Raw genomic sequence first — 57671 nt, forward strand, 5'->3', positions numbered from 1 at the left:
GCAAGATTAACGCCGTATTACCCGGTGGAAGGTTATATGAGATGTTGAGCGTAATTATGGTTAACTTGGCAGGGATGGCAGGAGATTATCCTTTGTTTGGTAATATCTTTGGTGATGCGCTCATTTGTTTTGATCCCGACAACATAGGCGGGATGGTAAGAGAAGCGCTCGAGAGAGGTGACTCAGTGTTGCTATTAAGGAAGATATCATATCTTGAAGCTCCCAAATACGGCGTGGCAGTATTAGACAATGAAGGCAGGATAGTGAAGTTTGTGGAGAAGCCAGGTGACCACTTTAAGTTTTCAGGGGCAGACTTAGAGAAACCTGAGAATCGGAAGAAGTTGCTTGATTATCTTAAGGAGATAGGAGTGCTTATGCGTGGCACCGAGGATAGCAAAGAGCCTTTGGTATTGATGAACCCTGCCTTTATGTTGAATGGCCTATACGACATCTTGGCAATGCTTTATCTGGCAGGTTTAATTAATAAAGAAGGCAACCTTGAGATAGATCAGAATGGAAAGATTAACTTGCAGGCCGATAGTGTGTTAGAAAGAGCCTGCGTCTATAAGATTCCCATTGATACCTATGGTGACTTGATTCCTGCCAAGACTGCGGGCAGGGGGGAATATATTGCTGCACGCATAGGTGGTACGGTCAGAAGAATTGCTGATAAAGGTGTAGCAAAAGAAGAGGCAAAGCAGAAAGCGGAGCAATTTTGGTCAGATATACACGCTGCTATGAATGGCGAGGTATTTGCTGAGAAGTTTAGCAGAGGCAGGTTAGTGGGTATTCCCATAGACAGCTACTGGGGCGATACCGGTGCTAAAGACACCGAGTTAAATATGCTCTTAGGCGAAGGCAATGAGGGAAACTTGGTAGCGAAAGCCAATGAATTTCCTAGCCGCAGAGACGCCCAGGTGGCGGGTCACTTAGGCGAAGGAGGCAGGGTTTATGAATCAGAGGTTTATGCTCAGGGTCAGCAAGAAAGCTTTAAGCTACCTGAACAGGCAGTTGTCTGTGATGCCTATTTGGGTGAGGATGTAAGACTCTATATGCAAAACAGGTCAATGATAATAAATGTGGGTGCCAAGAGCGGTATTATCTCAGTCTTTGGTAATTGGAGATTTTACTATGACTGGACAAAATTTGATCCTGTTGGAGTAGTGGAATACAATGAAGATAATCCGAACCAAGATGCATGGGCAAGTGAAAGTTTAAGTTTATTTATGGTAAGAGCATATGAGCATTATAAGGAAAAAGAACAAATTAATGTGGGTCTGGCTAAATTCTTGGAATTAATATTTGGCAAGGATTTATTACAACCTGACAAAGCCAGAATCTATCCTAATCCCGAAAAGATGGAGAAGACTCAGTACGATGAGATTATAGAATGGTTACGTCGTCACGAAATCTCCCCTCCGCCTGAGGCGTGGTTAAAGGCGCTTGGTTCAGACAAACTGGTTACTCAGGATAAAACAAGAGAAGAAGAACGCATTAATTTAGGTAAAGAAGAATTGGTAGACTGGATAGCAGCTGTAGCAAAGACTAATAACTTTGGCCTCGGTAAGATATGGGACATAAATACCTACACTGCTAAGCTATATCCCGAGGTGCCTAGGGGTGAGGTGGGTAGAGAAGACACAAAGGATAACAGGATAAACTGGCAGGAATTCGATGCCACAATGAGGTGGCTACAGACTCAAATAGAAGAACCTCCTGTGGCTTGGCTAAGATTATTATTAAACAACAAGCTTCACTCTATGGGAGAAAATTCAGCTCAGGCAGACCAGGAAGCAGTGTTTGAACACCTAATTGGTGGCGGAAAAAAGAGCGGAAACAATCAGCCGCAAGCCACCGGACCTACCCTGCCTATCGAAGATGCCAAACAAAAAATTGAACAGAAAAATCAAGGTCCCGCCTCCAGCTCTTCCTTACAGGGTAAGCACTCTTCCCAAGACATCCAGGACTACAGGGCGAGAGTTACTAAGGCCAAATCTGAAGGTAGATTATTCAACATCACTCAGGATAACATCGCCCAACAGGCAGCGGATTTATTAAGGGGTAAAGTTGTATTATTGCCGGGCGGCTTAAGGACGCTGGATATCTTAGACGTCCTCGCCGCAAAGCAAATCTTCTGGATTTCTGAACCGCAGCGCGGCCCGCCTGATGGCTTTGCCGAAGGCAATGAAATTTATCTCTTTCTACATCAGGACGATTTAGCCGCATTAGAGTTAGCCGCATGTTTACTCCACGAAGTAATTGAGTTGCACCTTATTAAGAATGGCATTGAGCCAAAACAGGCCTGCGCATTTGCTGCTCAAATATGCGAGAAATTTATAGAAGATGTCCGCAACGCGCGAGGCTCTATAAAATTGCAACCCACTGCCTCCAGCTCCCGCAGAGGCCGCCTCTCCCACGATGACCATTTAAGGGTTAATGCCGAGATAGAAGTAGCTCAGATGGAATTCCGCGGTTGCCTGCTCTCCGGGACAATTGATGGTTGGCAGATGCCCTTCTGTCAGCAAGACCCACAGCTCTACTATACTGCCAGAGAACTCACCCAAGGCTTAGTGGCTAAATTGCCCCAGGTCTTAGGGCAGATAGACATTTACGAAATCCTCAAAGCAGCTAACGTAATCCTGGTTGTTAACCGTAACCGCTCACCCGGAGATATTGACGATCACATTGGCGAAAAGCGTAACTCTATCTATATTCTTGTTCATTCGGAAGAAGAATTCCTGAACCTCGCCGCACCGGAATTAGCCGCCATTCTTGCCCACGGGGCAATAGAGCTCGCCACCAAAGAACACGCCTTGAAGAAGGGCATTGCCTGGGATGATATAGCAGATGAGGCCCATCTAGAGGCGCAAGCCTTCGAAGAAAGCAACCGCGAAATCCTCTCCCATAGATACAACCGCATGTTGATGAAAATCGATATGCAGGCCGCCTTCAAAGAGGGCTGGCGTATAAAGCGCATCTTCCAGACCGCCTTTAATAAAATCCAGGCTGCTATGTATGCCTCTCAAATTAATCCTGAAGATTATCCCAGAGACACTAAAGTTATCCCTGTGGCAGACCCAGAAACTTACAGGAGGGGAGCCAGGGTGCGCGGTAATGGCATTGCTAATTTAGGTATCATCAGGGCCTTAGCAGAAGAATTAATTAAAGAGCTAAACTTAGCTCCCGGCACATATAATTTGATAGATTTATTGGGTAACAGCCTAACCGTCGGTTTACACGGCGGTGGGCAATCCTCTCGTAATCCCAAATATACCCAGATCGGCAAGTTCAATGGTTATCTGCCTATAAAGAGTTTGAATAAAAACCTCCCCGCCACATTGCAAGAAGAACTCTTGGTTCCCGCTGCAGTATTAAGCCAGATTTATCCTGAGAATATGCCGGCCTACATCAATACTTATGGCGATGCCCTGATTACCTTTAATCCCGGTATGGTTAAGCAAATTATTAGTTCTAGTCCTGAGATGGTCAACGGGATGATGGTCTTTGTAAGAAAAGTTCCCGCTAGAGAGTCGCCTTGCTGGGGAACAGCTAGCGTAGCGTCTAATCTACGCATAGTGCAATTCATAGAAAAACCTTTGGGAGATACAGGGGAGGTAGTCAACGGCATTATCAGAGTAAATAAAGAAAAGTTTGTCATAGACGAAGATTTAGATAAAGCCAAAGATATTTTAAGAAATAAATATAAGGTATTGGTTGACGACGAATACATCCTCATGAATACTGCCTTTGCTGTCTTGGGGCCGCTAGCCTTAGTGCGCTGGGCGATCTTAGCCGGCATTGATGTAGACATAGATGGCAAATTTACCGTTATCGAACAAGGCAAAGTCCCCTATAACAAAAATAGTTTCTATGATAAAGCCCTAACTTATGGCGCAAATGTGGACACCTTCGGTGACCTGGTGCCTCCTATGAGCGAGAACGTAAACATACTTGAGTTTATCTTTAGAGGCAACGTAAAGCAGATAGAAGATGCCAAGAAGAAATTCAATGCCTCAAGCCTCTCCATATTAGAAGATATCCAAACCAGGCTACATGGCCTGCGCGAAGGCTTCAATGGAAAGACAATCTCCTTGAATGAGTTAGGCCAGGAACTTGAAAAGTTAGCTAAATCCCTGGAAAAGAGATTTACAGAGGCACAGGAGGTAAACGATATTCAGGCGTTAGATACCTGTTTATCTAATGTAACCCAGATTTTAATGCGCCAGATATTGGCTGAAGTCTTACGCCATCCGGGCGCAGGCTCTAATCTTTGGGCAATTCCCATAGAAGGCGACTGGCTGGATACAGGTAGGACCATAGAAGAATCTCAGATTATCTTAGGCCAGGGCCAGGCGAATAAGGAGTTAGGTTTAATCTTTGGTTTTGAGCAATCGATTGCGTCTAAGTCTAACGTTACAAGCCATAGCTACGCCAGTATCATTGAAGCCGGCCCCGATTCACACATTGCTCCGGACTCCATACAGATTGCCTCATACCTTAACGGAAGAATTCAATTAGACAGCGAATCTCAGGCCCACATGGTAAATTGGAGAGGAGACTTGCATCTTTATCCGCAGGTAGTAATGTCTGAGGCGCCCATATTACATAAAGATAAAGGTGAAGATAGAAGTAAAGATAAAAGCTGGATAGTGCATTTACTCTGGAGCCTGCAGGATGGAGAAACTAACAAAATCACTACCCATATGAACCGCTCCTTAGAAGAGTGGCTTAGCGCCTTGGGTATTGATATGAATAAGATTTGGGCCCCTGGCGCAGCACATATGTTAACCACTGCCAGAATTTTCCCGGGCCTTAGCCAGCAGGTCTTGGAACAAGGAAAGCCAATTGACAACCTTGATAGAGAACTCTATGAGTCCATGTATGAAATCTGGGGTTTCTTACAAGGCCATACTTCTCCTGCACCTGAAGCCTGGAAGAAAGCCTTAGAACAAGAGCGCCTATTCTCTATGACTGATGTCTATAACGAACCCGCTACTGAACTATTGCAGCAGAGGAGACAGAAGTTAATAGAGGAATTAAAACAAAAAATTGACCAAGAAAATTCAGGCATCGCCTCCAGCTCAAGCCAGATACCCTTAGGCTGGCTCTATGATGCAATAGAGGATGAATACTACAACCCCGCCAATCCCACTATCCGAGGCAAAATAGTAAATGGCGAATTTGGAGTATATGGGGGAGGCCTGCCTTCACAGGATTGGCTGCATATCCGCCAGAACGCCAAAGAAGGATTTAAGCTTCCTACCAGCGTATATCTGTCAATATATGACCAAGAGCAGAAGAACGCTTTTAAAGAATACTTTAAGGTCTATAACTGGCCTAACAATACAATATTCGATGAAGGTACCATTGTCATTGATGAAAAGGTGCCGGCTGAGGTAAAGCAAAGACTGCCAAAAATAGTAGTAAAAGGTAATGGCTTAGGCATCTTAAGCGTGATCAGGGCAGATATCAATAGATTGGCAAAAGAATGGAATCTTGCGGATGGAGATTACTCATTAGAAACTCTCCTTAGGCAACATAAGCCGCACAGCGTGGTAGTAACCGCAGGCGGTCAGGCCCAGCGTAATCCTAAATACACCCAGATAGGAAAGATTTTAGCCACCTTGCCTATTGAAAGTAAATCTAAGGGTCAGCCTTCCTATATTTTGGAGTCGCTCTTAGATATCTCTATCAACATCGAGCACAACTACCAGGACAGCTTTATGTTTGCCGTAATCTACGGCGATTCCCTGATCACCTTTAACCCTGAGCAGATGCAGGAATACTTCGCCCAGCATTCAGCGGTAAAAGAAGGCCTCTCCTGCCTATTCTTGAAGATGGGCTATAAAGAATGTGAAAGATACGGCTTCGGAAAATTAGCAGAAGGCAGTCTAAAAGTAGAGGTATTCATAGAAAAATATGACGACTTCCAGAAAAGATACAGCCTGCAAAAAGCCAGTACCCCCGATGAGATGAAAGAGCAGCTTAAAGGAAAGGGAGCTTTGGTGGATGGCGAATGCATCTTAATGAATCCTGCCTTCTCTGTCATAGGAATCAAGGCCTTCTTAGGTTATACGCAGCTGGCAGGGATTGTTGATCAGCAGGGGACGATGACGATTGAATCAGGTGAAGTGAAATACACAACGGATAATTATTTAGATAAAGTATTAAACGGAAGGGAAGGTGAAAGTGTAGACATAGATAATTTTGGCAAGATTGTCCCCAGCTTTGCTACCCAAACCCAGGACACCCCTATTACCAGAATACTTAAAGACTGCCAGGGCCTGCTTTACGCTGTCCCTGTGGAAGGGGTATGGTTCGATACAGGAGGGATAAAACAGGAGCGGGATATCTCCTTGCAGGATGCTGCCTATAGCGAAATCATCAGCACTTATGGATTAAGGCCTTCAATTAACAGCGCATTAACCGTTGCTGGACAAAGAATATCCAAGGATTATAGCTACAATTGCCGCATTGAAGCCGAAAGAGGAAACATCCATCCTAAGAGCCTGCAGATTAACAGCGTAGTAAGGGCTTCTGAGATTATCTTAGAAGAAGACTCACAGCTTTATAACGTGCTCTTAGAGAATATACCAAGCTTAAGATTATATAAAGATTACATCTTCATTGAGGCAGCAGCAAAGATAAATGACCGGGATTTTATCGTGCCGATTGTCTGGAACCAAGCCACTGATGACGTCAAGAAAGATTCCTTTGCCGGAAAGAAGCTCCAAGAGTGGGCGCAAGATTATGGTATGCGCATTCAAAATCAAGGCAGCCTCTTTACCGCAAGGCTCTTCCCTGGGATTAGCCCCATGCTTTTAGAAGAAGGGAGAGCCACTGATGACTTAGATAGAGAACTGCTTAATGACTTACCGCAAATCTTAGAATTCTTACAGCAGAAGATTAAGTCACCGCCAGAATCCTATAAACGGGCACTCGCAGAAAGAAGAGTTGCTTCATTCGAAGACACCTACAAGAATCCAGCTTCTAAAATCTTTGTAGAAAGAAGAAAGAAGATCCGGCAAGCAACCCAGATACCTTTAGGCTGGGTTTATGACAAAGTAAGAGATGACTACTACAACCCCGCTAACCCCAGCATCAGAGGCAAGATAGTAAATGGCGAATTTGGGGTATATGGGGGCGGTCTGCCTGCTAAGGAAGTTGTCTTTACCGATGGGAATAAGATTAACTGGCAGGCTCCGGTTATTATTGCTCACGGAATGAAAAACATAGAACAAGCAAAAGAGGCCATGGCTCAAGGCGCAAAGATACTTGAAATAGATACACAGCTTACCAAGGATGGCAGACTTGTTGCTTGGTGGGGCAAAGTAAATACCAAAGATGGAGAAAGGTTTGTATATGAGCTAACAAAAGAAGAGATTGACGGTATCTTGGGCATAAAAACACTCGATGTGGAAGAATTATTTAAGCTGGTCAGCGGTAAAGGGGTTGGTTTATTATTAGATACGAAAGACTGGGCAAGGGATATACCGGGTTATACCGATACTTTTATAAATAAACTTGCAGAGATTATTACGGCTTACCATATGGAGGGCTACATCTTTAGTTCGTCTTTCGGAGATTACCCCACCCTATTAAAGAAAATTGTGCCTAAGGTTCTTGCGGGGATAGGCATCCATAATTCTGAGAAAACAGTTAAGGTATTAGATAGATATATTAAAAATGCTAAATTATCGGGCTGTTCTGTAGTGGGGGCATATGGTAAAGAATTAACTGATGAGTTGATTGATAAAATACATAATGAAGGGTTATTAGTTGTTACGGGCTGGGCCGATTTAGATGGAAAGTTAATTTCTAAGGTTGATTTAATCTGGGCAGATGATTATAGAGGAGCAGCGCGGGCCATCGGATCCGGCAGGATCAATAATGCCCTTGAACTGCAAAACATACCTTTGGAATTGGAGGCGCTTCTCACTAACCTAAAAGACTTAGGCGCATTTTTGGATAATGCAGGCGCAAGGCTGCAAATTGCAGGTTATTCTATTGACCCTCAAATACCCATCTGTATCGAAACCTTCTCTTTAGTTATTTTAGGTTATCTTGCAGGCCAGCTCTTTAGAGCAAGGCAAGATTCTGATACTATTGCTTACCTATATATGCTCTCTTATTTGAGAAGCCTCCCTATTGAAAAACGCCGCCCAGTAGTTGAGGAGCTAGGCGCATTAGGAAACAAGCTCTTTAGAGAGGTCAACTTAGACTTGGATGAAGTAATTATAAATAACCCCAGTTTGAAAGATTTAGTCCTTCTAAGGGATAGAGTAGTCAGCCGCACCAGGGCATTACGTATTGCTGTGGAGACCGCAGGCCTTAATATGGAGGACTTAGAATTAATAACCGGGCATACAGATTTACTCAAGGTGGCCTTAGGCTTACGCCCGGCAGCCCGAATAGAAAATAACTACACTCGAGAAGAATTAGAGCGCCTCAAAACATTACTTAATGTCTTTGACCATATTGAAGGCGCAGCCATAAATATCATTAGCTTAGTTGATGGTAGTCTCTATGCTTATGATGAATATCAAACTAAGCTAACAGCTTTCAATTTAGATAATCACAAAAAGTCCGCGCTCTCTTTGACCAACGAAGGAGTAGAGCATTTAATCCGTCTGCATATGGCCAAGGCGCGTGGCGAATTCTACGCTTTAGCCGCGCAGGCATCTGCCATAGACGAAGCTCTTATTAATTTCTTAATCAGCAATATCGCTTTACCTCTATTGACTATGCATCAGTTCGATAAATTAACCCGTTGGGATATGGAGAAACGTATCTGGCGCTCTGCCGGTTTAGGCAGCCGTTTCTATGAGCTGGAGCGGCCTAATGTGGATGTCGTAGCTATGGCTACCATAGACAGACCAACAGCTGCCGTAAATCAGATTGAGACAGAACTGGAGAACTGGAGAATATTTAATCGCCGCCCAGTATTTATATTAATTGATGACTCAGGCGTAACCCGTCCCGGGAGACCCGCCTCACCTAACTACAACCTGGATACCAACCGTAAGAACATTACCTGCTTGCATGATACCTACGGCGATAGCTTTGTGCATTTAACCTACGAAAACAGGGATAGCGACCAGCAAGCTTGGGCATTGGGCACTTTAGAACACCTTGAAGCAAAACTTAAAGCAGAAACCCTGGAGCCCGTCTTTATGGCTATCTTAACAGACAATAAACTTTTGGACCAGAACGGCTCAATTAATAGGGAGGCATTTATTAAGTACATATTCGGTAACATTTTTAAGAACATCTCAGGCGTGCGCAATTACACTTTTTTAAAAGCTTTAGGTTACCGCGTAATGAGTGAGGATGATGATGCGCCATCCGAAACCTATGTAGTGCTGCCTGAAGAATTAGAAAGTATCAGAGAAAAGAGAGAGGTTTTACGGGAAGCCGCCATGAACAAACTCTTTACTGAGGCATCCGCTATCTTTGCCCAGCCGGTTACTAAAGAAAAAGAGCTATATGCGCTCTGGGCAAAAGAGGCCGACCAGGTAAAACTGGCTAAACTTGAAGCGTTAGAGAATGCTTACTTTGGTTACAGTGAAGACGGATCAAGCGGGATTATTCCTCAGGCTATGGAGCAGGTGCGTAGATATTCCAGCCACTATATGGACCCGCGTTACAGGCGTACACATCAGCGCTATGAGGGGTTAAACCGTCCCAAAGCAGGTTATGATAAAGAAGGCCACATACTTTATAAAGATATGCCGGAATACTTAGTAGCCATTGATGATTTCTACTACAGGTACAGGCCAGGCCGCATAGAAAAGACGGATGGTAAATCCATGGTCTATCCGGTAAATATTATCGGCAGCACAAGAGACTTAGGTAAGAAAGTCAAGGATACCAATTTAAGTGTTTTCTCCAATAGTTTACGCGGCACAGTAGCTATACCCGCAGACTTACAGACCGTTATGTCAAGTCAGGATAAGATAATTGAATATATTGCATATCCATTTATCAATGACCATGATACATCAGGTATGGCTCAATTTATCCAATATCTCTTAAGCGATACTAAATTCTGGTATGATTTACAGCATACCCACCAGTCAGCTTTAGTGGTTAATTCTATCAGAGGCTATGCTGCCTCAACCTATGTCATCTTCAACCGCTCTGTCTTCCAAAACTTTATACCGGGAGTATCTATCGGAAGAGAGCTACGCTTGGAAGAGCCTCCGTATATGCTCTGGGTTAAGTCGCCTATATTTAACGGTGCACTTATTGTTTCTTTAGGCAAAGTAGCCGGCGCTCAACAGCGCCAGGTAAATGAGCGCAACTACTGTATCAGCCAGCAGGATTATACTGAAATCCTCGGTACTTCAGCAAGGCGTATCTATGAAAAAGCGGTGGAGAATTTCTATAGTTATATGGCGAAGCTACCAGCCAATCATGTGCTTAATAAAGAAGATAACCATTATGGCCGTTCGCTACTCTTGGGCCAGATGTATATAGAGGAAGCTAAGGCCTTTAAACTTACTCGTCAGGAAACAGAGCAGTTGAAGGCTGAACGTAACTTCCGCGCTCAGATGGCCACTACATTAGGTATTCAGATAGCGCAGATGCAGAATAGGCTATTGGAAATCCAAAAAGAAGCATTAACTGAACAAGAAAAAGCCTTGCGCGCCCAGTTCCAGGATATGGTTGCAATTTTGGCGCAGATGGCTGACTATTTTGACTTATGCGAAGTCTCAGACCGCAAGAAATGGTTACCTAAAGACACTCAGGTTGATTATTTCTATCGCTTGAAGATAGAAGGGAATAAGCTCTTCTTTAAGAAAACCATAGCGCAGCTTATGGTAGAGAACATTAAAGGCATTGATATTGCTACTGAAGCCAACTGGCTTGATGACAAGGATTGGCAGGAGAGGGACTTTAATCAAATCTCTACCCAAATAAAAGATGAACTCTGTGATGCTATCCGGTTTGAAGTTGAACCCGGTCGCTACGTCTTTATAGAGAAGGCACGTTTACCTCAAGATAAAGAAGAATTTATTGCTGTAGCCGCTCCCAAGGGCTACGAAGATAATTTCATCGAGACCATTGAAAAGAATATTAAAGAATACGTCCAGAAGGACGGCGAGGCTATCGCCCTCTGGGCAATATTGGCTAATGCCGCCCAGAAAAACAAATCTTCCCGCGAGATAGATGATTTACTGGGTAGCAACGCTAACCGTGCTCCGCAGGATATTTATAGAGAGATAGAAGATACTTCTGTCAAAGCCAGTTTGTGTAAAGAAGAAGCTTCATTGCCCGGGCTGAATTTTGGATTCCATGGATTTGAGATCTCTGAGTCACAAGTTGGAGGCATTGCTGATGTTTTAGAAGCCTTGCCTGTTGCTGTGTTAAGAGCATATACAACTAACGGAAAGGGCCACGCTGTATATCGAGTAACTCCATATTATCGGAATATGAAGACGATGACAGATGCAATTCACTTGAAAGACCTCGAGAAACGAGTTGAAATATTGATTCCTTATCAGGGTAAATCAATAAAAGTTATAGCCTACAAAAGAATGCTTCCTTCTGGTATTGTAGATTATCTTTTGGTTAGCGATGTGTTTACTGCTCCTTATGAAAAATCAGATGTAACTAAGCCGGAAGAGGCGCTAAAGGAAGTAGTTGTATTTAATGCTGCCGCTGCGATGTTGATTGTGCTAGGTGAAACTAAACCGGATGTTTTATTTTTGGCAGATTGGCAGACATGCTTATTATTCTCATATTTGTTGGAAAGCATTTCAGAGCCAAGAGCGCTATTGAGGAGGATGGTTGTTCAGGCGCAAGGCAGCCTATTATCAGGAGAAGAATTGGTGGATAAATTTATCAATTCGGGTAGAGCAGCGCGTATCACGCCGATCCTTTGGATTAATAACGCAGTGTACCTGGGGCAGTTTAAAATATCCGGTAAAGAAGATTTTGAATTTAAGACAGGGTTAGTTTCCCAGCAGGCTTTTGAGCACGCACGATGGATTACGCCCAAGAGGCCGCAAGACGTATGGGCGGTTTTGTTAAAACTGGGAGCAGAGACTGTTAATTTTTGTGGCGGACGGCCAATCGCGGTAAGCCAGGACTACGCCAATGATATTATGGGTAAAAACTTGCAACAAGGCGGCTGGCCGGGAATATTAAACGTTATTTTTGACAGGATTGGCGTACCAGGTGTTATGAACGGCGCTTCTCCCGGATGGCGTTATATTTGCGATATAAAAGAAAAACAACCGGCAAAGCTGCTTCTTCAGGAGCGTTTAGGATTGGAAAAAGGGATTGGCAAGAAGATTGTATTTATGTTAGGCAGGTTAGCTACTCAGAAGGGGGTCTCTTTGTTCATCGACGGGAGAGAGCAGATTAAAGAACTACTTAGGGCATATCCTGATATGGAGTTGTTTATCGGTGGCAAACCAGAGACAGAATGGGTCCAACCCTTAAGCCGGATAAAAGAAGAGTTAGAAAATGAATTCCCAACCAGGGTGCGCATTATGCCGGGCTTTATTCCGGAAGATTTAACGCAGCTTGTTTACAAGGCGGGGGATATGAATTTGTATCCGTCCTTATTTGAGCCGGCAGGTTCATTGTATAAGAATGCTTTAAATATGATAATTACGATAGTAAGATTAACAGGAGGCCTTATTGAAAGCGCAGTGCCTATAGAAAACGATAAAGGTAATGCCGTTGTCTTTAAAGATTATACACCTGAAGCTTTTATCGGAGCATGGAAGCAGGCATTAGAATTAAGCCAAGATAAGGAACGTTGGCAAAGAATACAGGCCAGCGCCCCGGCAACAGTCAAAACTTGGGATACCCAGTTTATCAAATACGCCAAAATTATGAAGGAGGCAAGGGCCAGGCAACATGCTACCAGGGTAGTAAAGGATATTTTAGGTTATATCAAGAGCAATATCGAAACTTCAGGCCCGCAGGTGGCAGTTAAGCCAGAGTCATTTCTCTATCGCCTTTACCATAGCTTAAATAGGACAATTAATGGGATTATGAAAGAGATTGAGGAAAGAAAAATTAATCCTTTTGTTAAACTAAACCTGATGAAATTCTCAGAGGAGCCCAAGGACGACCGGCTTTTAGAAGTTGACCGCGAGATGCGTGTAGGGTTCTTCCCTATAGCAGGAAATCCTCTAACTTGGGCTCATATTTTAACTTCATTAATGGCATTAGAGCTTTTGGGGCTTGATACTGTAGTCTATCGGGTACAAGGTGAAATACGCTATAAAGAATTACCGGAATCAGACCGCGTTCCGGTAAAGGAGCGTCATGAAATGGCGCAGAGAGTAGTAAATAAATTTTATCCTTTACTAAGATACACTGATTTAGGCAGTGAACCAAATAATGAAGAAGAGGGTTTTGAAGAGATGTATAGATTCCTCAAGATGAATTCTAACCACAGGATACACCTTTATTATTTGCTGGGAGTAGAAAACAAAGAACGGGTTTTAAGATATGCTAAACAACAGTATGGCTTACAATCCCGGCATAAAATTGATTCTAACCACGCTGTAACCGTAGCGTGGATACAGCGGGGAGAATATGGAACCAACATCACTTTAGAAGAATTAAAGGAGACTTACCGGAAAGTGAAGGAGGAAATTGGAGCGCAGCAGGATATAGATTTAGCGCTCGTTCAACATCCTGAAGTAGATATCAAAGTGAATTCCGGTGATTATCGCAAAAGCCATGATTCTACTATGGTTCCTTGCGAGATTGATAAAGACGCAAAAGCACATGGTTATTACGGGTATCCCGCGGTTGATTCCGGGAGGACCGGCTCAATTGTTTCTGACCCCGCCCGCTCAAAGCCAGATAAACCCAATACCTATGATTTGGATGTTCCAGATGATACATTGAGATTTATTGAAGTAAAGACAGAACCGTCTCCGATAAGCCCTAACATTAACTTACCTGCCTATCAAATCCAGAGAGCAATCAGAGATAGAGCAGGTAGAGATATCCCCCTTGAACTCATAAGAGAAGCCCTAAGAAAAATACAACTACATTGGATGGGCATGCCAGTTAAAAATGACAAGATTCATATTTTTTTACCAAAGACTAAATTAGATACGGATGGGATGAGCTCAAGAGATAAATTAGGGATATATATTGATGTAGAGCAACGTGCAATCATGGTAAGCAAATACGGAGATAAATTGTTGCAGCTTGGATTAGCAAATTCCTTTAACGTAGAACAAACAAAGATAAAAGATATTGAAGTAACGACACCAAAAGGAGATATGAAATGGATAGATTTTATACATCAGCAAGGTTTAATCGATAATAAATTGAAAGAGAGATTATGCGCTCATAGTTTTTCGTTAGAATTCGACCTCTTTATAGTCGAAACATCTGCAGGTAATACCGTAGAATGTAATTATGTCATTAAAGATCAGAGCATCATTTTCTACTATAAAGGTAATAACATATACTCACAAGTAAAAGGTGGCGTGCCTTTAGATGAACTTGAGCGCATAAGAGGCGTTATAGCCCATATCCATTCACATCCAGGAAAGAAAGTTTGGACGAGCATAGGAGATGCTGAGATGTTCAGGAGCCTTGATGAATATAACAAATCTCCTATATTGCATCTGATAATAGGTTTTGGTTCCAAAAAGGAAGATTATGTTGTGAAGAGTTATAGAATAAAACCGGATTCTATTTTGTTAACTATAAGACCCTCAGATATTGGTTATTATTTTTATCAAGAATTTTTTGGTCAGCGAAAAACTACAACAGATATAGAGAGAATTCTCTCTGAAGAATTCAACGAAAGAGAGGAAAGCGGGGGGAGTAGTTCTAAGGACAACAGAGATGGTTCTATTTCTGGCACTGATCCCGCCTCCTCCAAGTCCGGTAAAGAGATGACTGATGAAGAAGTGGATGCGGAAATTGCCCAGGCCGGGCCTAAGGTTAGGGAATTTGCTTTGGCCGATAAAGACAACTTTAGGATTCAAGGTGAGGACTTAAGGCCATTCATCAGCCAGTGCCATCCGGAATTCATACCTCTCTTAAATGAGCAACTCGCAGATTTAGGCCACCTAAGGGCAGGGCCATTTAGTGACTTAGCCGGCGCTATCCGCAACAAACTCTTCTACATTGATGAACAAATCCTCATCCAACCTTTAAAACTGCGGCTTGTTATTCTGCATGAATTAGGTAAATTATCCGGAAGGACCCACCAGCAGAACCTGGAGTTAGAAGCAGAGTATTTAGTAGCTTGCGTTCAAGAGCAAATCAACTCCCAGAAGAACGCTCCTTCTCAAGTTCCCGCTCTCTTTAAGATTACCCTAGAGAATCCTCTTATCATCCAAGACGGTGAGGAAACCATCAAGATAACCTATGATGAATTACAGAACTTAAAGAAAAACCTCCCCAAGGTCCTTGCAGAATATGACGTGCGCGGTAAGGATGAGTATTTTAGCCGTGAGCTCTTAGTCCTCTTAGGTTTAGCATTAGGCACTGCTACCTTTAACTCCCACCACGGGAAAGAGTCTTTGAAGCCAGGAGATGTTTATTTAGTGGCAGGAGACAATGGCCCCACAACCCCCAAGATGCGTAAATACCTCTCTATGGGTTTAAGGGCAGCAGGCGTAAATGTGGTAGATTTAGGCATCATTGTCAGCGGCCAGCTCTATAGCTCTATCTTTAGATTAGGCGCCCAGGGCGGCCTTTACATTACCCGTTCCCATGTTGAAGTAGGCATAAACGGCTTTAAGCCCATTGTCGGCAAGACCACCCTTTATGGAGATATGATTCAAAATATTGGCACTCAGATTGATGAAGGCTTAAGGGTTATGCCTGAAGCAGACAGAGGCAGCACCATCACTAACCTCACCGAATTCACCACCGCTATCTATCAGGCAAAGCTCTTCCATGAGTTCTCTAGCTTAATGAATACCATTAAGAATCTCCCCCTTAAGGTTGCGGTTGACTTTGGCGGCGGTTCAGCCACCTGGTATGTGGACTTTGCCAAACAGATGTTAGGCGATAAATTAGTCAAGGTCTTCCGCAGCGAATCTGACCCCACCTGCACCAAGGGCCTGCCTGACCCATCCAGAGCAGATGATAAGTGCGTAGGGCATCCTAAGTCAGCAGGCGATGAGAGTATCCTGGAGTGGTCCAAGAAAAACCCGGATGTCATCATCTTCCATTTTGACCTGGATACAGACCGCTGCGGCATTACCATTGCCGGCACCCTTTATAAAGGAGACATCTTATTTTATCCTGTCATTGACTATGCCTTAACCCTCTCAGCCTACAAAGAACACCATAAGGAGTTTTATTTTGATGCCAGGATGAGCCCGGCTATCGCTGAGCTAATCCAGAACCTTGGCGGCATTGCCAAGATACACCCTAAAGGACATTCCAAGGTTAAGGCCACTGTTGAGAAATTCCTCCAGGGTCTTGCTCAAAGCTTAGGCTTTGCTTCAGCAGAAGAACTCGTCTCCAAGCTCGGCATTAAGAACCACCAGATGGAATACAGCCTGCATCCTTTTATCACAATTGAGAACGGCGCCTGCATTGACGATGCCTTAAGATTTATGTTTAGCTGGTTGGATGCCTTTATCCAGATAAGGCAAAAATACAACCAGCCAAACTGGCTCTTGGCGGATTATCTTGATTACCTTAAAGACAATAAGGTCATCAGCAACTGGTATTCGCTTAACGAACAGCGCACCCCTATGCAGGAGGAATATAAGAAAGATGTGATGAACGAAATGAGGGACGCAGTCACTAAAGCATTTAAAGGAAACAATGATTTTGAATATGTCCTCTGGCAGGACTTTAAAGTAGCCGCCAAGCCCTTTACCTTAGTGGATATTGAAGGCGTCTATTACTTCCTTACCCCCAAAGGCATCTTCTACTGGGGCTGGTCAAATACCTCCAGCAAAATCACCTTTGGCGCGCACTCGCGAAGCCAGGAGGATTTACGCGCCTTAGTTGAGATGATGCTGTCTGTTTACCTTAATATAAGGAATGCTAAAACCAATCTTAAGCCCGATTCAGCGCATATCATACCCCAAGAGACCGCTGCCTTAATGGCGCTATTTAATCAAAAGGACTTGGTAAAGTTGGAAGGGGATATTCTTAATAGATATCCTTCAGTAGATGTGGCATTGGAGGAGTTGAGGATAAAGTCTGGGTTTAGTAATCTTATATTGGAAACTATAGAAGGACAATTGAGGAGGACATCCGAGATGTTACAAATATCCGAGAGCGTAGCGCAAGCGGCAATACTTAAGAGCATAAACAAAACTATGCTCCTGAATGATTTCGCAGAATCAGTGGGTATATCTACAAAGCAGGCAATTGAGAATATGGTTAAAGCGGGCCTTGCTATAGCTAAAGGCAAAGATGACTATGATTTGACCGGCGATTTCCATAATGAGGATAAATTAAAGGAATTTATTAAAATTCAGGTTGCAACATCAAGCAACCCCAAGATGGTAGACCTTACCTTTATTAGAATAGAAAGGATTATCCTCAATTCTATTAATGTTAATGAGTTTATAAAGGGGTTAGCAGGGGATAAAGAGCAGAGCGCAGTAATAGATGTCTTAAGCAAGAATAAATTATTCGCCACATTGGTCGCGGTGTGGAAATTAAACCGCGCCTTTAAATCAGAAGCCAAAGATGCAATAGGGCTAAAAGTAGAGGATATAGTTGATATTAAAACTACTGAGTTTTATCGCGAGAACGGCGTAGAAGTAAGTTTCAGCTTGCCTTCTGGAACTTCCGTTAAGAATAAAGAAGTTTTAGCAACGCTCTTAGAATACCAGGCAGCGCTCATGCAGGATTTGGCCAAGGGCCAATTTAATTATCGCGGCACAGGCACCAGGCAAACCGTAGAACAATTCTTTAACGATTACTTTATGCCAGAGTGGTATGGAGTAATACATAAATTTATCCGCCAGCAATTTGATGAACAGGGAGAACCTTTAGAAGCAATCATCAGCAACGGCATCGGCGCCAATGACCAGTTTATGTGGTCGTTGGTTGAGATGTATAACCGTAACAAGCCTGCTGGCGCGCCTACGTGGTACCACATAGTTACAGCAAGAGATTTGGTTAAATTACAACATTTGAACCCGGGAAGGACCCTTTGCATGGAAATTTCCCGTTCCGGAAGCACTTGGGAAGGGATAGAGGCAGCTATCCGCCTGCTCGCCAAGGGCTTTAAGAAAAGAATCACCCTTGCTAACGGCGGCGCGCTTGCCGCTATAGCTAAGGCAGCCGGTGATTCTGCGTTGATAATAGGTATGAGCCCGGATATCGGCGGAAGGAACATGCACCGTAAAACTACGATTTATTATACCGCGCAAACAATAATGGGCATGTTCTTGCCCGAAATGGATTCTAAGGTATTTGCCGCGCTGCATCATAAATTTGATGCGGCTAATGATTTTGCTAACAAAGGCAGCATAGCAGTAAGCTCCGGTAAATTCCTGCACGCAGCTATGAAACTGCTGGGCGTTGAACATATCAGCCTTATAACCAATACCGAGCAGCTGGCATTAATCGGCTCAGAATGGAGCCAGTATGTTATGGAAGGCAGCAATAAAGAAGACATTATCTCCTTAGGCGCGCACAACCTTATCACTGAACCCGAAAGCGTCCTGGCCAATTTAGCAAAGAGCCCCGCAGGAAAGATAACCATTGCCATGGCGCTTCTGGATAAAGCCTCAAATAACTATACAAGAGATTTAGCCAGGGTTGAAGAACTAAAAGCGCGTATGCCGCTTATGCTTTTTGTGATTGATTCCAGCGCTTCAGCATTTAAGGGCTTAGACCCGAAACTCCAGGCGCCATTTGATATATTGTGGACAGATTTTATTACGGTTCTTACTACGTTCTTACGAGTGGATGCGAATTCCAATCCCAATGTTAAAGTAGTGCGCACACTCACTGCCTCTTATGTAGCAAAATGGAAAGAAACCAAAGAGAGGTATACTAATGATCTCATTGGGAAAAAAGCTACTGACCTTCTTCTAAGTTTTGGTTATCCCGGAAAAGAGGAAGAGCAATCAATCGGAACAGTAGAGAAACAAAAGGCCGTAAATAGCGTAGAGGAAGCAAAAGAAAAAGGCCGTAACTTAGCTAGGTTCTTAGCCAATAAAGGAATGCTTACCGGCCGTAACCGCTTGAACATTTTCTTCGGGGCGGAGGGCCTGGTCAATCTCGCTGTCGGTTTAAGGAATTATACCTATAGCACAGATTTATTAACGAAGTGCGGCTGGATTACTGAGACTGGAATCTATCCTATCCGCGCGCATAAAGGCCATGAGGCAACCTTAGCATATTCCACAGATCCTAATAGGCCGCTTTTGGCAAATAGGAGTATTGATATATTCTTAAATGTAAGGCGCCTGGGCGATGAGGCTTACTATAATGAGCCTTTCCAGGATGTAGCCAGCCAATATACAAATGTTAACGGCGCTAATATACACCAGACCAATGATTCCATGACTTTCCCTAACATCCAGCGCACGGCGCAAGTCTCTCCGACCATCCTCTTTGAATTTAATGAAACTACCCCAGATGTTCAAAATAAGATAGAGGCCTTTTATAAAGCATTTGTGGATGAGCTGGCAAAAGGGAGTCTTGGCGATACGGTTGATGGACCTAAATTACCTGATAACGGCGGCGCCAATCTTTCTTCGTCCAAGACGCCGTTAGCAACCAAAGATGCATGGGAAAAGATCGGAGCGCAGAAGAGGGCCGGGGTTTTAGTGTCGCTATTTTTCGTATATTCTAAAAAAAGTGCGGGCATTGGAGACTTTAGAGACAAAAGGTTAGTGATAGATTGGGCTGTTTTGACCGGAAATTCAATACTTCAGGGCCTACCGCTAAATGATATGGGCGCTAATTTTTGTCCTTACGATTCCGACAGTTCTTTCGCCTTAGATCCCGTATACACATCATTAGAAATGTTATCTACCGGAGAACAGATCAAGGCTAAGATAGAAAAAATAAGGGAGATGTTTCCTGTTGGTAAGCCTTATGTGGATTATGGAATAAAGAAAGCAAAGATCCAGCTCCTTTGGGAGATTTACACGGGAAATCCTAACCTTGACTCTTCGGAATTCAGAAAATATAGAGAAGAAAATTCTTATTGGATGGATGATTTCGCGCTCTTTAAAGTCCTGAAAGATTTAGAAGGCGGGAAACCCTGGTATGAATGGGAAGAGGGATATAAAAACCACGATAAAGAGGCCTTAGAAAGTCTTCGCAGAGAACACACAAAAGAAATAACTTTTCATATGTGGGTTCAATGGCAGCTGTATGAGCAGCTTAAAGAGGCTAAAAAATATGCCGAATCCAGAGAAATTTTGCTAAAGGGCGACCTGCCCCTTTTGGTATCTAAGGATAGCGCAGATGTCTGGGCGCATCCGGAATTCTTTAAATTGGAGTTTGCCAGCGGGGCGCCTATGGATATGTATTCTGCTTTAGGACAGCGTTGGGGCATGCCTACATATAACTGGGAAACTATTAAAGCCGATAATTTTGGATATTTGAAAGAAAAGCTAAAGTATGCCCAAAATTTCTATCACATTTTAAGGATAGACCATGTCGTAGGTTTATTCCGGATTTGGAGCATACCTTATAATGAGCCTTTGGAGAATCAAGGCTTAAATGGATTCTTTGACCCTTGTGAAGAGAATAAATGGGAAGGGCACGGCAAAGAGATATTATCCGCGATGCTTGAGAGCATAGAGATGCTCCTTTGCGCCGAAGATTTAGGGGTTATCCCCAAGGTATGCACTGACACCTTAAAGGAATTCGGTATCCCGGGTAATGATGTCCAGCGTTGGGCGAAAGACTGGAAAGGAACACGCAATTTCTTGATGCCTGAGGATTACCGTGAACTTTCTGTGGCAATGTTATCTACGCACGACACGACTAACTGGCCGGCATGGTGGGAAAATGAAGCCGGGACTGTTGATGAAAACCTTTTTATCAGAAAGTGCGCGCAGCAGGGAATAGATTATAGCAGCGTAAAAGAGAAATTATTTGATTTAGGCCTCTCAAGGCATGCAAGATTACGCTGGTTAAATAGCGTTACCTCTAGCGATATCTTGGCCGATATTCTAGGAAAAAGAAAAGAAGAAATAGCTGATTTTATAGAGATGTATGAAAACACATATCAGGAAAAAGAGAAACTCTGGGAAATCCTAAAGCTTATTGGGCCGATGAGAGAAGAATGCGATAGTGATATTCTTAGGGCGGCATTGAAACTCAGTTTAGATTCTAATGCAAGATTCTGCGTAAATACTATTATTGATTACCTGTATTTAGCTTCCGATATCTTTAAAGGCGACCCATATCAATATCGGATTAATACTCCGGGCACGGTCAGCGAAAAGAACTGGTCTCTTGTTATGCCCATTCCTCTTGAAGAGCTGTTAGAGCATGGGATAAATAAAGATATACGTAAGATGGTTGAATCTTCGGGAAGGCGCGCGCCTCAATCAATAAAGGAAGACAATTTAGGCCTTACCTTAATTATAAATATACACGATCTAGGAGCAGCAAACGTAGATGAAGCAAGGGGGGGGCTATATATTGATGGTGAAAAAATTGTGACTGGCCTCGAAGACCTGATAGGCCTCTTTAAAGAAATTGATTTCCCGCTGACCTTTTATCTTTGGGGTTTATTGAAGACCTCTATTGTGTCTCATTTAGTGCACGGACTTGATTACCCGGAGGCGACGAAAGAGCAAGATATTAAAGCATATATAGAAGAGCGCAGGGATTATTTTGGCATAGGCAATGAGATAGAAATAATTGAGGCCAAAGCAATTGGCGGGGATAACCGCCTTTACCTGCAAATGAAAGTGAACGGAAGAACGCTTTCTATGGCTATCGGGTATCCTACTAAACATGCCACCTATAATTATGCAGGAAAAGAGATTAAACATAGTGAGCGATTTGGTAATTTCTTCTCTCTTGCTGATTATTCTATCACGCCATATTTAAAGGATCGGGTTGAAGCATTGAGAGGGTTGATAAAGAAAGCGCAAGGTACTAAAAAGAAGGTTATCGTGGATTTTATTCCTTGGTTATCTCCTGAGGTGCTCACTGACGAAAATTATCATTATTTTAAACATAAGAAGATAGTCTCGGATAAGACCGACGAGGAGATTTTGAAAGAGAAAGAATGCTTCGGCGTAGTATTCTATCCGCAAGACAATGGAAGAGTTTTTGTATATTGCAGAACAGACTCACAAGATCAGCTTCGCCCTAATTTAAGCGCTAAAACCGAAGATGGCAGATATTATTGGGAAGAATACTATTTAAATTACCTGAAATATTTTATAGATGAGTTTGACGTTGATGGGTTCAGGGTGGATATGGCAGAAGAGTTGTGCGACGAAAGCGGCGATTATTCTCTCCTCAAAAGAGCGCTCTTTAACGCGATAAACTATGCCTCAGAAAAGAATGGAAGAAAGCTGTATTTTGTGCTCGAGGCCTATGCTAATGTTCACCGCAATATTTTCAGGCCCTGGAACAAAGAATTAAGTTATTATGCGATTAAGACTTATTATAAGGATGTGATGGATAACATTATTAAAGCTGATACCTTGGGGTTACAAGGTTCTTTAAACTGGGTGATTAATAACCTAGAGGCAGCCCGCACAGAGGCGGTTTTAATTACTCAGTATGACGATGAGAGCCTCGTAGACTCTGTACCAGACGAAGACAAAAGGCAACAAGTGATAAAAGAGTATATTGCTCTTGCTAAAGGAGGCTACAATGTCATTTTTTATCTTAACTACCTGGCAGGATTTGCCGGTTGCCTGACCCCTGCGGCTGGAGGAATGCGCAAGCAATCTGAAGAAGGGCATACATATTATACACATAAGTTTGCTACTCAAGAAGAATTCAAAACAGTAATGGAACTTTCTTTGCCTGAAATAATCAAGGGTTCTTATTTCTATAAGCTTATGAAAGAATTACCCGAAGTAGAACGTGTAGAGCTGGAAGGGGGAAGATTAATTATACATTATTCAAATACTTTTAGTTGGATTAGGAGAAACGTGCCTGAGCTTGTGGATAAAGTCATTGTCACTCTTTCAATGGAAGGAAACATCCCTGAGTTCGAAGGATTTGACGCGCAGGATGCCAATACTAAAGGCGGTATGGGCGCGCACTATGGAGATAAGCTGGAAGGCCTCTTTAAATTGGGTATTAAGGCATATGGCATCCAGCCGGGATACTCAAAGATGATGAAGGCAGGAAGATTCGATGATGTTGATTACAGCGGGATTATAAATAAAGGTATCCTACAAAGGGTTTATGATTCTGAAAACAAGCCGCTTGTAATTCCGGTATATGCCTGGGATAATAACGACCCCAATAATGCATATAATAATCCTTTAATCAATGTTGAGGCTTGGAAAGTCATCCGCGCAGGAACCGTTGATTTCATCTTAAAGTCGCCTATCTTTGATATCCTCTACACGGATGATAGGGTTTGTCGGTTTGCGCAGGAGATAGTTTTTGGAAAGGCGGCATTCCAGCTTCTTAAGAGGCTAAATATCATTCCTGATATATTACATTTAAATGAAGCGCATACGGTGGTTGCTGCGGCGCTATTAAGAGCTGATGACTCAACTTTCAGGAAGACAGCAATTGTGTACACTAATCATACGATTGTGCCTGCTGGCCTTGAAGTTTTCTATTCAGGGCAACTAAAGACTGATGTAGACCGCATGATGTATCAGATAGGTATTCCCGGAGAAAGGCATAATGAATTCCGTTCGAGATTCTTAAGCTCAGCCGACGTGGTTAATTTCTGCTATGCTGCCACCTACTTTGCGGATGTAATAAACGGTGTCAGTAATGAGCATGCCCGGGCGACCGAAAAATTATTTAAAGCTATGTACGGAAAAGGATTTGATGTGAGTGTTGTGGGCGTTCTTAACGGTTCTGGGAATAGCTGGAAGAATGATAAGTTACTTTCCATCGAGAAGAAAGGAATGACTCCTGCAGAAGAAGAACTTTGGAACATTCACGAAGAAGGAAAGGCACTTGCCTATACAGAGGTTGAGGCGAGAACCGGCGTTAAACTTGATCCGCGCAAACCAGCACTTTGGGCGGTCAGAAGGATTGTGGATTATAAGAGCCAATATCCGATGTTAAGATTCTTAGTCGGGCTTATTTGCGCTGAGCGAGAGGCTCGCTTTACAAGAGATGAGCTCAAGAATTTAATGTTTAAATTTACCCCTGATTTGCAGATAGACTATAACAGGGAATTAACAGAAGCTGTGCTCGATTATATTTTCCAAGATAGAGAATACGTAAACGGTTTGGGGATGCAGGTTGTGGTAGGCGGGCCTGAGTATAAGTATATGAGATTCTGGGTTGAAGAGTTTAAGAGATGGTCCGAGATACCCGAGCTTAAGGGCAGGTTTATTTATGTTCCTGACTCTGACACCCGGCTCCTTAAGATGCAGGCGATCGGAGCGGATATATGTATTAATATGCCTAGGCCCCTTGAAGAAGCCTGCGGTACTTCTGACCAGAGAACAGGCATAAATGGAGGAGTGAACATTGCTATAAGAGGGGCAGGGCCTGTTGAATGGATAACGGATTATAATGAAGAGACGCGTGAAGGGAGCGGATTCCTGCTTGATTCATACACTAAACTTTCTTCTGAAGGTTTGGTTGCGGATAATGCGCTATTTTACCGTAAAGCCCCTGCTGATATTCTGCAGAAGCTTGAGATAGCTGCAAGAATATTCTATACCGATAAGGCTCAATGGAAGTATCTGATGCATAATTCATATCTGGCAAGCGCAAAGGTTACAGCCATAGCGATGGAACAAAGATACGCTAGAGATGTGTATAGGCTTGCGCTTAAAAATAGGGAAGATGTATTAAGGAGCCAGAATCCCGCTAATAAACCTGATAGCACCTACCCCGGCACCGAAAAAACAGAAGACGTCGGCCTTCCTAATGCTGAGGTAACAGTTGCTTTGGAAGGCAAGAAAGTGAAAGATTGGAAGTTATCTATGCCGGAAGGTATTGAGTCAGAATTAGAAGGAAGAATCAAAGCTAAGGCAGATGGGCTTCATAGAGAGTTAATCGCCTGGCTTGCCCAAACAGAGCATGCCCCACCTTCGGGAATCTATAAATTTCTTCTTTCCTACATAGTTACCTCTCCAGAAAAAGACTTACCTCCTGATGAAACCCTCCTTGGCAAAGTAGAAATAGCCGATAAAATAATCCACATTGCCTACGCTACCTTAAATAAACCGCAAGCTGTTATTATCTTTGACTTCTTCCGCCACGAAATCCTCGGCCATATTGCCAAGAATACAGAAGATGAAGGGCTCGCCTGCCAGCCGAGTGAGATTTATTTTAGTACCCATCCGGATGAGCTCTCAAGATTTTTAGAGGTAAGGGGTATAAGGCTTGAAGAAGATTACCTGGCGGTATTATCTGAATTACATAAGTTACATTTCAGCGATTTTGATACCCAACTTTTTACTGTAGAAGGAAAGCATTATCAGGCGCACGAGAAACTCGGCGCGCATGTCGTTAAGACAGGAGACTGCGCCATAGGTACTTATTTTGCGGTATGGGCTCCTAATGCCCTGGAAGTTTCAGTGATAGGTGATTTTAATAAATGGAACCCAACATCAAATTATATGTACCGGGTGAATTCAAACGGTATATGGGCGCTGTTTATCCCGGGGGTCAAAGAAGGCGATCTCTATAAGTTTTCCGTCAAAGGGTGTGACGAGGTAATCCGTAAAAAGATTGACCCTTATGCGTTCTTTAATCAGTTTCCTACTAATGAACATCAACTTAGTAATGCATCGATTGTCGGGAGTTTGGGTTATTCTTGGAAGGATGATGCCTGGGTTAATGAGCGTTTATCTAATCAGGGGCCTGATAAGCCCATTTCCATTTATGAAGTCCATCTGGGTTCCTGGCAGCGCAAAAAAGAAGATAATAGTTGGTTGACTTATAGAGAGTTAGCAGAAAAGCTCGCAGAATATGTTAAGGATATGGGATTTACTCATGTAGAGCTTCTCCCTGTCAGCGAACATCTCTTTTACGGTTCATGGGGATACCAGACAAGCGGCTGCTTTGCTCCCAGTTCACGTTACGGCACGCCCCAGGATTTTATGTACCTGGTTGATTATCTCCATCAGAAGGGGATAGGCGTCATTATTGACTGGGTGCCGGCGCACTTTCCCAAAGATGAAGCTGGACTTGTAGCATTCGATGGCACAGAATTATATTCTCATAAAAATCCTTTAGAAGGGGAACATCCTGATTGGGGTACGCGGATATTTAATTATGGGCGTGCCGAGGTAAAGAGCTTCCTTATCAGCAATGCTCTTTTCTGGCTTAAAGAATACCATATTGACGGGTTACGGGTAGACGCGGTGGCATCAATGTTGTACCGCGATTATGGACGTAAAGAAGGAGAGTGGATTCCTAATAAAGATGGCGGGAGAGAGAATTTTGAGGTAGTAGCGTTCTTGAAAGAGCTCAACGAAGTAACCCATAGAGAGTGTCCGGCTATCCTGACCATTGCTGAAGAATCTACTGACTGGCAGGGAGTTTCGCGTCCCACAGATGGGGGAGGTTTAGGGTTTTCTCTGAAATGGGCAATGGGATGGATGCATGATACGTTAGAATATTTTAGACACGACCCTATACATAGACAGTACCATCAAAAAGAATTGACTTTTTATCCTTGGTATGCTTTTTCTGAGAATTTTACTTTAGTTTTATCTCACGATGAGGTAGTGCATGGTAAAGGCTCATTAATAGAAAAGATGCCCGGAGATTACTGGCAGAAATTTGCCAATTTGAGATTGCTCTTAGGCTTGATGTTTGCTATGCCCGGGAAAAAACTTTTATTTATGGGGGATGAGATTGGGCAACATAGAGAGTGGAACCATGACGGAAGCGTTGATTGGTATGTTCTCGATAAAAAAGACGAACATTCAAATATGCATAGAGGCGTACAGAATCTCGTAAAAGCCTTGAACCAATTATATCAAAGCGAACCGGCGCTTCACCAGCGTGATTTTGAATCTTCCGGTTTTGAATGGATTGATTTTAAGGATGCCAAACAAAGCGTAATCAGTTTTATCCGTAGAGGCAACAACCCTGACGAATCTGTTGTGGTAGTTTTCAATATGACTCCCGAGCCGCGATATAATTACCATATCGGCGTTCCTTGCGGAGGAGTTTGGCGCGAAGTTCTTAACAGCGATGCTAACGAGTATGGCGGTAGCGGTATGGGTAATCATGGGGTAGTAGATGCCACAAGTGAGCCGATGCACAATCGCCCCTATTCTTTAAATCTTACCTTGCCGCCCTTGGGAATGCTTATATTAAAAGTTAATAACCAAGCCTCCTCCGCCACTACAAAAGTACAGGAGGATTCAAGAACTCCCCAGGATAGATTTAGAGAATTTTTAGGGACCAAACCAGAAGAATTTAATCTATGCGAGGCCTTAAAGCGATTTGGATTGAGTTTGGAAGAAGGAGTTGGTATTTTACAAAAGGTAAAATATGATTTTGGCGAGTATCTTGAAGTTTTGGACGAGAACGGAAAGTCAACCGGAAGAATGAAACAGAGAGGCGCCATCCATGAGCAAGGCGATTGGCACAGGACAGCGCATATAATTATTATAAATAAGAAGGGTGAGGTTTTGCTTGGAGTTAGAGGCAAAAAAGCGCATAGTTCCCAGGGCAAGATTGATATATCCTGCGCCGGCCACGTTGCCATAGAAGACGGCAGGGATACTGCTTTTGAAGAAATCAAAGGCGAATTAGTGATAGATAAAAATGAATTGTCCGAATTATCTGTTATCGGGCAGGAGAACGGATTCAAGAAGATAGGCGCTCTGCAACAGGAAGAAAAGATTGATGCCTGCGGGGTTTATTATTACCGGACAGCCGGGATAAATAAAGAATTTTCTACTCTTTATGTTGCCATAACAGATCTAACTGCCGATGAGATTAACGCGAGATTACGCAAGCAAGGGGAAAATCGCGCGGTCGAAACAGTTTACTATGCCAATATAGAAAAAGAAGTTAAAGATCCAAACAAAGACTACAGTATCTATAGCAGCACTTTTAAGCAATATTTCTTAAATAGGGCAATATTGGATAAGATAATTGTTTTCACTAACGACGGCTCAGCGGACACCGCCTTAGAACAAGCTAAACATAAGGCGTGGGGAATATATATTGAAATAAGAAAGCAAAATAAAGTTACATTCAAAGATGGCCGTGAATTCGAGGCTTTCGCCCATCAGATAGCCAATGAGGTGGGTGTAGAATTTGGATTAGATGCGAATCAGATAATAAAAGTTGCCCTTTTCTTAACTACTGCTTTCTTCCCGGGATGGGGCGGCCTGCCGGCACCAATGCCTAATCCATCATATAAGAGCTTAGGATCCCTTGATTATAAGAAGCTTGTAGAACAGGCCTTAGGCGCCGGCACGTCACTAGAAACATTCGAAGGTATTATGGCAATTCTAGAAAAGTTTGGAGATAGAATGATACGGGCTTATATTTTAACATACGCCAAATCCAAGTTGTCTAATAATGGAAGGCTCGTTGTCCAGATAAGGGCGGAGGAAATTATACGTGCCATGGAAGCGCCTCATAAAAATAATAACAATGGCTATTATAATAGGAGAAAGAGAGAAGAAGAACGGCAAAGAAAAATACCTGATGTTATCGATAAAAAGGGTCTTCTTAGCAGAATGGTTGGCCGGTTGAAGAAAGCAAGCCCCGAAGAAACAGCGCAGATAAAGAAAAAATTAATTGAAGCCAGCAAAGATGATGCGGATGCGGTTATCGGTCCTGTTGTCGGCGCCTTTGTTGATCCTGAAATAAAATGTGCCGAAGAAATCCTCTTTGGTATCCTGGATACAACCAAAGACCCGGCTAAAGTTTTCAATCGTGTTGTCCGCGCCTTGCATGAACGCAAAACAGATTCGGGTAAAACCCTATACCTCTGGCAGGGGCAGTGGTATGAGCCTACTCCGGAGGAAGCATTACAGCGGATAAGGCGCTTAGAAGAGTTTATTCGAAAAGCTGGTAAGCAGCATCCGGTAGAGGCCGGCAATGCGCTTGTCGGCGCATTGGCTGATTCTGACCCGCAGGCAGTGCTTTCAGCAGAAGAACTTCTTTTGGGTATAACAGAAGTATTCCCGGGAACAACTGACAGGCAGCGTATCGTTATTTTTCTTCACTCTGTTAGAGTAGCTTTGGCAATAAGAATATTTACGAAGATAGCTAAAGAAAAGCCGTCGGAAGTTAAAGACGTACTGACCAGAATTTTCGAGGATAGGCATAATTCAATAAAGGCCAGAAACAGCGCCTTTGAAATCTTAAAGGCATTGAATGAAACGTCCATTCCGGCTGGCGCGATGAATGGTGGAATAGGGCAACAGCCGGTTGGCGCAAGCAACCCTACTCCCTTCTCCCGCCCTGTCTCTAAGGAAGCCCAGGAGCAGGCAGAGAAACTCTATGGCAAGAACTGGACATCTAAAGCGTTTACCCTTGATGACCTCCGGAATAATATTCTTGTCCAGGGGCTGACTAAAGATAATGCAGAAGGATTAATAAAGCAGATAAATGAAGTATCAGAAAACATCACTAAGACAGGCCCTCCGGAAGATTTAGCTAAAACCAAGGAAGCCTTAACGCAAATAAGGTTCTATCTCTCCAATGACACGGAAAAACTTGAGAAATACCCTGGAACAGATCTTCCTAATGTTGCCTCTTCCATAATTGATTCAAAAGAGGTTTATCTACACGTTATAGGTTACTGGCAACAGCCCGACCAGCAAACAATTCTCCACCACGAAATCAAAAGCCACATCGCTGACAATGAGGCGGATGAAACTAAGGCGATGAAGGATACGCAGAGGTACTACCCCAGAGTAGTAAAGATTGAACCTTCTATACTTGATGTATCAGACGAGGAATTTGAAACCAAGGTTCGCCAAGCAGTGCTTGCCGGAGCAGACCAGCTACATACTGATTGGACGGATATTGAATTTACAAAACGGCCAACTGATATAGAGAATCTTACATCCAAGGTTAGATTCCTTAAGAAAAATTTTAACTTGCCGGTAGATGCCCATTTAATGGTGGTGGTAGATAAGCCCGAAGAGAATACCTATATTAACGCGGCTATCAATGCCGGCGCGGATATTATTATTGTGCATTTTAAGGACGCCCATCGGGATTTAGAGCACCTTAAAGAGACTATCGCATATATTAAGTCAAAAGGCCGTAAGGTGGGCATAGCGCTTAAAATACCCGAACCCATTAAGGAAATAAAAGAGATTCTTCCCCAGATTGACACGGTCCTCTTATTGGCAGTAGACCCGGGTTATGGCGGGAGCCCATTTGATATAAGCGTATTGGGTAAAATTAAGAAACTAAGAAAGTTTATAGATGCAAAACACTTGAAGGTTGAAATTCAGGTAGATGGCGGCATTAGGCCCGCGATTGCCGAAATAGTTTTTGATGCCGGAGCGGATATTTTAATTTCTGGTTCCGCCATATTTAAAGCAGAGGATATTTGTCAGGCCATTACGAACTTAAGAATCTATTCGTCTAGAGAGCGCCTGATACGATATTTACGCCGTTACAAACCGGGCGCGGCAATACCTCTTCAAGAGGTTTCCCGGGCCATAGGTATTACACTTCAACAGATAGAGCCGCTTTTAGACGCCATTATTGATGAGCAGCCCGGTAAGTATATAGTTAAAAGGCAGGATGGCGGATATGCAGTTCCTCGCGGTTTAGGTTGTGCCTCGCCGAGAGAATTTGAAAACTCTGATAAGCAGCTACCTTATCGTGTTTTTACCGGAAGATATGCCCGGTATACAAATGTGGATACGACACAATTTGAGCAGATTATATTAGGGTTATTTAAAGTCAAGGCGTTATCTGAGTTATCCCGGGAAGTCCAAAGAGAAGTATGGCGATTTAAACAGGCTTTACCCGAAATAGAAGATGTCCATTTTCAGGCAAGGGGTACCGCCGATATTATGGGAGGCGTATTGAATTGTGAAATTTGGGATCCCATGGTACCCCCAATTTTACATAAATATCAGTTAAAAGCAAGGTTAATCCGGCGTGAAAAAATGAAAATTCCCAGATGGGCGCTTAATGATTACCATCAATATACAATTACCGAAGTAGGCGGGCACGAACTTATTGTTAATGTTACAGCTGACCAATATGAGTTTAAAGATAGCGGCGCATTTGGGGCAGCCGCATATTATGACTTGGGCGTGGTGGTTATACCGATAGAGGCGTTAGAAGATGGAACTTTATTTATGTATGCAACAGGCTTTCCCCGCGAAATACCTATGGAGGGAGTAAAAATTTCTTCTGATCCGAAAGACCGGGTCCAAGAGATTAGTCCTAATCTTATTGGTCCGCTTAGCATCGAACAGCAAAGAGACATCGTTGATTATGTCCTGCAAGAGGCGCAGCCGCAGATATCTTTTGACCAGGTTATTCCAGTGCGGGAAAAACAGGCTTATAAAAAATTATTTGCCAGATACGAAGGATATAAAGCGAGATTAGAAATAGACCAGACTGTCCCGCTACCTAAATATTATTATGTATATTATGCTAATAATCCGGTAGGTGGTTTAAGAGTAAATTTAGAAAGTAGAAGTATTGATTCTAAATGGTTTGATGTAGGCACAAAAGGCGTCTTCTGTAATGATTATCTTCCCGCAATAGCTACTACAGGAAGGTTTGTCCCTGAATATGTCTGTGTGCTTATGGCCTTGCCTTCAGATATTGAATCGGCTGTAAGGCCAGAGATATGGGAGGTAATAGAAAATAAAGGGAATAATATCATTTTTCGTAAGGATGTGCCTTTTGATTATAACCAAATAATACTTATAATAGACGAAGAGCGCATAGGCCGGGATGAACTTAATCAATTAAAGGAGTTCGTCGATAAATATAAGCTAACCCTCATCAGCCTTCAAGAGGCACAATTGGAGGCAGAACTGCTTTTTGAAGCGCGCAAACTCTACGACCGTGCCAGTCTCATTGCAGAAGGAAGGTTAACCTTAGATGAAATCAGGATTTATGACAGGCCGGATAATATGGTTGAGTTTTATGAAGATTTACGGCCCGGAGATATAGTAGCACTTACCGATAACGAAGCGTATAGAGAAGCATTCAAATTAAAAGTTTACGGCTATATTACCGAAGAAAGAGGAGATAAGTATGTGAATTTCTATCACCATCGCCTGGGTAGAATGCAAAGGAAGAAAATTGATATTCCCGATAAGGTCTTGGGGAGGGATTATTCTCCTTGGTTTGGCATATATGCTACGGAGTATAAAAGTTATGACCTTTATCTAATCCGGCCTACTAACGTGGTAATTCCCCTTGAGTTTTTATCTTATCTACATTTTTATGAAATCCTTGCTTCTGAGGAATATTCCTTGAAATTAAGCTTAACCCCTAAGTTACCCAGTAAGGGCATAAACTATTTAGATACCCTGTTTTCTCTACCTGAAGAGACGATAAGTGTGGCCTTAGAGTATTATAAAGAGGCAATAAGGATTATGGCGCTTCCTGAGCCCGAAGAGTATATTTACCGCCTGAGTCGTGAGCCTACTCCTAAAAACGTACGATTGCTATTACAAATTACCCGGATAATTCTTTATGAAAAAAGCCCTGATTTAGTACCTCAGGAAGTTATAAGCATGCTTCACAATGTAGCTGAATATAAAATTAAAGAAATTCCGTTTAGCTATAGAGATTGGGCTAGATACATATTAGAGGCAATTGAAGGCAGAAGAAATGGGGGTACTGCTGGCTTTATGGATGATTCACTTCAGCCCTCCCTCGTGGCAAAGTACATTAAGGATATAAAATATACTCCCTTACGGCTACTCTTGCAAGTATTCTTCGCGCCTGCCATTGTCCCCCATGAAATTGCGCATCTGCTCAGGGCTATTAAAAGGAAAGAATTAAAGGGATTCAGGCCAAGGCATCTACTGGAAGGCATCCCTATCTTAAAAACCGGCCTGCCCATCTTGAGACTAGAAGGCTGGATTACCAATATCGTATTGGCCGCTATATCTCTCATAGTATTATGCCATGCCCCTGCCTTAATTATTATCTGGATATTTCTTACCAACTTATTTCTCACCATATTTGAGCCATTATTAAGTTTCAAAAATAATGAAGGCGATTTTATTTCGGAAAAAAAGAAAGGGCTTTCGAATCCATTTATTGCCGGCTGCCTGTTGCTTTTTATTCCGGTGGTTTCCGGATTTATCATAAATTCATGCAGTATTTTAAATATCGAATCTTACTTTTTCATAATTGGTTTAGTTTTATTAGTTGCGATTCTGGCGATTTTCATTCTTAATTACCCGGATAAATGGTGGTCGGATTTTAATGCCCCCTCCGCCAGAGAACACAAAACCCTTAATTTATATAAGAAACGCATTATGGAAACGGTCTTGCATTGGGCTGAAATGTTATTGCTATCCGACCAAAGTCCGCTTGTAGTACGTGGTGCCATCACAGACTTATCTGACTTCGTTGTTGAAAATAAAAATGAAATCGAATCCTCAGAGTTTATTAAGCGTTTAATTGAAGAAGTAAAGGATTTAGGTTGGCTTACCTATAATGCCATGGTTTCCGCCTTAGAAAAATTAGGCGCTACCAAAGAAGAGTGGTTGGATTTTTGCGAGATTAAAAATGTAAAAAGCATAGATAAGCTTACTTACAACGCCATAAAAGGCCTATTAGTAAAGTTAGGCGCTAACGAAGAACAGATGGCATATTTTTATAATCAGGCAAAAGCGGTTGGTTCAGATGCGCAAACCCGTCAAGCCGCTGAAGGATCATTGATAGAGATTATCAATTCAACTTCTAATAATGGATTATTGCTGAGATTATTATCGTTAAATGAAGGGGAGGATGATTTTAAAGTTAACCGGGCTATACGTAGGGCGCTGGATTTGTTAGCAGCCCAGGCAGTACTCAAGCGAGGGTATCCTGAAGGGGCCATACCAGCCATATCAGAAGAACTCAAGAAATTACTCTCTGAAATAGGCCCTTCTTTGAGCCAAGGTTTAAGGCTAGAGAATACTGAACTATTAAAGGAAAATCTCCGGAAATTATGCTCATTAATTACTGAGAAAGGCCATATAAATGTTAATTCTCCCAGCCCATTGATTAGGCTTCTGGTGACCAGCCTGAATAAGGAAGATGTCTTTAAAGTAATAGACCAGGCTGTCTCCATTGAGAAGAAACGGGAATTAAAAAAGATTCTGGTAAGCTGTGTTGCAGTTTCCCAACTAACTTATATCATCTTAGCCTTATTGGGTCTTGAGGTAAAAGGCGTTATTGCGCCTATGCACGCTTTTACCTTAATCCCTCTTTCTGGTGGAAGGGTTTTATTTGTAGATTTTAGTCTCAAGCTGATTTTAGAGATAGATCTTCTAGAACATTATCAAGAAGAAGGAGAAGGCAAATACCTGGTTCTAAAACCAGAATACCGCATTACTCCTGAAAGATTACTTGAGCTTCAGAGGCAAAAAGAGCAAGGAATCTTTAGATACGATAGATTAACAGAAGAAGAACTATTTAGCCTCTTCTATTCTTATATACAGATAACCGATGGTTATGCCTTAACTTCTGCTATGTATAACAACCTCGGTAACACCTACGCTAAATTAGGCAGATATGCTGAGGCAATAGCAGAATATCAAGCGGCCTTAAGGCTCAATCCTAACTATGCTGCAGCCCACAACAACCTCGGTGGCACATATTTTATATTAGGCCAGTATGCTGAGGCAATAGCAGAACATCAAGCGGCCTTAAGGCTCAATCCTAACTATGCTGCAGCCCACAACAACCTCGGTCGGATCTACTTTGGATTAGGTAGATATCCTGAGGCAATTGACAGTTTGGCAAGAGCAGTTAACTTACGCCCAGAATTAATAGATAATCTTCGCAAGATAGAAAGCGTAAGGCAACTGGTAAAGGCGAGGGCAGAGGAGTTAGCTAAAGAAAACAATCATGGCCTTGCCTCCGCAGCCCAGGCAGCGATAGAGGAGGAGGATAACCCCAGCCGCACAGGAGAGTCCGAATCCCCCCAGCGTGGCGAGCGGGGAGATTTTACCAAAGAACAGATATTAAACATCCGCCAAAAAACTATTGCCATTGCTGAAGGAAAAATGCAGATAGTGGAAATGCCCTGGGTAAATATGACTTTAAAGGAACGGCGCGATTCCTTCAAGGAGCGGCTCTCCAGAGAGGCTCCTGCCAGAGACCCGCCTTTAGCCGTTGGCCATATTGAAGTCCTGGCTGTTGCTGAAGAAGATAATTTCCGCGCCATGGCACTCGATATTAACGGTGAGTGCGTCCTTCTCCTTACCAAAGAAACCTACCTAAAAGAATTTTCCGAAAAAACCCTCGACCACGAAGTATTGGAGTATTGCCTGGGTGACCATAATAAAGCAGTAGCCTTAGTTAAGAAAGAAGAAAAAGAAGAAAACTTCATCCAGCGCCTAAAGCAAACCTTAGATAGCAGTGATATCCAGAATCTGCCCAAGGTATACCAGGCTTTGGATAAAGACCCGGAATTATTAAGCCTTAAGGCTGATCGTGCCAGGCAGCTATATAAACATTTTGATGATTTAGGTAATGAAGTATATAACCAAGGCCGGGAAGAAGAGGCTATCTCCTGCTATAAGTTAGCTATCCTCTTTGCCAGGCGTGCCGGCGCCTTATTTGTGCACCGTAATGAAAAGCAGTGGATAGGCGATATCAGCCTTTTAGGAGGCAAGATCTCTAACTCTTTGGATATGATGACTGGGAATTTGGAGGTTCCGCCCTTCTTTGGGACAACCAGCGTCCTGCAGAAATACCTCTGGCTGTATAACCAGCTGTTGAAGCCGATGCGCGAGATTGCTTTTGACGTAGATGCCCAGTATGACGTGGATATCTCTACTGCCGAGGGCCGGATGAAGGATATGGTTAACAACGCTAATTTTTCCGAGGACACAGCAGAGGCTATGTGGGAAGAATTAAAGGCCATTGCCGCTGCCGAGGGATTAGATCCGATCGAGCTTGTTGAATTTATCTTCAGAAGTTCGCAGGGTTTAGAGGATTTGCCGGGCATACCTTCTGCGGGTATCGGCGATAGCATTCCGGTGCTGGGCAGGATTGAAGATGCAATTAATGTATTTAAGCAGGTTGCCGGCTCCACTTACAATAAGCGGGCATTCCAGTACCGCGATAAGGTAGCTGTCTTCAGGTGGTTGATGTATGAAACGACCCTTAAGGATTTAGAATATCTGATAGAGACCATCGAAGAACTGAATAAAGAGGTTAAGCGATTTGAGGTTGCGGGCATCACCAGGGATATTGAGCCCATATTAAAGGATTTAAAAGAGAATATCTCGCCGATAAAACGCGAAAGAAAACAAATGTGTTATGTTTCCTCAAGGCGCATATTGGCATTATTAGAACTGGCCAAGGGACGTTATCCTGAGAGGCGTTTTCTTGTTCAGATGATTTCTTCCTTAGAAAAAATAAGGACAGAGAGCCTGGATCCGGTAAGGATCGGCGGCGGTATACAGGTGCAGTTGATGCGCTCCAGCGAAGTATCCTTTGTTGGTTTTACGGTGAACAAGATAACCGGTTGGACTGGTTTTAGCAATGGCCTGGCAATTGTGGATTTTGATGTAGCCTATGGCCGGGGGGAGAATATTGTCCAGGGCCGCATTATCACTGACCACTACAAGATAGCCATTAACCCTCAAACAAAAGCTGTGGTTATCCTGAATAAGACCTGCGGTTCTAAGATAGCTATGCTTAAGCGTGGTGAACCGGGGCAAAAGTATCTGGCCTGGAAGGATATAAAAAATGGCATTACCGAGGAGATTACTGCCCAGTTAGGAAAGGAATACAATATGGTTACTCCGGAAGAGATGCGCAATAAATTCGTCATCTCTGATGAAGAGGCAAAAGACTTTGCCTTCAGGGCCTACAGGACGTACCAGGTGCATAATAGGAATAGGCCCCAAACACCCATTCCTGTAGATTTAGAGGCTTGCCTCTATCGTGATGCGCGAGGCAAGAGGCAGTATTCTATCGTGCAGAAGAGAGACTCTGCCTTAAGGAACGGTTTTGATTTTGAGGACCCGGATATTCTGGAATTAGTGATGCGCGAGGTTGTTGCTTCTGATGCTGAAGAGGCCCAGGCAGAAGGCCGGCTGGTTGGCCGGGGTTTTGAGACGCTCAATGCTGCTGCGGGCACCTCTTTTTGGGTAGAAGAAATCTCCACAGAAAGGATAAGAACTGCTTTGCTCCAGATTTGGGAGGAAGGTAAAGACGAATCTGCGATTGAAGATTTAATCCCGGAAGGCTTCTCTCAACTGTCTGAAAAAGAGCTCCTGATTTTAAGTAAGAACCTAACGCAAAATAAGGGTTCTCTCTCTGAAGAAGAGCAGATCGCCTTGATTAAAGAGAAAAAGGCGGTTAAGGGGCTTTATGCAAAAGAGGAGCTTTCAACTTTAGTTAATCGTATAAGGAGGCTGCAGGAGTTGGCTGAATCAGGGATCCAGCAGGACTTTGATGTTGAAGGGCTGCAAAGAGAATTAGCCAAGGATACAGCCGGCATAATCAGTAAAGGAGAGCCTTTAAGTGAAACAGAAAGGCTGACCCGCAAAGTCTTGGTTGATGCTGCGATAACACAAACTAGTATAGAACGTATTATTCAGGGCATAGAAAAGCTCTATAAATTTGAGGCTGATGCTGACGGCAGGCTGAATTTATTCTCTTTAATCATCAGGTTGAATCTTTTCAGCAAACCCAAGGGAGATTTAAAGAGTGCCTCCCTGGAAGAAGAGACAGCTAAATTATCCCGCCAGCTTTTAGACCGGCAATTTGAGATAGTCAAGTCTTTTGATAATGTTATTCTGGTTGCGCCGGAGACCAACCCTAATTTTAATGATATTATGCAGTTGGTAGATACCAAGGGCGGCGCTACTGTCACCTTGCAGGGGGGCCCGGGAGCGCACGCGATTATTATTGCCACTCAGTTTGGTTATTGTGTAGTAGGCGGGGTACAATTTGCCGATCCTAAGATATTAGATAGGATCAGGAATGGCGAAAGGCTGCCCTTGACCGTAGACGGCAACAAGGGCCTTGTTTATTCAGGGAAGTTAGGTATTTCCGAGTTCTCTATCCTGAATCAGGTAAGCCGCTGGGGGAATTTCGGCAAAGAGATCGGATTGATTACTAATGCCACCAATGAATTAGAAAAGGCCGCAAAGCTTGCCAGGTACCAGGTCGTTGTCAACAAAGAAAGATATCCTTATATGCACGAGGATAAGGTAGGCGCCTATATGGTCAGCTTGGACAGGATTGAGGAGATATTATTGCTTTTAGGTATTGACTTCAGGGCAGCATTTGCCTATGGCAGGCTACAGGCTTTAGAAAGAGGCGAGCTAAAGGAACTTGATTTAAACCAGCAGCAGCTAAATGATGTTGAGAAGATGCGCGCCAGAAAGGATGTCCAGGAGAAGATCAGAAACAAAATACCCGGCTTTGCTACGCCGGTTGAGTTCTTGCGCAAGTCCCTAAGTTACCACTTCTTACAGATGGTTTCGGTAACCCGGCCGGGCCAGATAGTTCAGGTCAGGGAAAGAGACTTTAAGAAAAGAGAAATTAATAAGACCCAGATTGGCGCTGAGCTCTATTATAACGATGAAGAAGCCTCTATGATTGGTGACCGCGGCAGCGGCCTTGAAGTAAGGGATGAGAATATCGAGGCGCTGGACCTTCAGCTTATGGCTGTCTCTGATGCCATAAAAGAGGCTAAAAAATTAGGCAATGTAGGAGATATTGGCTTTATGTTTGTATTTAACCGCAAGATAGATGATTTTAAGAAGGCCCTGGGGAGAATAATTGATCTTTACGATAAAGGGATATTAGAAGAAGTGCCTAAGCAGGTAGGGGCGATGTTTGAACTAGGGATTAATGCCATATTGGCTGACCGGCTAATGCAGGCCCTGCTTGATTTCCAAAGAGAAATGCGTAAACGGGGAATAGAGCTAAAAGTTTACATCTCTCACGGCACAAATGACCAGACCCAGTCTGTTAAAGGCAGCAGGGATGAGGTCCGTTACATAGCTATAGATGCGTTCCTTCCTGGCGGAAAGAGAATAAAGGATATCCGCACCTTTTATGAGGGCGACAAAGGGTTGGTGGATAATGTAAAACATGGCAATGCCGTAGCAAGCAAAATGGGCGTTAAAAGTGGCCTTTGCGGTGAGGCGCAAAATAGCCTGATTACCCGCGGTAGCCCTGATGCCTTAGATGCCTGTTCAGACATAGCCAGCGGCCTTGATTCTGTTGGCGGCAGCGTGAAAAACTATTCCAAGCTGGTAAAATTATACGCGGATATGCAACTAAGCCGGCAGTCTATCCCTGAGGCAGTGATAAGGAGAGCAAAGGTTATTGCCAAGGGTATATCTTTGTTTAATAAAGGCGCTGATGTAAGAAGGGTTGTGTTTATCAGGGATTTGAATGATTTATTTAAAGAGCATATTATCTTAAGAGATGGCGCAAAACGTAAAGAGACGCGTAAGATCTCCAGGGTAGTGGAAGGGGATATTATGATTGTTGCCAGCGGCATTAACAGCGATAATCCGGACTTCCTTAAAGCCTTAAATCGCCGCGATGGCTATGCCAGCGGCATGGTTATTACAGGGCAGATAGAAGACAACAGCCCTCTCCTTTACAAGGCGAGGCAGTTAGGCATACCCACCATGCTCGTAGAAGAGGATTTATTTAATAATAAATTAAAGGATGGCCGGGAATGTGCTTTTGATTTCCAGCGCGGCCTGATCTGTGAGGTTGAGGGCATCAGTTTTGATATTGCGCCTCTGGTTGACGACACAGCTTACACGACTATAAATTGGAGCGCAGAACCGGCCACAATTAATACGAAATCTTTCTCTATGGATGAGATATACCGGGAAATAGGCCTGCATCCTTTGGCATTACTGCTCTATGCTTATCATACCGGCGAAATCCCCAACCCCCTCATAGAAACACGGCCTGACGGTGTTCAGGTAACCAAACTTGACCTTATCTTCTCGCAGCATAAAATACCTCTTCCTCGAGAAAAGCTCCCGGAAGTCTATGCTGATGTAAAAGAGCGCCTCAAGGATTATCAGGTAACCAGCGTAAGAGAATTATTAACCAAAGTATTCCTGGCACAATGCAATGCCGCTAAAGAATCATTAGGTAAAGATACCCGTTTGGTATTTGAAACCTCTAAAGCTGATGTCTGGTTTTTTGAGACGCTTAAATGGGGTAAGCGCGAGACTGAACTTGAGCTGAATGTATTTAACGTGCCCATAGACTTAAGGGGCCTCTTAAAGACTATCTCTCTTGGCTATGGTGATTTGTTTAATATCTTCCTTGAGTTGGTTCAAGAGCAGCGCGAGGAAGGCAATGATATCGCCATCCAGCTGGATTATGTCCAGGACCCCGAGAAACTGGATTTGGCCTTAGAGTTCCTTAAATATTACGGCCTTACCTCTAATATAGGTATGGAAATAGCCACTACCCATAACTTCGTCCGCGCAGCGGATTACTTTACTAAAAGCAGGCTGATTGAATTTGTAAGTTTTAATGATGACCTTTTACTGATGAACTTTGCCTTAGCTAATTTAGACCATCATACTGATGTCCTGCTCTGGACCGGCCAGATGGTTCCCCTTATTGACAAGAATGAAAAAGATTTCCAGGATGCTTTAAAGATAGCCAGGGCAATGGTCAAGACAGCTATGGTAGATAGAGGAATATTATCAGCTCTGCCTGTTGAAGTTCCGAAGCGGAATAAGGAAGAGGGTGGTCAAACTAAAACTAATAAAAACCTCTCCAAAGGACTGACTCCAAAGGATGAAATTCCTATCAGGCAGGCAATAGAGTTAGCTTTTGCGCAAGGAAGAGTAGAGGAACCGAGCCAGAGAATGAAAGAAGTTTTTTGTCAGTATGCGCAAGATTTGCGCAAGCGAAGAGAGGAGGGCTCGGCGAGATTGCTGGAGAGGGCAGAATTTAGATTGGTTGAGCAGCCGAAATCAGAAATCAAATCCCGTTCCCCGCCTTATTGCCTCTGGTATAAATCCCCCGAGAAATTTCTCGTAGCTTGTGTCTATGAATATGAAGGAAATAAAATCATCCTCCTGCCTTCTTATTTAGTAGAACTCCTCCTATACCACAAAGAAATAGATTTACTTATCCGGATTTTATCCCACGAAGCAAGGCATATCTATAGGCCTTTTACATCAGATCAAGAACACAATCAAGATGTAGAAGATATACTTATTAAGTTAGAAGAATTAGAGAAGAGGCTAAAAGTCATAAGCCCGGATTATCAAGGCGGACTTTTAGAGATAATTTCAGGGCAGAGCCGCCTTATCCAGGCAGCGCCTGAAGGCCGCGCAGGAGAAGAGCTGGCCGTAATACTGGCAAACACCCTGTTAAACAAAGAAGCCACATTTAGAGCGCGAAAAGAAGCAGCAGAGGGATTAGCTAAGTTAGACCCTCAAATTACATTATCTGTTTTTAGAGCAGTATTAAGCGATGGGTTCACGGCCTCGCCTTTATGCCAGATATTAATTGAGCTTACGGCAGGGATTGGCAGCGCCGAGGCGGTTGAATTAATCATAGATGTATTAAATCATAGCAGTTGCCTGTTGGTTAGAAAAGAGGCAATTTTGTTGCTGGAGAGGTTTAATGATGAGAGGATTTATCCGGCGCTATTGCCTTTTCTTAAAACAGGAGGCGATATTCTCTTTGAAACCGCCGCGGGTGTGCTTTACGCGTATAAAAAGAAGAATCCAGCAGCATTTAGAGAGTTGGAGGAAAACAGTTTTAGTATTGTCTTCCTAAATCATCCTAATCCGGGTTATATGGATGCCCGTCAGTTACTTACCGAAACAGAAAGGGTTTTAGAGAGTGTGGGACTGTCCTTCTTTTTGAGTAATGGGCGCGAATACAGGTTTGATTATGTAAGGTCCATATTCATAGATTTAGGATTTGAGATAACAGCGCAATATTTTGGCAGGGATATACCCGCCAGCTATCCGTTAGCAGCAACCGCAGGCCAAATAATTGAACTATACGGCCGAGAGGAACTTTATCTGATAGTTGCCAGAAAAAATGGACTGCCGCATCGCCTCGCACCTTTAAAAGTGCAGGATGCTCAACCTTCCGTGGCTGGTGGGGGGCATTTAGGCGGTGCGGCAGTTATTTCGGCTCAAGGGCCGTTCTTTGACAATGGTGGAGGCGTTAATAAAACAGCCGAAACCTTAGAAAACCCCGGACCCTTAAGTTTAGAGTCAAAGGTAAAAAAATATGCCATAGATTTATGCTCTATTGATGAGGCCGTCCACTCCGGGGCATTAAGAGCCCTGGTGGAGATGGGAAGCATAGCTGTTCCTTACCTGATTAAGATATTAAGAGATACTGACTGGTATCATGAGAATAACTTTCACATCCGCTTATATGTAAAAGAGGCCTTAGAAAAGATTGGCTCACCGGCTATCCTTTACCTGATTGAGGCATTAGAAGACAGCCACAGCGATGTCCGCTCTGACGCAGCCGACGTCTTAGAAAAACTCCATGCCTTAACCGTAGAATTAAAGATGAAAAGATACATTGTAGATTTAAGCGATAATGACAGCAGTGTCCGTGCCCAAGCAGCTGAAGCTATGGGTGATATGGGCCTGCCTGCCGTTCTCCTCTACCTGATGAAGGCGCTAAAAGATAGTGATATTTATGTCTGTTACAAAGCAGCCGAAGCCTTAGGAAAAATCGGGCCTGCGGCTGCACCAGCTGTTTCTGCGTTGATTGAGGCCTTAAAAGCAAAAGAGAAGGAGTATAGTTGGTATCTGCGTTCCTACGCAGCCCAAGCTTTAGGAGAAATCGGCATAGCCTCTATGCCTGTTATCGATGCCTTGACGGAAGCCGTAGAAGATAGTAACAGCGATGTCCGCGCCAAGGCCTGCACAGCCTTAGAAAAACTCAATGCCTTAACCGTAGAATTAAAGATAAAAAGATACATTTTGGATTTACGCGATAATATCTCCGGTTCAGCCCAAGCTTTAGGAGAAATCGGACTCCCGGCTCTCTTCGCTTTAGTTGAGGTATTAGAAGATAAAAATCTTAACAGCAATGTCCGTGCCCGGGCAGTTGAAGCCATAGGGTATATGGGCCCGCCTGCTGTCCACTACCTGAAGAAGGCATTAAAAGATAGTGACGCGAATGTCTATTACAAAGCAGCCGAAGCCTTAGGAAAAATCGGGCCTGCGGCTGCATCTGCTGTCCGCCGGCTGGTTAAGTTATTAAAAGCAAAAAATATTTACTGGGCTATCCGTTCCTACGCAGCCCAAGCCTTAGGAGAAATCGGCATAGCCTCTATGCCTGTTATCGATGCCTTGACGGAAGCCGTAGAAGATAGTAACAGCGATGTCCGCGCCAAGGCCTGCACAGCCTTAGAAAAACTCAATGCCTTAACCGTAGAATTAAAGATAAAAAGATACATTCTGGATTTAGGCGATATTGACCCATATACCCGTTCCTACGCAGCCGAGGCCTTAGGGGAAATCGGGCCTGCGGCCGCGCCAGCAATCCTTCATCTGATTAAGTTATTAGGAGATAGCCATAGCGATGTTTACTATAGAGTAGTCAAAGCCTTAGGAAAAATCGGGCTGCCGGCTGTGCTTGCTTTAATCGGGATTTTAGAAGATAGAAGTAAAGACAGCAATAGCCGCGGCCAAGCAGCCAAAGCCTTGGGAGAAATCGGCCTACCAATAGCCGCACCCGCTCTCCCTTACCTGATTAAGGCATTAGAAGATAGTGACAGCAATGTCTCTTCTAAAGCTGCTGAGGCCCTGCTAAAAATCGGACTACCAGTTAAAACCGCGTCCTCCACTTTGCTTAAGATAGCAGAAGATAGCCATATTGATAGCGATGTCCGCTCAAGGGCCGCTGACGCCTTAATAAAAATGGGCCTTTTTAGAGGGGTTACTTATAGCGTATCCTCTATAAATAATCTTTTATCCCATGTTACCTTAGGAGGCAAATTGTATGCCGGCGAAGACCCGGACAGGTTTATTTTTAATCCTACCATATCTGCCCAAGAATTAGCCGGTCAGATAAAAGCAAAGATAAGCAAAAGAGGCGAACTGCAGGTGTCCGTAGGTTTTGATACAGGAGAAGGCATCTACAAACACCGGGCTAAGTTTATTGCTCTCGCTTTATTCATTGCCTCTACTAACCTTAAGAATAAGAATTTCCGGGCATTAAAGAGCGTTACCCCAAGAGATCCCGATGCAGCCTGTGGCCTTATTATTAGAGGCAAAAATGTAAGTCCGGTAAACGAGATTAACGTTCAGGAGCACCGCATTGACTATATCTTGCAAATATCCAAAGATATAACCAAAGAAAACCTGGCCTATTTTATTTCCTTTATCCAGTACCTTAACTTAGGGCTTCTGCTTACTGTTGCTCACAGGAGCTATGCCCGGTTAATGGATAAAGGGTTTCCCGGGATACCTCCCCAACACCTCGCCATTATTGAGGCATACGAAGGCTTTGAAGCGGCTCTGGTGAAGCTCTTGAGAAGATACGATTCTTTGGTTAGCCCTGATTCGATCAGAGAGATAGAAGACCAAGAAGAAGAACACAAGGAGAGGGTGCAGGCCTTATTAAAATACCTGTTAGAAGAGTGCCTCTGGCCGGATAAGATATGGTTAGTGGACTTACACCAGAAGGATACCTCCTGGAATATCCTCTTACCTTACTTAAGAGCCCCTGAGGCAGTCTTCTTACACCGGGAAGCAGAAGAGGGCGAGCTGCCTATAGGCGATAAATTTATCCGGGAGGCCCGCCAGCTCCTCTTTAATAAGGCCCTTGAGATTAAGGATATCTTGGAAGTAAAGAGAAGCCTCTCTAGTTATCCCGCCAGTTTAAGCCCGGAGAGAGACCCCTTCCTGGATTTAGCTTATCCTGAACAGAGCGCCAGATACGCTAAGGCAATGAAGTCTTTAATCGCACGAGGGAGATTTAACGAAAATATGCTCTCTGTTGCGCCTGCATGGATTGAATCTTTTGTTCCGGAAGAGAAACTCTCTTGGGATAACGGCGGCTCTCCTGAAATTGCCCCGTATAATACTAGAAAGGAAACTACTCCCAGAAGAGAGCCTGCAGAGGTACCCGAGAGAGTTGCCCCTCGGCCTAAGCCTCAGCCCCTGCCTCAACCTCAAAAGGAACCAGCTACTCCAAAAATACCTGAAAAAGTGAGGGTTCCGTTTCTCAACAAGAGCCTTTCTTATTCACCACCTCAGACAATTAAATTCATCTTCCTGCATGAAAATAGTATTTTATCTCCGGCCCATAGTATACCTGTTCAGATAGAAAAAGCCTTGCCTCTTAAAATTATTTCTCCCGAAGGCCTCTTCTTACGAAAATTCAATTTAAAGGCAATTAGGAAAAATCAATACCTTGTGGATGACTTATATGGATTAGCACAAAAAATTAAATCCGCATCCGGGGAAGAGATAATCTTCTTAATTACAGACGCAGATATTACGGGTTATCGCGATGGCGAGTTACGCCGGTATCTTTTTGGCCGCAGCTGGCCCGAAGACAAAGTTACAGTTATGTCCGTAAACCGCCCGTATTCACCCGATGAAAAGCTTTACGGGGAGCGTATCCTAAAGAATGCCCTGCACGAATTAGGGCATGCATTCGGCCTTAGGCATTGCGATAACCCCGGATGCGTAATGCAATTCTCCGAGACGGTAGAGGCCTTAGATAAAACAGGCTTAGAATTCTGCCCTTCTTGCAGAAGCAGGCTGGCATCTCCTCAGTTAATTGCAGCCTCTTTCGACAATGGCGGAACATCTCTTATTTTTCACGCCAAACGTAAGCCCGGGTTTACCAAAAACCAAGTAAACAGAGAGATAAGAAAGATACTAAAATCAGAACTCAAGGGATGGCAGGCGGCGGGTATGGATGAGCCTTATGTAATAGCTGCTTTAAGGCATTTTATTCTGAAAGGCGAGCAGGCCCAGTTATTTGAAATGCTTGTTAATGCAGGAAGGCTTATGAGAGGAGAGGCAAAAACCTTTTTTGGGAATACGATAACCTACCAGGGCAATAAATATATGCCTATAGCCGATGATGACCCTGATCCTGCTTCGACCATAGTGCACGAAATGGAACACCTCTCGGGAGTTATTGATGAAGGCAAATGCGTGCAAGCAGAAAAAGAATTCAGGGAGCGTAGGGATATGGTTGCCTATGGGTATCCGGCGCATAAACATTTTAAAGACAGAAGTTTTATAGGCCATGGGTTAATGCGGAGTATGATAATAGACCTTAGCGCGAAATTCAGCAGTATAGATAGGCTTGTTGCCGGCCCATCCTTAAAGAAAATTATGATTATTGCTTCGGATACGCCTTATGCGCCGATTTATATCTCAAGTATTTTACAAAGTAAATTAGGTAAGGGTATTGAGGAAATATCGCTATTGTCTGAATACCGCTACTTAGGATTAAAAGGAGAAGAGTGCCTCAGCGAATTTATTAACCAGATTAGAGCAGCAGACCTTTGGGATTTACCCCAGCAGATACAAGGTATTTATCAGGGGTTAGAGAGTAGAATACCCGCGATGTTAGCGAAAAGTAAGATTAGTTTTGTGACGCAGGCTGCTAAAGGCGAATTTGATTTTGTATTTATGCCAGCCTCGCCCGCGCCGCAAGAGTTAGAGAAGGTCAAGGCAGCCCTACGTGAAGGAGGCATATTCGCAGAAGATAGCGGGACGGATATCTGCCTATTTAAGAAAGCCAAGGGAGAGCTAGTTAACGTCTATCACATAAATGAAAAACCAGACTACAAGAATAAATTGACCCTTTGGGATTTACGCAATACTCCTAATGCCTGGTTAGGGGCAGAGAATGTCATGGTGGATGTTGAGAATAAATGGCTTAATAAATTAAGTTTTGAATTAGAATCGGTTTTTGCTGCCGAAAGGCCTGAGAGGGCATCACATCACGGTCTGTCACATTCTTCGCGGATGTGGGAGAAAGCCAAGATTCTGATTGAGCGGCTCAGATTAAATGTGGATATTGAAGTTTTAATTGCGGCGGTATTCTTACATGATATAGCCACAGCTTATAGCGATGAGCCACAACATGGAGAAATCAGCGCGCAAAAGGCTGAGCCAATCTTAAGAAAAATCGGGTTCCCCGAGGAAAAGATACTCGCTGTCTTAGAAGCAATTAGGCTGCACGATGCTTACGAGGCAAAGAGGCAAACGCCAGAGGCTAAGATTTTATTTGATGTTGACGAAATTGATGCTTTCGGCGTAATAGGTATCTGGAGATATCTGATGATTTATTATGACCGTGGCTGGGACTTAAACCGGATGGCCACTCATATAGTTAATAATATCCAAGTAAGATTTAATAATTTGCATTTCGCAGAATCCCGCTCTATGTGTAAAGTGGATTATGAGTATGCTTTAGGATATTTTGAAAAACTATGCGCAGAACTAAAGTCCGGCTATGATATACAAAGCCCATTCGGAGCAGTCGGTATTTATAATCTCCTTGTTCAATATAAAACCTCTTCCTTTAAAGATACGCCCGCTTTAGCAAACAAGGAGCTTTCAAGTGAATTTAATACGTTAAGCCCAGAAAAGCAAGAAGCAAATAGGGACGGTTTTACTTTCGCTGTGGAATATCTTGACAGATTTTTAAAAAATAATGCAGGATCCGTAAATGCTACAGCTTTATCTTATGCTGAAGACGGCGCGCCTAAGAAGAGATCCGAAGACCAGCGAGGCTCTTTAGCAGGTACGTCACCTAAAATTATTATTGCGATCGCACTGGCTGCGGTTGGCGCCACACTCGCCGCCGTTTTCCTGCCGGGCTACGAGAAAGAAATCGCCGTCATAGCGCCCCTGCTTATGTTGCTGGGGATAATAAAATCAAGGAATTTTATTCTCAAAGAAGATTTTCGATCCATTAATATCGGCGCACAGATAAATTCTTCAATATCCGCGTTCATCTGGCAGCTCATTAGCAAACACCTTAAGAATATCGATGAAAAACAGGAACTTGAATTACTGGAGAAGCTGGACAGCTTCATCGACAACCTTGTGAAATTGAATATTATTATGATTGGCGGCATGGGTAGCGGAACGCACTCAGTACCAATTAATATTCATAACATAGTTATCGTTGATATTCGCGCCTTGCAAATGGACACTTTTGGAAACTTCAGGGTAGCCCTGAGCAATGGACAGAGTGCTGAAGACCTTACGGTCCTGCAGAAGATAATGAGAAAGCTCTTAGATATTCAGGACAAGGTCGAACTGCTTAAGTACAAATGCATGCTGGAGGCGCCTATTTTACTTACTGGCCGCGGCAGAATCGAAGAAGATATGATCGAATACGAATCTGAACAGGCAATTGCTCAACTGGTAGAATCATTTATCGATGTTGAATATCCTGTCATGCTTATCCATGAACTGAGATATCTTTATTTCCTTATCGATTCCTGGAAAGGTTCTACGAACAAGGCAAGCACCGGGAAATCTATCCTGGCTCTTTTGGCAAAACTGGAACAGGAAATTAAGCAAAAACTGCAAACGGTGGCTAACAAAGAAAACCGGGCTTTGACAATTCAAGATCAGGATATGCCCATCGGTATGAAAAAAGATCTTGAACAGGCGCTGGTTGAACTTTACAAACTAAAGGAATTAGCTGAAAATCTGAAGGTTGAGCAGCCTTCCACCATTGAAACCGGCATCAAAAATGATCTTCCGAAGATCTTGATAGGTAGAATGTTCAATGTCATCAGTTCGCTGAAAGAACGTTTCCGTATTAGCCCCTATGCATCATCCAAAGAAGAAGCCGCGGGAAAAATTATTGATTACTCAAACGATAACAGGCAGGATATACTTTCAAAACTCGACGATCTGGATCGGTCAATTAATATACTGGCGAGTGCCGGGGCGGACGATAATTTTGTTTTATCTGAACATCTGGCAGATCTCACGCGGCAATTAAGTGAAACGTTCATTACGGCAATGGCTCTGCACAACCTGGAAAAAGCTCTGAGGGCCATTGAAGGAATCTTCAGAAAGATTATTACCCTTGAAGAAAAGGCGCGGAAACTGGGAAAAGACAGGGATACAACAAGGTTTGCTCCTAATGTAGATATTATCAGCAATATCGACAACCTCCTGCCGCTAATCGATCATCCGATAGTAATGGTGGGCATCCTGGATTATTTTAACCGGTATGTTGCCTTTAACCTGGATTTTACTGACCGCGAGGCAAAGGCCGATAAGTTGGAGTTACTGGATGAACTCAGGAAAGCAGTTGCCGTAAAGAAGGAAGAACTGACACATTCCCAGGATCAATCGGCTGGCATCATAGAAAAGGAAGATGTATCCCAAAAGATCAATGACTTATCTGCCGCTGAAAAACTTATTGATGATCTGGAAAAGAATATAAATCATCTAAGAGATTTTTCTGACGTTCAAAATCCAATTGATGAAACAATTAAATCATTAGACCAAAGAAAATTGCTTCCACCCGCAACTAACCTGCCGACCATGACAGGACTGATGGGCCCCTTAGCGGCAGTGACTATCATCCTGTCAATGGTATTAGCACAATACATTTTAGGTTCAGGCTTCGGTCAGGCAATCGATAGTGTGCGGCTTGTCCAGGCAGGGATACTGCCTGATCTTTCCCGGCTTGGGCTTGCGGGCCTCTTGCTCCCGCCTCTTGTTCTTCTCGGGATGGCGATGTCAGGAAAAGAAAGTCCGGCGTCCTTTCAAGCGGGAAAGAATGAAGCACTGATAAGGATGCGAATAGGGACTCTGCGATTGCAAGATTTGAAATATATTACTTTTGAAGATGTTGAACGAATCACCATAAAAGGTTTGCTCCTTGGGCTTCTTACTGATCAGTCGGCGGACGTCAGGGCAGCAATAGCAGAAAAACTCTGGTTTGACGGAAAGATAACCGATAATGCAATGCTTGCAAATGTTGCAATTCAGGATTTGAATAACAGAATTCAAGAAATGGGAAAAGGTTTTGAGGAGGACAAAAATGTCCGCCTTGCGATTGTTAAAACCCTGGTTCATATGCTCCCTCAGTTTATAAGAAATCCCAAACTAAACAAAAATAAGGCATTTGTGGGCAATTGTTATGCAAGCGTAGAAAGGGAGCTGGGTGCACTTTTGAAAGAAGAAGGCCCAATAAAGAAAGGGGCTGAAATTGCCTGGGCAGAATTTGTCAATATCGATCCGGGTGATACGCTGGAGCTTCGAGAATCAAAAGAATTTAGCTTCAGCTTCAAGGCAGGATATGGCATAGATACGGCTGATATCTGGAATATGACCGTAGGAATAACTAAAGCAGACCTGGGTGAAATTCCTTCTGATGCTATTATCATTGGTCTTGATTCAAACATGACCGATCAAACCGGATTTGCTGACAAAGCAATAAGGATTATTGCCAGCAAATTGTTTTTCCCGAGAAAAAGTAATTTATCATTGACAAAGGATCTCATTTTCCCGACAAAAGGTTCTTTGAACCCAGGGCATGCTTTAGCGGTACTCCTTGGATCAATGATTGATGATGCGCGATTGAATAAAGCGCCCGGATGGAAATATGCGATAAGCGTAATTACCCATTCGCCAGAGTCGAAGACTCCGAATGAAAAGGAATTCAAATTAGCAATAAATAATGCATTGTTGTTAGCTGAAACAAATAAGGCTAGCTCGGTTACAATTACGATCTTTAAGGCAATTAATGACAAGACATCAGCAAAATGGATGCTTTCTGCAATTGAAGAATTTGCAAGAGACTCTAAGCCCAGGAATTTGAAAAGAATTATCATCGCTCTAGAAGACAATCACGAACAATATATGACATTCCTGAATGAATTGCTGTCAAAGGAGAAGCCAAAATATAGGCAACAAATTCCCCTTTCTCAAAAGAATAACCAGAAAAATAAAGCTAATGAATCCTTGTCGCAAAAACCAGCCGCAGTAGTGCCGGATGAAAGCAGGCAAACATCAGCACAACTTGCCAGGGAAAAAATATTGTCAGGTTCTTTTAATACAGAAGATCTAAAGCAAATAACATTAAAGGATATAGACCCTAAATTACTTGATGCGTTGTTGTTTCAGCTGCGCACCAATCCTTCTGCCCAGATTCGAATGGAAATACCATCGGCTTTATGGTCGAAAGGAGAGATTACCTCGAATCTGGAATTGACATTAAAGGTAATATGGTCCTTGTCATGGCTTTTACGTAGAGGCTCTGAAGTACAAACTGATAGCATAGTCAAGCTATCAATGGCATTTCTTCTGGGTAACATTGAAATTGCCTACCTGAGTAACCAGCAAATCAGGGAAAACCTTGACCATGCAGCCGCTGCTGCAAATGAAGACCTTAATATTCATTTTACCACCCTTCAGAACGAATTGGACGCGCTGTCAAATGACAAAAATGAAGACGTGAAAAATGCGGCAAATTTACTGTCCGCAAACATAAAAGAAAGGCTTGTTTTATTTAATATCTTAAACAAAATACCGGTATTTGGCCGACGGCCGCCGGCGCAAAGAGGCCAGAATGCAACAAGCGCCGGTGCCCGTGAGCCGATTATAAACTTTGCTATACCCAGCAATGTCAAAAGCATTTTAATAGGTAATCTCGAAATTGCAATAGTTAGAGAAGACATAGGCAAAATAAAATCCGACGCCGTTATCGTTTGCTTAAACTCCGATATGAAGGCTGATACTGGAACCGCGGAGAAAATAGTTGCAACGGTTGCTGATACGGATTATTACAACCACAACCAAAAACTGGCACATGATTTTATATTCCCCAGGAAGGATGTCAATGTCGGATCAGCCTTTGAAATATTTCTCAGAAACATCAAAAATGAGCCAAAATGGCAGACTGCTCCCGGCTGGCAGTATGTAATAAACACCATAACCCACCAATCAAAATACGCGGGTCCCAGCATCAATAACTTCCAGTTGGCTATCAAGAGTGCGCTGGAACTGGCTGAAAAGTACAGGCTGAGATCAGTTACGATACCGGTTATCAAGTTGAGCAACGATGAAACATCAGCCAACTGGTTGGTTACTCCTGTTGGAAACTTTATCAGGGATAAGAAACCCAGGAATTTGGAAAAGATAACAATTGTCGTCAACAGTACCAGTCAGCAAGCGGCTTTTACTAAAGCCTTGTTGAAACTGCGAAATCTTGCGGTCGAAGAAATGGCGAGAAGCTTGCCAGGGCCGCAAAGAGGTGCTCGTAGCCTGTTCATCGGCTTAGCTTTTGTCGCGGGAGCGCTTCTTGATTATCTTGGGATCGGTCCGGTGCATTCGCTGCAAATCTATCGCGCCGGATTATTTACAGACCTAATTTCACTCGCGGCGCTCGTTGCCGGAATAGGGTTAATGATATATGCTATTTATGCGAAGATAGACATCGAGAATATAACCAGGCGCTCTTCCTCCAAATTTGGCCCACATCCTCTGCAGGAAGGCTTAAGGCCTTTATTCCAGAGGGTTGCTTGGGCAGATAAGTATGCCCCGGCTGGTTTTAAGATTAAAGATATCTACGTCTTTAAAGTGCAAAAACACGGCATGGCCCCTACTCCGGCTATCTCATTTGGGATGGTTTTAGAGAATGGCGTAGTCTTAGAGCAGGCAGGGGTAATGGGAGGGATATCCAAAGGAAAATCCGAACCTGAAACCCACCCCAGCATTGATCAGGCAATTGAATTCTTCAATAAAAATGTCAGAAAGCATTTTATCGGGCTAAACGTCAGCCAGCCTGATGAGATCACCGATAAGATCATTGACTTAGATGAGCAATTCCGGACCCAAGCCGAAAACAAAGATAAACCCCGCTTCTCTTATATTGGCGCTGAGCTATCAGTAGGCATCTCCATGATTTGCTCAATTGCCTTTGCCGAAAGATTAGGCGTACCTTTAGAGATTATCACCAACTACCGTTATAACAAGTTCTGTTTAACTAAAGGCTATTCTAAAGAGCTTCGTCCCATGACTATCCCCGTAAACTACTCTGTGGTCTGGGAAGGGGGTAAGCATGGCGTAGCCAGGCCATTAAAGGAGTTAGTGGAGCAGGGCATTATCAAGGATGCCTCAGAATTCCCGGATAAAAACATAAATTTAGCCATGATCCCGCCGCAGGAAGTGCAGGTTATGGCCTTTACTCCTACCTGGCAAGAGGCAAGAGAGATCGCTATCCGGCTTACCGAGAAATTCCAAGCCCTCTTAAAGAAAAAAGGGATTGAGATTAAGTATAAGTATGGCGCTGAATCCGGCTGCACTACTGAGCAGACCTATACCCAGGATGGCCGGCTGATTACCTTAGAGTTAATCCTGGATATCCTGGATGAGGCACGTAAGGCATTAGGGGCTGATGCCAAGTATGTCCGGTATGCCTTGGATATTGCCTCCTCTGAGATGTATATCTCCAAGATTGATAAATATTATATTGGCCCATCTTCTGCCGGCAATGAGAGCGGCTTAGTGACCAATGAAGAGTTCACCCAGTATAAATTAAAACTCTTTAAGCGCTATCCTTTTATCTCTGTAGAGGACTGGGCTGATGAATCTAAATTAGAACACTGGCTCTCCGGCAAGGCGATTATGCCTTCCATGATCCAGATAGGCGATGATAATGTCGTCTCCCGCGCAGACTTAATCTTAAAATTCAAAGACGTGATTAATGCCCATCTACAAAAACCCAATCAATCCGCAGAAGAATTGGCCATGATTCTGGCTGTAGCCACCAGCCATAAACTGGGTAATGTCGTGGTCTTTTCTCACCGCAGCACCCGGCCTGAACTGGAGACCTACACCGCGCAGACAGCTATGGGTATGGGCGCTTTTGGAGGCAAATGGACTCTCTGGGGCGCTGGCCGGGGAGGCCTGATTGCCGCTACTAACCAGGCTGATGAACTCTATAACCAAGGCCCTTACAAAAATGTAAAGCTTCCTTATCAGGGCGGGCTGGCCTTAGACCCAAATGGCCCGTATAAAGATTATGGTTGGGCTAAGAGGGTGAGAGAAGAGATTGCAGACCAAGAGTTACAGTTTAGGAACGAGCAGGGTAAGAGCAATTATCCTCTGGACTTAAGGAGAGAGGCCCCGGCCTTATTTGAGCTGGCAAGAAGATTCCGCCTGCCTATTTACTCTAAGCTAGATGAGACAATTTACGTCTGGGATGCGGATGGTGTAGAGAGCGCCCTTCAGGCAAGATATGCCCAGGGTCAGAATGACCAGGCAATGATCTCTATTATTACTATCGGCCAAGACGGCATGCCTAAGTCAAGATTAGATAAGGGGGGGGCGGTATTAAATATTAATTTTAGAAAAGACAGGCAGATACAATGGGTCTCCGCTATAGTTGACCCTAATTTTAATGCCTTCAAAGTTACGCCTCAGGCAAAAGATATAAGTATCACCGGCACGGTCCAGTATGTCCCTGAGCTGGCGCAAGAGAGGGCTATTTTAGCTGATACCATAGTAGAAAATAGTTTAGCGCAAGTCTTAAGCCGGGAAGGTATTCATACCGTATATTTGTTTGATGCGGAAAAGAGCGTTTTTAGGGCTGTGGTTAAAGGCGGTAGAGAAGAACTCTTTAAAAATGAGGATATAGAATATGCTTCCATCTCCATGCCGGTACTGATGAACCTTGAGCAGATAGGAAAATACAAGCCTGATGAATATAAGCAATTGGATAAAGATAAATATGTGGCTTGGTTTTATGGCCCGCTGCCTCAAACTGAAGAGTTAAAACAAATACAAAATAGAGACTACCGCATGTATCCGGCATTAAGCATGTTCGTTTTAGCCAGGGCAAATATAAGAAAGATTCAGACTGCCCGGCCCGGGACGCACGGTTTTACCAATTTATCCGCGCTGGATTTAATCGGCCACGTAGCCAAAGAGGACATAAAGAAGATCACCAAACTCTTTGTAGAAAGGCCCGACGGCACATTTGAAATCAAAGAAGGAGACGGCTGGGCCTGTATAATGGAGTGCCTGAAGGTCGGCGATACCTGCGTAAAGATGATACTAGAGGCAGTAGAGCAAAAAGAAGGGGTGCTCATTCTCTACGGCGACCACGGCTCTGTAGACGATACCAGCCAGCCAGGCCATAGCTTTAATAATGTGCCGATATTTATTATTGATTTTAAGAATAAACAGGTCAAATTAGTCAGGCATAAAGGTAACCGAGAAGATACCCAGGCAGACATTGCCGTAACTGTCTTGCACATTTTAGGGATAGCCAAGCCCGAGGAGATGACCGGCAAGAGCCTCCTACCGGATGATTATGTGGGCGCTAAAGAGAGGATTGTCTGGGAGGTCCTCTTAGACGGCTTTGGCCACACTGATTTTGCTGATCCAAAAAATGCCTTTGGCCCGGCAATCAAGCAGGGCATCATACCTACGATTAAAGGATTATATGACCAAGATAACTACGCTATCCTTAAGGCCGCAGGTTGGTATGCCGGATTAAGAGGCGGCAGACAGGAAGATTTTAGGCCCGAGGAGATAAAGAACAGGGAGACGATGTTAAAAGGGGTGGCCCAGGCTGCTGAAAGTCTTAAGCTCCCCATAAAGATTATTTATTATGATTACCGTAACATCCCTGAGGCAACTAAAGCCTACGATTATCAGGCAGGTATAAAAGAGCTTCGGGAGAGCCCGTTCTTAAATGACAAAGATTTTGTCGTCAAGACGCTGGATAATGAAGTTAATGTCCTTTGCCTTGACCCGGCGCAAATGGGCTCCACTGAATATAATACCTGGACTATAGGCGCAGGCCGCATTGTCAAGCAGTCCATTGTCGTCTTGGATGAGCAATTTATTAGCGGGGAAATCTGGGGAAATCCGGCCTTAAAAAATTATCTTGCCTTGGCTAAGAAACAAGGCTATGCCCACATGGTAGGCTTATTGCAAGAAGCCGGGGTGCATGCCTCAGCCACTCAGCTTTACTATCAAAATAAAAATTTCAAGAAAAATGGCATAGAGAGTCTTATGTTTGACTTAGGCAGTGACGGAAGAGACGAAGGGCCGAGGGATTGCCTAGGTCGCGTGCGCCAGCTTAGGGGAGCGCTTAAATATTTTGGCATAACAGATTATACAATCAATATCCGCGGCAGAGAGATATGTTTTGACCGGGCTAAGAATTGGAAATTGACCGTAGCCTTTATTAACGAGCTTGTATTTGGCAGCCGGCTTGAAAAAAGAGCGCTGCAATCCGAGGAGCATAGAAAAGACAATCCCGGCTTTATCAAAGGCATAGCTTTATTAAATATGCTCTTAGTATTATTCGGGCTGGGGATTGTAGTTTCGTTATTGTTAGGTGTTTTTAAAAATGACATGCCTGTCCTTGCTGGATTGCCTCAGGGGTTTTTAAACTGGTTTGTACCAATGAGTGGGGTTGGTATCAGCGCATTGATATTCTTGGTGGGGGTGTTAAGGGGTAGTCAATTCTTTGACAGCAGAACCTTAGAAAAAGTTATTCGCAAGCTCTTTGATATTGCTATTGGGAAAACTGCGGGAGATAAAGAATATGCCGGGGGACTTTTAAAACAAATAGCAGAGAAAGTTGATAGTGATGATGTATCGCTGGGAGTGCGGCAAATAGCTGTTGGTTTGTCAACGCTGGAAGGCCTGGTTAATAATAATCCCCCGGATAATAAAAAAATAGGCTCCATTCTTAATATTGTTAATAACAGATTTACTGAAGGGGTAGAGGTCATATTAGATAACGAGAAATTATTAAAGATATTGATTCAAGCAATGAGCAGAGACAAAGAGATAAGCTATCAGATAGACTATGTATTGTCTTTTGAATTAGGCCTGGGAGAGAAGCTACGTGATAAAATCAGGCAAGCCACAACTTCTTCCGACCTCGAATTAAAGGAATGCGCCCAAAAACTGTGGGAGGAATTTGTAGAAGATACCAACAAAATCATAGATACAGATTTAAAAAGAGGCCGGAATTGGCAAGGCGCCATGGACACGTATTTGGGGACGGCTAATGACGAAGGCTCAAAATTTTTATTAAAGAGGTTATTAGAGCCCAAAGAAGATCTTCTTGTGCAAATATACTCATATTTATGGCAGGTCAAAAGATTTAAAATATTTCATCAACATCTTTTGCAAGCTATGCATTCATCGGACGAAGAATTAATTAAGCTGGCTAAGAGTGTATTTGATTCTTTTAGTGAAATGATTACTAAAGATATAAGAGTAGAGGTAGAGATAGATATGAGAGATTACTACATTGATGCCATTAAGATATATCTTGATTTTCCCAATGGCCCTTCTTTAGATTATCTAAAGAAAATGTTCAACCAAAACACAACATATAAATTGGGAATACGTAATGCTATTATGAGTATATTATTGAGTAGCGAAGACGCAGATTTGCAGGCAGAAGCAAAAAAGTTATATTATGAACTTTTCCCAGAACCCGACACAAAC

Annotated in this window: 1 protein-coding gene and 2 pseudogenes (2 of these 3 cut by a window edge); all 3 read left to right on the forward strand. The window is 43.3% G+C overall.

Going from position 1 to position 57671, the window contains the following annotated elements; all coding sequences use genetic code 11:
* Positions 1-23870 (forward strand): annotated as a pseudogene (gene malQ, locus PHV44_02100) (4-alpha-glucanotransferase) (it extends 72640 nt beyond the left edge of the window).
* 1587 nt (positions 23871-25457) lie between these two features.
* Positions 25458-27392 (forward strand): annotated as a pseudogene (glgB, locus tag PHV44_02105) (1,4-alpha-glucan branching protein GlgB).
* A 2532-nt stretch (positions 27393-29924) separates the two neighbouring features.
* Positions 29925-57671: the 5' end (the start) of an SAM-dependent methyltransferase gene (locus PHV44_02110; GenBank protein ID MDD5592077.1), read on the forward strand. 46287 nt of this gene lie beyond the right edge of the window; the window shows 27747 of its 74034 coding nt (coding positions 1-27747); its start codon is at positions 29925-29927; its stop codon lies off the right edge, out of view.

It is taken from the genome of Candidatus Omnitrophota bacterium, assembly GCA_028717245.1.
Lineage (GTDB): Bacteria > Omnitrophota > Gorgyraeia > Gygaellales > Profunditerraquicolaceae > JAGUYA01.